The sequence below is a fragment of the Oscillatoria salina IIICB1 genome (genome assembly GCF_020144665.1).
GTDB lineage: Bacteria > Cyanobacteriota > Cyanobacteriia > Cyanobacteriales > SIO1D9 > IIICB1.
This window is the reverse complement of the sequence record NZ_JAAHBQ010000048.1, coordinates 1-46,380: the sequence shown is the minus strand read 5'-3', so window position 1 is coordinate 46,380 and position 46,380 is coordinate 1. Positions and strand designations below refer to the sequence as shown.

Genomic DNA, 46,380 nt, shown 5'->3' with positions numbered 1-46,380 from the left:
CCTTTAGGCAGGGGAGCGTCAACCAAGCCCAGTCCGATTACGATAGTCCTTGGAAAGAGGCAATCGATATCTATTTTGAGCCGTTTATGGCATTCTTTTTTCCCCAGGCTCATCAAGATATTGATTGGTTGAGAGGCTATGACTCCTTGGATACAGAATTGCAAGAAATTATTCGCGATTCTGAAACAGGAAGGCGTTTAGCAGATAAGCTGGTTAAACTATGGCTACTTGATGGTGAAGAAGCTGTAGTGTTGATTCACATTGAAGTTCAAAGTCAGTCACAATCTGATTTTGCCAAGTGGATGTATATCTACAATCACCGTTTGTTTGATAAATACGATCGCGAAGTCATTAGTTTGGCAATTTTAGCAGACGATCGCCTTTCTTGGCGACCAACAAGCTATAGTTATAGTCGTTGGGGATTCCAAACCACTCTCCAGTTTCCCACGGTGAAATTATTAGACTATCGACAGCAATGGCAAATTTTAGAGCAAAGTCGCAATCCCTTTGCTGTCATAGTTATGGCTCATTTGACAACCCTAGCCACCCGCGAGAATCTTCAGCAACGCTTGCAGTCAAAGTTAAGCTTAATCCGAGAACTCGGCGATTGGCGCGGTAGCGCCAGCGCCCTTCAGGGCGATCGCGGTTATAGTAGAAATGAGATTCTTCAACTCTTCCGGTTGATTGAATGGATGATGGTTTTACCAGAAGAATTAGAACGTAATTTTAGAACTGAACTCAAGCGTTATCGGGAGGAAAATCGAATGCCATATATTACCGGATTTGAGCGAGACGCAATAGCACAAAATACTCGCGAGTCAACAATCGAAGTTTTACAAATACGGTTTGAGACTGTACCAGAAAACATTAACCAAATTCTCGACACAATTGAAAATTTACCACAGTTGAAACAGTTACATAGACAAGCGGTTACTGTTGACTCTCTTCAAGAGTTTGAGCAAATTTTGGCACAAATTCAAACCGATTAAAGAGTTAAAATTTTTCTCGGTTGATTGAATGGATGATGGTTTTACCAGAAGAATTAGAACGTAATTTTAGAACTGAACTCAAGCGTTATCGGGAGGAAAATTGAATGCCATATATTACCGGATTTGAGCGAGATGGAATGGTACAAAATGCTCGCGAGTCAGTCATAGAAGTTTTACAAATACGGTTTGAGACTGTACCAGAAAACATTAACCAAATTCTCGACACAATTGAAAATTTACCACAGTTGAAACAATTACATAGACAAGCAGTTACTGTTGACTCTGTACAAAAGTTTGAGCAAATTTTGTCACAAATTCAAACCGATTAAAGAGTTAAAACTTTTTCCGATTGAATGGATGATGGTTTTACCAGAAGAATTAGAACGTAATTTTAGAACTGAACTCAAGCGTTACCGGGAGGAAAATCGAATGCCATATATTACCGGATTTGAGCGAGATGGAATGGTACAAAATGCTCGCGAGTCAGTCATAGAAGTTTTACAGATACGATTTGAGGTTGTACCAGAAAACGCGATCGCCATTCTCAACACAATTGAAAATTTACCACAGTTAAAACAGTTACATAGACAAGCGGTTACTGTTGAGTCTCTTCAAGAGTTTGAGCAAATTTTGGCACAAATTCAAGCCGATTAAAGAGTTAAAACTTTTTCCGATTGAATGGATGATGGTTATACCAGAAGAATTGGAACGTAATTTTATCCTTTTTTAAAGAACGGTTAAAATAGAGTTAAGAAATGAAAAAATAAATAAAAATTAACTACACAGACAAAAATTCTCTAAGATCCAGAAGTTAAAAATTAGAAATTAAACCCATAACAGGTATCCGAGAACTATTACTAATGAGATATTTGCCTCAATTGAAGAAAAATTAATAAAACATTGACATCGCTGCAAAAGTCATGTTCAATTTATTCTAAACTCGATCGAATCCTAAATTCCGATCGAGTTAGCGAGAGTATCGGGTAAGCACTTAAGAACGCAAGTTATCTATTAAGGTGACAGCACTTCTGAGAGTGTGCACAGTTGATAGTTACTTTCTTAACATATTTCATGGAGGCAAATTAGTCATTATGCTTACTGAACTTCAAACTAAGAAATGGACTCATTTGTTTAATATTTATGACACCAATAAAAATGGTGTTGTTAATAAAGAAGATTACGAACTCAAAGTCCAAGCAGTTGCCAAGCTACATAATCTTAGTCCAGGTTCAACGGGTTATGATGAGATGTACGCTCAAGTTATGGCCGACTGGAATAATCTACAACAAAATGTAGACAAGAATCAAGACGGTCAAATTACCTTAGATGAGTGGCTCGAACATGGTTATACTTGCATTAACAGCGAAAATATGTATGAGACTGTGAAAAAGGAAGCAGATGCTATTTTTGCTCTATTCGATCGAAATGGAGATGGTGTCATTAACAGCGAAGAGTATACTGGATTGATGAAAGCATGGGGAGTTAGTGATGAAGGATTAGAGATTGCCTGCTCTAAACTAAATCTTAAAGGGGATAACACCCTGTCTAAGGATGTATTTAAGCAATTGCTCGAACAATTTCACAAAAGTGATGACCCAGATTCTCCTGGAAATTATCTTTTTGGTTCTTTTTAAGCCGCCTAACTTTCAGAGCGCTTTAGATACCTAAAACAATACTCCGGATGGTAACATAGCTTAAAAGCTTACAGCATAAACCTTTGCTAGATCGAGCTGAGATTGTTAGCTTTGAGACGGACTAAGAAAAAAAGTGTTTCTCTCGACTGCAACTTTTGTCCGGCGATCGTTTTGGCGTCAAAAAACTGTCCGGAGTATTGCTAAAGGCTCCCTTAAATCCAAAGATTCATTGTGCAAAAATTGCCACGTTATTTATTTTTCACAATAAACTCGATCGCTATGGAGATATTTACATCAGAATATAGTCATAAATGGTACTCCAAGCGAGAGCTTTTAGCTCCATATTTGGATATAGAAAAGGATGGATACTGCTTGTATGTTATGCCCGTTAATGACGAAACAAAAAGCTGGACTGAAGAAGTTAGAGAGCTGCATAAAACTCATTTAAATAAGGCAGGATATGAGGGATTCAGCAACCAGATAGATGATGAGTATCATTTAGCAGGAACTTATTTTTTTGTTGTGAAAGACAAAGAAATCGTAATTACATCACGAATTAACGATAGAAACAAATCGAGCAGATTTCCTTTTGAAATGGGGCAAAGACAGAATGGAGAATCTTACACTTTTCAGGAGAATATTTCGGCAGTCGATATTAATACATATAGCCTCATTCTCCGACATTACAGACGAGCCATGCCATTATTATTAGTATCTCTTGGTAAGTATATTCACGACTTGGGCGCTAAGAAGGCTTTTTGTTTGGTCGAACGAAAAAATAAAGTTGTTCAGAGGATTTATCATGAGGCAAAATTCGTTTACTCAACTACATTTGCGGAGCTGATAGTATTCCCTTCTTTTCTCTATGCCTTAAACCATAAGCCTGTTGAATGGAAAATCATGGAGTGGCACGAACAAACGATTAATCACTATGCTAAACAATATCAAATGATAACTAGCAGTAGAAGATGAGATTATGACCAGTGTTTAAAAAATAAGAGTGAGTGAAAATATCAATGTTATTAATGTACGAACTCTCTACCAGTCTTGGGCTTGAGTCACTTTTTACCCCGTAATATCCAAGAGTTTGAGCAAATTTTGGCACAAATTCAAGCCGATTAAAGAGCTAGAAAAAATTACGCCTCTCGTCACTCAAGTTATATTAGACAAAATATTTTTTTGCCCTAATTTTTCTCTAGAGACGTAGCATTGCTACGCCTCTACATTTTTCAGAGTTGCGATGAGCTTTTTTAACTTTGATTGCGAGATAACTGTTGTTGGTAAGCGTTCAAAACATTTTGGACGTAAGTAGCAGTTGCACCACTGCTACAACCGTCAACAGTACCAGTCATCCACCAACAAGCGGTACGACGAACTGCGGCAGTATCATTATTACCTGTAGCTGCGAGATTTTTATTTAATTCTCTCTCCATGATACAGGAGACGGTGCGGCGGGCGGCTGCGGAATCAGCTTCAAATTGGGCAGCGCTCATTTGTTGTCCTACACATTGTTTTGTCCAACTAGGAATAATCCCTGGTAAGACTTGCCACTGGCTGTACATTCCGTCATTAGGGCGATTTGGAGGTGCAGATACCCGTAAAGCTTCGACGAAAGCATTAAGTTGGTTCGGGCTGGCGGTGGTTTGGGCTTTTCCTGGCGTATGCCAAAACCCTGCACTAATAACTATTCCAGTTAGTAGTAGATGTCCGGTTTTTTTAATTAAATTGCCACTCATGGTTACTAAAGATTGTTTTGGTAATTTGCTGATTGATTGGTTACTAAATTAGAGAATAAAGTTAATTTTGAGATTATTGCTTGCGACTTTAGTTAGATATTTGTTTAATTACAATCACAATCTGGACTCAGCAGTGGTAATTGATAACTAAAAATAATCAATATTTCGGGTTTGGCTGAAGAATTTTATTATTTAGTTTGATAGCAATTTCATATATTTTCTATTAGTTCATTTAAGAGAAAACTAAAGTGGGCTGTAGCCCACCCTAGCTAATAGGTTAAATTTGCAACAATCTTTGCAGGGGAATTTCTACCCAATCGGGACGATTGTTCAGTTCATAACCTAACTCATAAATCGCCTTTTCCATGAGATAGCAATTGAGTAGTGCTTGCAGTTCTTGTTCGCCTTGAGGTAAGAAATCTGCCTTACCTGCGGTGGTGACGTATGTATTGAAGAAAATGACGCTGACCCAACTAGCCCAATATTGCGCCCATTGCTCCATTTTGGGCAAATCTTCAGGGCGAATCATTCCACCTTCAACTTCATTACGCAATCCCTTGGCTGCGGCATATTGGAAAGATTGCAGCATTCCAGCAACATCGCGCAGAGGGCTTCGCTTCATGCGTCGTTCGCTGAGAGGACGGGCGGGTTCGCCTTCAAAGTCGATGATAATAAAGTCGCGACCCGTATAAAGTACCTGTCCTAGGTGGTAGTCTCCATGACAGCGAATCCGATTGGCAGTGATTTTCAGGTTTAAAATCGTGCCTAAGCGTCCCATTAGTCTGTCTTCTCGGTTGAGGACGGCTTGCGCTAGGGGTTGGGTATCTTCGGGTAGTTGTTTGATCCGCTTTTTCAAACTGAGTAAGACTTGACCTGCTAGGTTGCGCGTGTATTGATATACAGAACGCTGATAGAAAGAGGTGAAAGGTTCGGGAGCAAAATCAGGATTTTCTGGGTCTGAGGCTAAAGCTAGGTGCAATTCGGCGGTTCGCTGACCTAATAACTCGGCGGAGTTGACATAGGAACCAATCGTTAGGGCGGCAAAGTCGGGTATTGGTTCTTCAATCGATTGCACTACAGATATCGAAGGAAAAGTTACTTCGCTCAGTTCCTCTCGTCTGACCATAATTTGCTCGAAATAGGAGCGTAAGTTATCGAGAGTGTAAGCCCAAGCGTCTCTGGTATCGGGAATAAATTTGAGTAAAATCCCGGTAGTAATGGGAGCGGCATTTTTCGGGCGATATTCGAGAGAACCAGCAACGGGAGCGATGTTTTCCAGAACTTTTTTCTCCGTCAGGAAGCGCCCGATTTCCAAATCTGGGTTGATTCCTTCTTCGAGCTTGCGGAAAAATTTGAGGATTAAGCGATCGCCATAAACTAAGGAAGTGTTACTTTGTTCTGCTCCGAGTAAGTGAGGTTCGAGATGATCTGCTTCTTTGATCGAGTTTGGCAGAATCTCCGTTGGGGTGGCGAGTAGGGTGCCACTAGAACCTTTATAGCGTCGTTTGTGGGCGATCGCATCGAGTCCAAAATTCAAGAAGTCTTTGTCTTTGATTGCGTCGTAGATCAACCCGACTTCTTCTTTATCTTGGAACTGAAGATAAGCAATTACTTGGTCTGTGTGAATGCTATCTTTGTCACTGCCTAGTTCGTTAGTTTCACCATAAGCTAAAGGCAAAATGTAGGTTTGGGGAGATCCTTCGGTGTATTCCAAACGCAGCATAATTAACATTGTTTCCGATTCTTTGCTGGAAATGGGAATAACTTCGACGATACTTGACGATTGTACGATGCGCCCTTTCGCACCAAACCAACGACAGCTATAGAGATAATTGGACAGGGTAGATTCTAATGTGGTTTTCAGTTGAGGGACGGTAAAAACATTCTGCCATTTGCCACTGACAACCAAGGTTGGTTGTTCTTTGCGAGGTTTGGTGAATTCCACAAGACTGTGCTGCATTTGCAGCGTAAACCAATAAATCGCGTAGGGTGCGAGACTAATAAAGTAGGGAGATTCTTCAATTTCCGGGAATTGCGATCGCCCGAAAATTTCTACGGGTACCATCCCTTCAAACGCAGATAAATCTAACTCGACGGTTTGGACGAAGCGAGATAAATTGGCGACGACTAAAATATGTTCGCCTGCGTAAGTCCGAGTAAATGCCAAAACCTTACGATTTTCTGGGTGAAGGAGTTCAAAAGTTCCGCGTCCAAAAGCTTGAAAGCGCTGTCTGGTAGCAATCAAGCGTTTTGTCCACCACCAAAGCGAGTTAGTATTTGCTTGTTGAGTTTCGACATTGAGCGCTTCATAATGATGTTCGGGATCGACAATCACTGGTGCATAAAGTTTTTGCGGATTAGCGCGACTAAAACCAGCATTGCGATCGCCACTCCACTGCATCGGGGTACGCACGCCATTGCGATCGCCTAAATAAATATTATCTCCCATGCCAATTTCATCACCGTAGTACAACACTGGCGTACCTGGGAGAGACAATAATAAACTCGTCATCAATTCGATCTGACGGCGATCGTTACCTAACAATGTTGACAAACGCCGCCGAATACCCAAATTAATTCTTGCTTGAGGATCTTGGGCATAAACCCGATACATATAATCTCGGTCTTCGTCGCTAACCATTTCTAAAGTTAGCTCATCGTGGTTGCGCAAAAACAGCGCCCATTGACAATTATTTGGAATCGAGGGAGTTTGATTGAGGATATCAGCGATCGGAAAACTATCTTCCATTCGCAAAGACATAAATAAGCGCGGCATTAAGGGAAAATGAAAGTTCATGTGACACTCATCCCCAGCACCAAAATAAGCAGCCGCATCTTCGGGCCACTGATTTGCTTCGGCTAACAGCATTCGATTAGGATGTTTCTCATCCATGTGCTTGCGGAGCTTTTTCAAAAAAGCATGAGTTTCCGGCAAATTTTCGCAAATCGTGCCTTCGCGTTCGTATAAATAAGGAACAGCATCCAAACGCAGTCCGTCTACACCTTTACCCAACCAAAAATCAACGACATCAAAAACCGCCTGCTGCACCGCCGGATTATCATAATTTAAATCGGGTTGGTGAGAATAAAAGCGATGCCAATAATAAGCCTTAGCTACCGGGTCCCAAGTCCAGTTAGAAGTTTCAAAATCCTTGAAAATAATCCGTACTTCGGAATATTTATCCGGGCTATCACTCCAAACATAAAAATCCCGTTCTTTGCTACCTTTCGGCGCTCTCCGGGCGCGTTGAAACCAAGGATGTTGATCGGAAGTGTGATTAACAATTAACTCAATAATTACGCGAATACCGCGATCGTGGGCGGCATCTAATAACTCTTGAAAGTCTGACAAACTACCAAAAATTGGGTTAACACTTTTGTAATCAGCGATATCATAGCCGTCATCCCGCAAAGGTGAAGGGAAAAAAGGTAGCACCCAAACAGCCGTTACGCCTAATTCTTTTAAGTAATCGAGTTTTTCTGTTAACCCCCGAAAATCACCAATACCATCGCCATTACTATCATAAAAAGCACGAACTGGTGCTTCGTAGATAATGGCATCTTTAAACCATAAGGGATCGTCTTTCAAAAGTGGGTAAGAATTCGACATGATTTGTGGTTATTTTTCTTCTTTTCTACAAGTTTGAAAATTATGCTCGAAACTACCAAATAAACTTGCAGTTTTCGTTCGAGATTTTTGTTGCTTTCGATTTATTTCGACTGTAAATTATTAATTTTCCGATTAATAATTTACTCATTTCTCCAGGCTAAATCAAAGCAACAAATCCAGAAAAACTAAGAAATACTCAGCCATTTTTAGCTACATTAATTACTTTTTGCTTCGTTTTTAGATAACTATAACCAGCTAACTAAAACACAAAAATTTTGCCACTAATGCTAATCGAAAATCACTAAATCTTGATTTTCAACCAAAAACTTCCGCGAAAAGAATGTAGCTTTATTTTGGCTATTTCTGATAATTGTCGCTCCTTAGTTTTTCCTTTTTTCCTAACAAGCAAGAGCAAAATGCTCAAATTTGCTGTAATTTGTCGAGCAATCTATTTTCTATTTTCAAAGAATCAACTACTGCTGTTTAATCCAGAACAAATGGGCAGGAGCATCGTAGGGATTTAATTCTACATAATTGTGTCCGCCAGACCAAGTGTACTGAGCATCAGTAAACAAGTCATGCAGTTGATAAGGTCGATAGGGATCGATTCCCAATGTCTCTAAGGGTAAATCTAACCAACCTGATTGCGTCCAATGAGGGTCGAGGTTGACCACCATCAACATTACATCACTATTATCGGGAGTCTGCTTGGTGTAGCAGATCGTGCGATCGTTGTTGATGTAATGAAAGCGCAAACTATAGTCGCTTTGTAAAGCTGGATGTTCCCGACGGGCGCGATTTGCCCTTGTAATCCAATCTTGGATCGAATAAGGGCTATCCAAATCCCATTCGCGAAGTTGATATTTCTCTGAATCGAGGTATTCTTCGCTTCCGGGTCGTACCGCGCGATTTTCACAGACTTCAAAAGCTGGTCCATAGATTCCGTAATTAGCAGTTAGTGTTGCTGCTAATGCTAACCGAATCATAAAGGCGGGTCTTCCTCCGTGTTGGAGATATTCGTGGAGAATATCGGGTGTATTGGGCCAAAAGTTAGGATGGAAGAACTCTTTAACTTCACTGCGAGTCAATTCGGTCATGTATTCAGTTAAGTCCCACTTGTTATTGCGCCAAGTAAAGTAGGTGTAGGATTGGGTAAAGCCGAGTTTAGCAAGGCGATACATGACATTGGGACGAGTGAAAGATTCCGAAAGAAAAATAATATCGGGATAATCGTGTTTAATTGAAGCGATCGCCCATTCCCAAAAAGGAAACGCCTTTGTATGGGGATTATCGACGCGGAAAATATGCACTCCTTGCTCGATCCAGAATACCATCACGCTTTTGAGTTCTTGCCAGAGATTCTGCCAATCGGGGGTTTCAAAGTCGATGGGATAGATATCTTGGTACTTTTTTGGTGGGTTTTCGGCGTACTGAATTGTCCCGTCGGGTCGATGTTTAAACCATTGGGGATGGTCTTTGACGTAGGGATGATCGGGACTACACTGAAAAGCAATGTCTAAAGCTATTTCTAGGTTATGTTCTTTTGCTTTGGCAACAAATTCGCGGAAGTCTTCCAGGGTTCCTAGCAAGGGGTGAACGGATTTATGTCCGCCTTCGTGGGAACCAATACCCCAACAAACGCCTACGTCATCGGGTTCGGCGACAAGTTGATTATTTTTGCCTTTGCGAAACTGATGTCCAATTGGATGAATTGGTGGTAAATATAAGACATCAAAACCCATCCCGGCAATATAGGGGAGAAATTCCCACCCATCTTTAAACGTTCCGTGTTTGCGTAAGGGAGTACCGCAAGAACGAGGGAACATTTCGTACCAGGTACTAAAACGAGCTTTTTCGCGATCGACGATAATTTTCAACTCTTGTTCGTAAGTTGTCGCCAGGGAGCGATCGGGGTATTTACTAATTAGGAAAAACAATTCCTCAGAAAGTGCTTTTTCGACGAGAATTTTTTGGTCTTCGGAAGTTTCTTTCAATACAGCCGCCCAAGTGTGTAGCTTGTCGTGGTCTTCTCCTGAAGCACGATTAGCTCCTTTCTCGACCAATTCCGCACCGATGAGCAAGTCTACAGCCACATTTTGACCTGCTTCGACCCTTTTTTGCAGATCTCGACGCCAAGTTTTGAAATGGTCTACCCAAGCGCGAACCGAGTAATAGTAGTTACCAATATTCTCAACTGTAAATACACCTTGCCAGCGATCGTTAATTAAAGAATACATTGGCGCATGATGCCATTCGGTTTCGGATTCTCGGCGATAAACAATCTCGCTGGTAATTAGATCGTGACTGTCTGTAAAAACTGTAGCTTCTACTTGGACTTCTTCGCCAATGATGCGCTTAATTGGGAAACGTCCGCAGTCGATCGCTGGGTAAATTTTTTCAATTTGTACTCTTTGTCTTCCTTCTATTGGCAGCATTGGTAATATTTTCCTTTCTCTTTTGCAATAAGGGATTAGCGATCGCGGATTGGGGACTGGGAACTGGGGATTTCAGTTACCAGTTATCAGTGAACAGTAAACAGTAAACAGTAAACAGTTAGCAGTTTATCTTCCAAGTCCTCCCCCTCCTCCCACCTCACCACTCACCAGCAAACACCTCAAAAATCCCGAAAAATCAAATTCGGCGCAAAACCACGATCGCGCGTCCCATCACGGGTATGGGTTTGTCTTCTTTGTAACGTTTACCTACTTGAACAAAACGAGGTTTAGTCGTATCAATTACCACTGCCCATTCTCGATTTTGCAATCCTTCAGGGAGGATAAACTCAATTGTTTCATAGTGGGCATTGAACAACAGATAAAAACTATCATCCATTACCCGCTCTCCTCGCTCGCCAGGAGTAGCAATTTCTTCTCCATTTAAAAAGATCCCCACTGCTTTGGCAAATCCGTCTTGCCACTGTTCGCCAGTCATTTGACCGCCATCGGGGTTAAACCAACCGATATCATTAACGCCAGAACCGTGAATTGCTCGACCTTGGAACCATTTGCGCCGTCGGAAATTAGGATGTTGGCGGCGAAAATAAATTAACTGACGAGCAAAATCCAGCAAAGCAGCATTTTCGTCTTGTAAGTCCCAGTCCAACCAGGAAATTTCGTTATCTTGACAATAAGCATTATTATTGCCTTGTTGCGTCCGCCCAATTTCATCTCCCGAAAGCAACATTGGTACGCCTTGAGAAAGCATTAAACTGGTTAAGAAGTTGCGTCTTTGGCGGTTACGCAAGCGTAGCACTTTGGGCTCTTCTGTCGGTCCTTCGACACCACAATTCCAAGAACGGTTATGACTTTCGCCATCATTATTATCTTCTCCGTTCGCTTGATTGTGTTTTTCGTTGTAGCTGACTAAATCATTCAGCGTAAAGCCGTCGTGAGCGGTGATAAAGTTAATACTGGCATTGGGACTGCGACCGTTGGATTGATACAAATCTGAACTGCCTGTAAAACGATAAGCAAATTCAGCTAAAGTTCGGTCTTCACCACGCCAAAAGTCTCTGACTGTATCGCGATATTTACCGTTCCATTCTGACCAAAGCAAAGGAAAGTTACCGACTTGATAGCCACCTTCACCTACGTCCCAAGGTTCGGCGATTAGTTTCACGTCAGCAAGTACCGGATCTTGGTGAACGATATCAAAGAAAGCTGCCAGACTATCGACTTCGTATAATTCTCGTGCTAGTGCTGAGGCTAAGTCAAAGCGGAAGCCGTCAACGTGCATTTCTAGCACCCAATATCTGAGGCTATCCATGATTAACTTCAAGACTTGGGGGTGACGAACGTTGAGCGAGTTACCGCAACCCGTAAAATCCATGTAGTAGCGGGGATCGTCTTCTACTAAGCGGTAGTAGGCAGCGTTGTCAATACCTTTGAGAGAGAGGGTCGGACCGAGGTGATTGCCTTCTCCAGTATGGTTGTAAACTACATCTAAGATTACCTCAATCCCACCTGCGTGTAGGGCTTTCACCATTTTTTTAAATTCGGTTACTTGTTGCCCGAGGTTGCCTTTGGCACTATAACCTGAGTAAGGAGCCATATAGCAAATCGAGTCATAGCCCCAATAATTTCTCAGTCCTTTTTCGATTAAATGTCCCGGTTGGCTGAGAAAATGATGTACGGGCATCAATTCCACGGCGGTAATACCGAGAGATTGGAGATAGGCGATCGCGGCAGGATGTGCTAACCCGGCATAAGTCCCCCGCAATTTTTCGGGGATATCCGGATGCAGTTTGGTAAAGCCTTTGACGTGAGTTTCGTAAATAATCGATTCGTGGAAAGGAATTCTCAGTAACTTGTCTCCTTCCCAATCAAAAGACTCGTCTACAACTACTGATTTAGGGATCAGGTGAGCGTCGTCTAGCTCTGAAAAAGCTAAATCTTGCTCTTCGTCATCCCAAGCATAACCGAAAATTTCTTCGCCATAACCAATTTCACCCGCGATCGCCTTTGCATAAGGATCGATCAACAGTTTATTCGGATTGAAGCGATGACCTTGTAAGGGATCGTACGGTCCGTGAACCCGATATCCATATCGCTGACCCGGACCTATCCCTGGTAAATAACAATGCCAGACAAAATTACTGACTTCTGTTAGTTCGATCCTGGTTTCTCTTTTCTTTTGATCGAACAAACAAAGTTCTACACCTGTTGCATTTTCGCTGAATAAAGCGAAGTTTGTGCCTTGACCATCCCAACTTGCTCCTAGAGGATAGGCTTTTCCTGGCCAAACTGGTACATACATAAAATCTACTCCGATCGGTACTGATCTTAAGGAAGAACCTATTTTATCTTTGTCAATTGTCTTTTTTTCAGTTCAGGTTTCTCCTACATCGATTGTTCATTACATTAGAAGTTAACTTTCTTGAGATTGTATCTAACACCAGAGACTGTTTTCCCTTCACTTTAATCAGATCTTCACTTTTTCGACTATTGCTATCTGCGCTATTTCTGGAATTTACCAGTTATTTTACTATTCTCAAGCGAGCTTCGGTGACAGTTTTTTTTCTCCAAATTTGTCAAGAACTTTAAGAAAGATATTTTTCGGTTGTATAGTTAATCAAAATTTAACCGCTCTTGACAACTGACAAGCAAAAACCGACAACTGAGAGAAAAATCTCAGTTCGTATCTAGAGAAAGACAACTGATGTGACAAGATTAGGTAACATTAATCGAGAAAAGAATAAGTAAATAATCCTATGGCAGTAATCGCACCCGAACAAGTGGATCGTATTGTTAGCAATCGACACCATGACCCTTTTGAAATTTTAGGCTCTCATCCGATTGAGAGAGATGGTAAGAAATTTTGGGTAGTCCGGGCGTACCTCCCGAAAGCAAATGCGGCTTCGGTACTTCTTCCGGAAGAACGGAAAGAATATCCGATGGAACCCATCCACCACCCAAATTTTTTTGAATGCGAGATCGAAATTGAGGAACTAGCTAATTACCAATTTAAGGTCAAAGAGGGAGAACACGAACGAGTTATTTACGACCCCTACGCTTTTCGTTCCCCTCGCTTAACTGATTTTGACATTCACTTGTTTGCTGAAGGCAACCATCACCGCATTTACGAAAAATTAGGCGCTCATTTTACTGAAGTCAATAATGTTAAAGGAGTTCACTTTGCGGTTTGGGCGCCTAATGCGCGCAATGTCTCGGTTGTGGGTACTTTCAATAATTGGGATGGTAGAGAACACCAAATGCGTCTCATTGGTAACGGGATTTGGGAACTTTTTATTCCCGAACTTGGTGTTGGCGAACTATACAAATACGAAATTAAGAACCACGTCGGACATATTTTTCTCAAATCTGACCCCTACGGTTTTTACCAAGAGATCAGACCTGATACTGCTTCGATTGTCGTAGAATTAGACAAGTATACTTGGAACGATGAAGATTGGTTAGAACGCCGTCGTCATAGCGACCCTCACGAACAAGCGATCGCTGTTTACGAACTTCACCTCGGTTCTTGGCTGCATGAAAATGCCGATTATCCACCGCCAGAAAACGGACAAGTAGTGCGTGTTTCCGAAAAACCTTGGGCGCGTTTTCTCACCTATCGGGAACTAGCAGAAAAATTAATTCCCTATATCAAGGAACTCGGTTACACTCACATCGAACTGTTACCCATCGCCGAACATCCTTTTGATGGTTCTTGGGGATATCAAGTTGCGGGTTATTTTGCGCCAACTTCCCGTTATGGTACTCCAGAAGATTTGATGTATTTCATCGATAAGTGTCATCAAAATAATATTGGCGTAATTGTAGACTGGGTTCCCGGTCACTTTCCGAAAGATAGTCACGGGTTGGCTTTCTTTGATGGTACGCATCTTTACGAACACGCTGACCCTCGTAAAGGCGAACATAAGGAATGGGGGACGCTCGTTTTTAATTATGCTCGCAACGAAGTACGCAATTTCTTAGTCTCCAATGCTTTATTTTGGTTCGATAAGTATCACATCGACGGTATTCGCGTAGATGCAGTCGCCTCGATGCTTTACCTGGACTACAATCGTAAACCAGGAGAATGGGTTCCTAATCAATATGGGGGTCACGAAAATCTCGAAGCTGCTGATTTCCTCAGACAGTTAAATTACTTGATTTTTGGTTACTATCCAGGTATTCTCTCTATTGCTGAAGAGTCTACCGCTTGGCCGATGGTATCCCGTCCTACTTATTTGGGTGGTTTGGGCTTTAACCTGAAGTGGAATATGGGCTGGATGCACGATATGCTTCTTTACTTCGGTAAAGACCCTCTCTACCGTCGCTACCACCAAAATAATGTTACTTTTAGCATTATGTATGCTTTTAGCGAGAATTTTATGCTTGCTCTTTCTCATGATGAGGTGGTACACGGTAAGCGTAATTTACTAGAGAAAATGCCGGGCGATGATTGGCAAAAGTTTGCTAATCTCCGTTGTTTGTTTGGCTATATGTACGGACATCCTGGTAAGAAAACTTTATTTATGGGGATGGAGTTCGGACAGCGCAGCGAGTGGAATGTCTGGTCGGATTTAGAATGGGGTGTGTTGGAATATGAGCCGCATCAAAAGCTGAAGCGGTTTATGTCTGATTTGAATAAGGTTTATAGCTCTCAACCTGCTCTTTATACGGAAGATTTTTCTCATCAAGGCTTCCAATGGATTGAGTGTAACGATGCTGAACATAGTGTCGTCTCGTTTATTCGTACCTCGAAAGATTCGGGTGAGTTTATTGTCGTGGTTTGTAACTTCACTCCCCAACCTTTATATGATTACTGGGTTGGCGTACCGAAACCAGGTTTTTATGAGGAAATTTTGAATAGCGATGCAGGAATTTATGGTGGCAGTAATTTAGGTAATATGGGTGGTAAATGGGCTTTTGATTGGTCTCATCCTAATTGGCCCTACGCGATCGCTCTTACTTTACCTCCACTTGGTATACTTTTCCTTAAGTTAGATCCTCAAAAGAACGAGGATACTACTTTATCTCCAGAATAAATTTTCGGGTGGGCAATGCCCGCCTTAATTTAGATTATGCTGTTCCCTAGATGACTAATTAATCGGATTCGAGCTTACTTCCTCCAAATGGGTGAACCAAGGAGGTGATTTTTCTTCGCCCAAAAGGACGAACAATTTGTATGATGTGAGGGTATAGGGACACAGAATAACCTGGAAATATCTCGCTATCATCAGTTATTACCCTCTTGGTGGCGCTGTTCGTCAATAAGGAAGTAAGCTGTGAATTTATGGCTTTCGCTGATAATTTTTCTTCCTATTTTTTTCTTTGCCTATGTAATTACTGCACCTTTCCTCGGACAAAAGGTGATGGGTAAAGATGGGGGGGAGATGGTTCCTTTTTTTGCTGTGGGTTTTGTTTCTTCTTTGGCACTACATTATTTAATTATACACTATCTAGGATTATTTTTGTCTCTGCTTAAATATGGATTTGCCCTTTCTCTTTTGCCTTTATTCATATTTTTAGGTTATCTCGTTACTTGGCGTTGGCGAAAAAAGCAAGCAGGTTATTTATTATTAACTTTAGGAAGTTTGGGTAATCGCCAATTATTGTTACTTGCAAGTCTGGTTCAAGTAGCAATTGCAGCTTGTTTAACTTGGGAGATAATTGTGCGATCGATTGGCGAGGTTTCTTTCAACTATTATCAGTTAGTTTTTCATCTTTCGCCAGCAATATTTTTGGGCTTTTTAGCTATTTTTTGTTTCGCAGTCAGTCAGGCACGTTTAGAATTAAGAGAACGAGGTATTTGTCCGGGATTTTATACCATTAAATGGGAGCAAATTGCTGATTATCAATGGGAAGGTGAAAATGATTGTTTACTAAAAGTTTATTTCCAAGCTGGTTTTCCCTTGGTGAAGAATTGGAGTTGGCGAATTCGGGACAAGCATCGAGAAGCGGTAGAAATTATAATTTCTGAATTTACTTCCTTTTATAAGAGCGAAAAAACGAGTGAGATTTCAACTAAATCTTTAAGATCGAATTAAAGAGAAAATTTTCTACGCATCATCATTTTACCATCGTAATCTTATAAAGACTTTAGAAGTATCTTCTTTACATAACATCTGTAGCATTTTTTTGACCTTTCAGATTAATTGGCAAAATTACTAATTGAGTTATCGACTAACTCGTCTTCTTTTTTCTTTGTAACGTTGATAAACATAAATTCCTACAACGATAAATAATAAGCCAATAAATCCTAGTAGAAAAGAAATTATAACTACTAAAATACCCCCATAAAGTTTGGGTAAGCCAGCAGCAGCAATAAAAAAGGCTAATCCCGTACGCAGATAAGCAAGTAAAGTTCTCTGATTGGCTAAATCAGTACGAGCTTGAGCTAGTTTCACCCGATCGTCCATTTTATACCTATTCTCATATTTTTTTCCAGACTACTGCTTTCTATTTTGTCTAAACTAGATCTGATTAAAAAAAGCCACAAGCACTATAGCAGTGAACAGTAAATAACGATCGGATCTTATTCTAGCAAGGTTTTCCGAAAATTAAGATGTCTTAACTAACTCGTTCTCTGCGATAATATTTACTTCGCCCTTGTGACTACGAACTAATTATTACTGATATCCGGCTGCTTGTAAAGTAAATAATCTTGCATAGCGTCCATTAGCTGCTAATAATTCTTCATGGGTTCCTTGTTCAATAACTTTCCCTTGAGATAAGACGACTATTTTATCCGCCATGCGTACTGTTGAGAAACGGTGAGAAATCAGGATAACAATTTGATTTTTGGTTAGCTGGGAAAGCCGTTCAAAAATTTGTGCTTCTGCTTCTGCATCCATTGCTGAAGTGGGTTCGTCTAAGACTAAAATATCAGCTTGGCTGCGCATAAATGCCCGCGATAAAGCAATTTTTTGCCATTGTCCGCCGGAAAGTTCAACTCCGCTACGAAACCAGCGACCTAGTTGCGTAAAAAAGCCTTCTGGCAGAGAATCAATAAAGGGTTTTGCCATGCCTTTTTGGGCGGCTTGTTTCCAGCGATCGCTATTTTCTAAGTGACTGACATCACCAACGCCGACATTCTCACCAATGGTAAATTGATAGCGAACAAAATCTTGGAAAATTACGCTAATTCGTTGGTGTAAATGCTGAAGATCCCATGCTTGTAAATCTACACCATCAAGGAAAATTTTACCTGCTGTCGGCACGTATAATCTCGTTAAAAGTTTAATTAAAGTGGTTTTCCCTGATCCATTTTCGCCAACGAGGGCGAGTTTTTCTCCGGGTTGCAAATGCAGGGAAATATTTTCTAAAGCGGGTTCTTCTCTTCCAGGATAAGTAAAGGAAACGTTTTCAAAACGAACTCCATCGCCGGGAATTATTCCGGTGGTAGCATTACCTTGAGACTGAGACACTTTTTGTTCGAGAAATTCATATAAATTAGACAGATAAAGATTATCTTCGTACATTCCACCAATTGAAGTTAGTGCCGCCGAAAAGGTAGACTGTCCTTGACGAAAGATGACTAAATACATGGTCATATCGCCGATAGAGATCTGAGCGCTAATAGTTTCGAGTACAATCCAAGCATAGGCGAGGTAGAAGGTTGCGGTACTAAATAAACTCAGCAGATATGTCCAAAAACCTCGGCGTAAGGTAAGATTGCGGTCTTCGTGGTAAAGTCGTTGGAAGATGTTTCGGTAACGTTGGAGTAGGGTTTGTCCGAGTTGATAAAGTTTGACTTCCTTGGCAAAATCTTCTCTTGCTAGTAAAATTTCTAAGTAAGTTTGCTCTCTAGTTTCTGGCGATCGCCAACGAAATAAGCGAAAGGCTTCTCCGGCAAACCGAGTTTCGGCGATGAAGGAGGGTAAGGCGGCGATCGCTAAAATTATAACTGCCCAAACTGAAAATTGCAGCAGTAGCCCGCTATAAGTAATTAAGGCGATGCTATCTTCGACGAGGCTGAAAGTACGAGTCACCAGAGAAAGGGGACGTTGAGATGCTTCTCTTCTCGCCCTAGTCATTTTGTCATAAAATTCTGAATCTTCAAAGTGAACTAAGTCTAGTTGTAGGGCTTTTTCTAAGATTAAAACGTTGACTTTTTGCGCTAGTAAGACTCGCAATAAAGATTGACAAACTACTTTGCTTCGTTGAGTAAAAGCTAGGGAGATGACGAGTAATCCTTCTAGTGCTACATATTGTAAGGCAAGAATGCTAGATTGGCTGACTACTGCATCAACAATTAATTTTCCTACATAGGCGATTGCGGCTGGTAAAACACCTCCTGCTAACGTAAGTATGGCAAGTAAAATGGTTAGCAGAGGACTGGTTTGCCAAACTAATTTTACTGCTTTTTTGCTGTAGCGAAATACACTGAATGAGTCCCCAAATTTACGCCAAATTTGTTTAAAATTGTTTTTAGGTTTCTTTCTCCTCATTAATTCCTAAGTTATTGATTTCGATCTCACTATTCAATTTTAGCTCGCTCGGACGTTACCTAAATGAGGTTTTTTGCCGATATTTTTTAATCTTGCTGTTGGATTCAAGCTAAACTAATCTTGGCAATGTTTGCTTGGGTTAATATTGCTTTGCTATCCTCGTTCTGACTGTCGAAAATGAAAGTTGCAATTATTGGTTGTGGTTATGTAGGTACGGAAGTTGCGCGTTACTGGAGTCAAGAAAAAAATTTAGAAGTAACTGTGACGACAACGACTAACTCTCGCGTTGCTAGTTTGTCAAATTTTGCTAGTCAGGTGGTGGTTGTTTGCGGTAATGACCGAGAAGGGTTAAAATCTGTAGTTGCAGGACAAGATTTGGTTCTTTTATGCGTTGGGGCTAAGAATGCTGCTAGTTACGAAGAAACTTATCTCGGTACTGCGAAAACTCTTGTTTCTGTTTTGCCAGAAACTCCCACTGTGCGACAATTAATTTATACTAGTTCTTATTCGGTTTTTGGCGATCGCAATGGGGCTGTAGTTGATGAAAGTTCCCCTGTTAAACCTGCAAATGAAAATGGTCGAATTCTCGCTGAGACTGAACGAGTTTTACTTTCAGCAGCCACGGAGAAGTTGAAAGTTTGTCTTTTTCGTCTGGGAGGAATTTATGGACCTCAAAGAGAAGTGGTAAAAATTTTTAGTCGCGTTGCTGGTACTACTCGTCCTGGTTCAGGGGATGATGCAACTAATTGGATACATTTAGATGATATCGTCGCTGCAATTGAATTTGCGCGTCTCCATCAACTTGAAGGTATTTATCATCTTGTTGATGATGATAAATTAACTACAGGAGAACTAATTAACTCTGTTTTAGCCAAACATAATTTTCCCCCAGTCAACTGGGATGTAAACCAAAAAAGCCTTCGACCTTATAATGCGAGAGTGTCGAATCAAAAGTTGAAAGATGCTGGTTTTCAGTTAATCCATCCCCAAACTGAATTTTAGCTGGCTGTGGTGTCTAATTAAGTAATTGGGTGCGCGCTCTTAACGCACCCTAACACAAAATCTTATCTAAGTTTATGCAAGCGCGTACAGCAAAAAACTTCTGTCTTGATTGACGCTAATTTTTAGTAGCGAGAGGAACGAGAAAAGCTTTTGTTGCGACCACCAAAAGAACCAGAACCGCGATTTTCGCGAGGTCTTGCTTTATTAACTTTCATGTTGCGACCCATCCAAGATGCACCGTCTAAAGTCTCAATTGCTTTTTCTTCTTCATCGTCACTGGACATTTCCACAAAACCAAAACCACGCAGACGACCTGTCTCGCGGTCTGTAGGTAAATGTACTCGTTTTACTTCTCCATACTCTGCAAAAACTTGCATGAGGTCTTCTTGAGTAACCTCGTATGACAAATTTCCCACGTAAATCGACATTATTTCTCTCCTGTTTTATTTCCGTGAGGAGATAGAATCTTCGGAGAGAAGCCTGTACCCGCGAACCTCAAGGAAAACACCTTATCGATACCACAAACAAACACTGCAACCGAACCTATTCTCATCACACAACGCGATTATAGCAGATTTATTTTGATTGCCAGAGCTATTTGAGCTAAATTTATTATAAAAGTTTATAATCATTTAACATTAATCTAGATTAAGCGAGAATTCATCAATTTTAGTTAGTTTCACTGGAAGTCAAAGCTAAGTTCGCAAATCAGTAAAAATCTAGTCAGCTAAACAATTTCCCAAACTAGGTGATGACTTTTGCGAAAGTCATGAGTAAAATAATCGACTAGATTAGTATCGCTTAATTCTAAATTATAAAAATTTACAGTATCTTCATCGAAATAAGGACCCGCGTGCCAAGTTCCAGTTTCTAGTTTAATGAAGCAATTACCAGGAATCTGAAAAGCTGTAATTTTCTTGAATTCTGGTTCTTTTCCCAGAGTTGGTGGTGCCACGGCAATCAACCATTCTTTACCTTCTAAGGAACCCAAACATTGGCTACACTGACTATGGCGGGTGAGTTTACTAAATTGACGACCGCGATTTTTTAGTCGCATAATATAAAATCGCGGTATACCATTTTTTAAGTTTAGTTGCGCGTCAGTTTGGTCAAATTCTTTCCCATCTTCCGCCGGAGTAATTAACTGTCCGAAAGGTTGAAAGTTTTCAGAATTAATTGATTTTGCTGGCAATTTTTTTACGGTAAATTCTTGATTCATAATTCCTGATAAATAGTAGAGAAGTGGAGAGTCGGCGATAAGTCTCACTTAGTTCCATAAAGGCGATCGCCTGCATCTCCCAGTCCCGGTAAAATATAACCATGTTCGTCCAATTTATCGTCAATCGCCGCAGTATAAATTGGCACATCTGGATGATGTTCGTGAAAATGTGCAATTCCCTCTGGTGCAGCTAGCAAACAAAGAAATTTAATGTCTCGAGGGTTAAATTCCTTAATTCTATCCACTGCTGCAACTGCGGTGTTTCCCGTGGCTAACATGGGATCGACTAAGAGAATATCCCGATGTTCCACATCATGAGGAAGTTTAAAATAATACTCTACAGCTAAATGAGTTGTGGGTTCGCGGTATAAACCAATATGTCCCACTCGTGCCGAGGGAATCAATTCGAGGATACCATCTAAAAGCCCTTGACCTGCTCGCATAATCGACACGATCGCCATTTTCTTATCCGAGGCTAACATCGGTGCTTGCATAGTTGCTAGGGGTGTTTGAATTTCTGCGTATTTGAGCGGCAAATCCCGCGTTACCTCGTATGCTAGTAGCATCGAGACTTCCCGCAACAGTTGACGAAACTTAGCGGTACTGGTTTGAGTATGACGCATCAGAGACAGCTTATGCTGTACGAGAGGATGATCGATAACAGTGACTGGTGATGACATAGCGATCGCCGTTATTTTACGGGATATTAGCACAGACGCTCTCGATTTGGCGCTCAACCTCGAAACAAACCACGATCTTCCTTCGATAAAATGAGTTGAGAAGCGTTGAGTTGGAATTGAGCCAACAGCGATCGCTCTTATATTTTACAACCAAATTGCCAGATGACAGTCAGAGAACAGCTACTTAAAGAAATTGCCCAATCTTCCGATGCTTTCGTCGAAGAAGTTCTCAATTTCGTCTTATTTACTAAATCCAGACGCAGCGAAACATCTCCAGATTCCGAAGCAGATTCTCAACAGTTAGAAGATAAACTTACATTAGAAGAGTTGCAACAGCAAACTCAAGATGCTTTAAAAGAAGCTGGATATGATACCAGAGAAAAAATTGTTCATTTAGTCCAGGAAGTTAAGCGAGAAATGATAATTGAACGCCAAAATCACTCTAATTTAGTTGCCGACGAAACGAGCAAACAATTAACAGATTGACTAACGATGAAATCCTCTCTTGATTGTGTATTTTTGGACACCAATATTTATATTATTGGTGCAGCAAAACCGAACAGTTATGAACGTGAAATTCTTAATTGGCTTGGGTTTGAAGGTAAAGAGAAAAACTCAGTTAAAGTAGTTATTTCTGAAGAATTAATTGAGCAAATCTTGCGGGTAGCTAAACGTTTACAAAATAAAGATTGGGGTAGTAAATTAATCGGACTAATTTGGCAGAATCTTAACATTTGCTATGTTTTGCTAAATCCAGAAGAATTTGTTCGACTGGAAAAGTTGGGAAAGATTCCTCGTGAAGATATTGGTGTTTATTTAACTGCTAAAGAAGGAAAAGCCGAATGTTTTGTATCTGCTAACCATAAGTTAATTAGGGCTTTAGCTACTGAAACAGGAGACTTTGACTGCTTTACTCCAGAGGATTTTGTAGCTAAATATTTATAGTTAGTTAATACTAGGTCTGGTGTAGAGACTTTGTCGGCAATATCTCTACCAATTTTCCTCTTTAAAATACAGTACCGTCGCTTTTAATTTCTAGGGGAGAAATGCCATTTTCTCTTAATTGGTTAGCAATACGTCTTCCTGCACTCCACGTACCTCCTTGCAAGACTTTGACTAAAGGTAATTCTGCTGGACTCATAGCTAATTTTTCGCGCATTCTGGCAGCAATTTTATCGAGTAAAATTATTGTTAAAGCACGCCATTCAACTATTATATCTGAACTGGGTGGATGTGCTTTACTAAAAATACTCTCTTGTTTAGCTTCTACTAATCCTAAGTCGAGACATAAACCGCCGTTTCTATATTCGGCGAGTCCGGTTAATTTGTCTAAGTCGGTAATAATTAATCCTAACTCTTGTAAAGGTTCGAGGAGTGAGTAGGTTAACCATTGAGAAAGTTTATGAAAGGGAACGTAATTATTTCCTGTTAAGGCGGAATGTTGCCAAACGTCGCCTAATGTTACGCCCCCGATTGTAACTCTTCCTGTCCAAATCTCTCCTAGGCTTTCTAAGACGGTAGTTAAGACTTCAACTGCACTGATAGCTGAGTTATTTTCTTTCTTTTCTAAGAGGTAGTTAACTAAGTTTCCGGGACGAGGATTATCTTCGCCAAAATATTGCGGATTTTTGCTTAAAACTTCTCCTAAATGCTGGAGTAATTGCAGTCTTCCTTCTAAGCCAACTAGAGGATTTTTTTTGCTAATTTGTAATCCTTGAGTGAGGGTTTCTTTGCTTAATTCTTGTAAGCCTGTGGCGTTGGCGCGGCGATCGCGGCTACTGGAAAATAAGCCTTGACAAAACATCCAAAAGCTGCTTACTGCTAATCCTTCGGAACGACGAAAGGTTTTACCTGTTTCTGCTTCTTGGTAACTCCATCGGGAACCAGCCCCAGCGTCTAGTAAGACGCTGACGATCGCTAAGTCGAATTTTACCTTGGCTTTCTCTACTGGTGTCAACCTGGATAATTTTTTATTCAGTTCCTCTAAACGTCTGACTCCACCGACTTGAAAGTGTCGCCAACGACTGTGAAAAGGTATTTTTAGATCGGGGTAGTTTTCTTGGGTTACTTCGATAACGTAATCTACTACTTTGTCAAGTCGATCTAGTTGCACGCGAAAGTATTTCAGTCGATCTTCACAGGATAACTGAAACAGGCGATCGCATTGTTCTCGGATCGCTGCTGGGGTTCTTAAATAGGCAATTAGTTTCTCTTGGTTTTCGTTCAAGGCTTTTACGCGATTTTGCTAAAATGTAGCAAGTTATACTTTTTTTCTAAGGGTTGACATGATATTTTTTATAATGGGAATATGACTCGTTTTAAATAGATATCGCTATTTCCATTATAAAAAATTCTCATTTAAATTATAAACTAAGTCGATAATTAATTCAACCTATAAATAAAGAGCAAGTTTGGCAGTTAAAAATCATCGTTAAAATGCCTTCTAGTTGCTAATAATCAAGCAAATCTCGCCCATAAATTTGCGTCAGGGTAAATTCATCAGGAACCGTTTCCTCAGTGTAATATCCGGCGGCAGTTTTCGCAGCAATTTCTACTTGAGCATCTTCAGGAATATAATGGGGAGGAATTGGCACTCTTTGGCTAATTTCAATTCCCGATTGCACGATCGCCTGATACTTCATGTCACTCATGGAAACAAAGCGATCGATCTTGGTAATTCCCAACCAATGTAACACATCAGGCATCAATTCTTGAAAGCGCATATCTTGCACCCCAGCCACACATTCCGTGCGAGTAAAATAAGCATTCGCGCGATCGCCACCTGCTTGTCGCTTCCGAGCATTATAAACCAAAAACTTGGTTACTTCACCTAAAGCTCGTCCTTCTTTACGAGAATAAACAATTACCCCAGCCCCTCCCGCTTGTGCAGTTTCCGTACAAACTTCAATTCCGTGGATTAAATAAGGACGACAAGTGCAAATATCAGAACCAAAAACATCGGAACCATTACACTCATCATGTACTCTAACGGCTAAAGGTTTACTTCGATCGGTAATTGCCGCTACATCACCAATAATATAAACCGTAGTTCCGCCAATGGGAGGAAGAAAAACGTGCAAATCAGGACGAGTTACTAATTCGGGAAACATTCCCCCAGTTTGTTGAAAAAGATTCCGACGCAAAACACTTTCTTCTACTTGTAAACGCTGGGCAATTCCCGGTAAATACCACACCGGATCGATCGCCACTTTTGTCACCGCTAAACTACCACCTGCTTTCACAATTACGCCATCAATTTGAATATTTTTGTGGGCGACAGCATACTTAATTTCTGGTAAATTAATTTGGGCTTTAGTAACAGCAATTGTCGGGCGAATATCATAACCTTGAGCGTACAAGTCTTGATAAACTTCACCAACAACAGCACCAAAAGGATCGAGAGAAACAATTTTATCTGGATCTCCCCAACTAGGAAAAGGACCAATATGAACTATCGGCGAAGTATTAGTTAAATCCGCCCGATGATCGGGTTGCAATGCACCACTAGCAACTGCTAAAGCACGATATACTCCATAAGAACCAGAGTGAGTACCAATAACATTTCGATGTGCAGGATTGACTAAACTACCAATAATTGCACCTCGTTCAATCGGGTTTATTTTTCCCCAGTTAACTGCGGGAGATTTCGATCCAGTTTTACCTGGGTGAGAAGTTAAAACAATGTGTCGTGGTTGAGAAGGCTTGTTGTCATTTGTCATAGGTTGTTAATTATTCATTCAATAAAGTTTTGAGATAAACGCGATCGCAGCGCTTGGTTTCTACTCCGGTTGCTGGTTGATAACCGCTACTTTCGTATAACTTTACAGCTTCTTTTAGCACTGAAGCAGTTTCCAACCAAATTTCTTTGTAGCCACGAGTAGCGATCGCCGCTTCCAACTCTTGCAATAAATATCTACCCAGTCCTTTACCTCTAACTGTCGGTAGTAAATACATTTTACGAATTTCTACACCATTTTTGCCCCGATTCACCGGATAATATGCCCCAGTCCCGACAATTTTGCCATTTTGTTCGACTACCCAAAATTCACCATCACGCTGAAAATAACTTTCTTCTACTGCTAATACATCTCGATCTGCACCTAATGGTTCCCAACTTAAATTATATTCAGCTAATACCTCAGCGATAACTGCTGCGGCTGCATCGCGATCCCCTTTTTGCCAAGTTCTAATTAAAAAATCTTGATAATATTTATTCATTTTTAGCTTTCTCCAAAAAAGGCGATCGCGATTATCTCACCTCTTCTCCTAATTGAGATTCAGAAATTTTTTGTCTAAATTCCGCAACTTTGATTCCCTAACTTGCACAGTTTGTTATTTGTATTACAATTGTTATACAATAGATGGGAGTATATTTAGACTATGTCTAATAAGGTTTACTTTAAGAAATCTGCCCAACAAATTGCAAAGAGCGCTCGTTTGGAAGCCCGAATTACTCCAGAACAAAAAGAGCTTATTAATTTAAGCCGACGAGACCAAGAATTTTTTGCAGAAGCATTACTTAATCCACCAGTTCCTAGTGAAAAACTGCGTTCTTCTGCTCAACGCTATAAAAAGCGGATGGGTAGATAGCGATCTTAGTTGTTAAGTAATAAAAGCTTTGCGATCCTCTTCTTTGTACTTCAAATAACAAAAGCCAAAAAGATTAATGGCTTTCACAATCGATTTAGGGTATTACTATTAATAGATTAAAGTGCCGTCACCTGATTCAATTAATTATACTATAGAGCCGCTTAGTTCTCGACACAAAAGTCATAGAGCGGCTTTTTGTTGCGATGTCGAACCACTAGATCGCTATTTAAAAGAGCAAGCGTCACAAGATAAAAAAATGTTTGCTTAGATTAAGCTCTTCACAAAGCAACTTAAGGGCAAGCTAAAAAAACTAACTGTGAACTCTTGGTTCAGGATAAAGATTAACGAGGATTTCGCTTTCAACGATCGCTAATTCATCCAAACGTTTTTCGAGCACATCGCGGTCAAAATAACTATCCGCCAGTAACCAATAAACGCCATAATGACGAGCCTCTGATGCCATTAAACCATGATAAAATTTAGCCAACTCTGGATCGGGACAATGAGCAGCAAGTAAACCGAGACGTTCGTGAGAGCGAGCTTCAATTAAACTAGCAATCAAAAGCGAATCAAGCAAACGATCTGGTTCTTGGCGACGCATTTGGGCTTTAAGAGTAGCACCATAAGGAGGAGCATTCAAAGGAGCTAAAGGAATACCCCGACGTTCGAGCCATTGATTAACCAATTCGTAATGTTCCAGTTCTTCCTGCGCCAAACGAGTCAATTCTCGCACCAAACGAGTATGAGCAGGATAGCGAAACATAAAATTGAGTGCCGTCGAAGCTGCTTTTAACTCGCAGTGCGAGTGATCTAGTAAAATCAGATCGAGATTAGCGATCGCCTGCTCCACCCAAGCAATACCGGTAAACTTTTTGAGAACATTAATCTTAGTTACTTGTTTCATAAATGTTTTTAGCCAGAAAATATCGATCCAGACAACTCGAAGATTTTACCTAGCTTGCCACCTGAATTCCCCACAAACCGGAATTGAGTCAACTGAACTTGTTTCTAAGCAATAAAGCCACTCAAATGAACATTATAAAGTGTTTCTAGCTAGAAAATACCGATCCAGCCAACTCAAAAATTTTACCTAGCTCGCCACCTGAATTCCGAGAAATGAATTCCGAGAAAACCGAAATTGAGTCAACCGAGCTTGTTTACAATCAATAAATCTATCAAATGAACATTGGAATGGAAAAATATTCGGTAATACTGGGAATAAGATCGGCTTTTTCCGCAGTAAAGGCTTTTTAGCAACCCTAAAGCTGAAACAAGCCAGTTTTTGGTGCAACCAAGTGTGAGTAAAGAAACAATGACCGACCGCAAAATTTTTATTGGAGACGTACATGGTCACTATGATGCTCTGATGAGCTTACTGGAAGCGATCGCTCCCGGTAAAAACGATCGAGTATATTTTTTAGGAGACTTAATCGATCGTGGTCCGAAAAGCGCTCAAGTCGTCTCCTTTGTCATTGAGAATAAATACCAATGTCTTTTGGGAAACCACGAAGAAATGTTACTCCTAGCTAAAGAAGACCCTAGTAATGCGACGCTGCAAGCATGGCTTTATAGCGGTGGTAACAGTACGATGAAAAGTTATGGTCAAAGAGGCATTCCTGAAGAACATATCGAGTGGATGAAAAACCTACCAATCTATCTCGATTTAGGAGATGTCTGGTTAGTTCATGCGGGTGTAAACCCCAATTTACCTCTGGAAAAACAAACCTCCGACCAATTTTGTTGGATTAGAGATGAATTTCACAGTAGTAAAAAACCTTATTTTCCGGACAAACTGATTATTACCGGACATACAATTACCTTTACCTTACCAGGTGTAATCCCAGGAAAACTCGCCCAAGGCGAAGGCTGGCTTGACATTGATACAGGAGCCTATCATCAAACTAGCGGTTGGTTAACGGGTTTAGATTACACTAACGGCGTAGTTTATCAAATCAATGTCAAGCAGTTGCGATCGCGGAAAATGCCTCTCTCAGAAGCAATAACTAAAGTCAAGCCCCAGAAAATTTTGCCTCGACGTTTACTTCTAGGATTATAAAAGCGAACGGATTTTAGCTTGATAAGCTTGATTATTTAAACCTTCACCTTGGTTAGCCATAGCGGGGTCAATTTCTCTTTCTAAAGCTCGAATGCGATCGGATGTAGCTGGGTGGGTACTCAAAAAAGCTGGTGGAGAACCACCTTGTCTTTGGAGTTTTTCCAGAAAGGCGATCGTAGCTGAAGGCGCATAACCCGCTTGCCGCAACATTTCTAGTCCGCTTTGGTCAGCTTCTAGCTCATCTTGACGACTGTTAGGACGACTATAAGCCAGTTCAACCCCAATTTGTACCGCCCGACTTTGTTCGAGTCCCGCCGCCGAAAGTACGCCTTCAGCCAACGCCCGTTGACGCAGTTGTTCTACTGAATGCCGTCTGGAGATATGAGCAATTTCGTGAGCAACTACACTGGCTAATTCGGCTTCGTTATCTGCGGCTTTAATTAAACCAGTATGGATGTAAACAAAGCCACCCATTGTTGCAAAAGCATTAATACTGTCATCTTTAACCACTTGAAAAGTGTAAGGAAGTTCCGGGCGATCGCTATATTGGGCGAGTCGTTGACCGATTTGGTTAATATATTCGTTAATTTGGCGATCGCTTACCAGTTCTACTCTACCGCTTTCAATCAGTTGCTGATTGATTTGCTTCCCTAGCTGAACTTCTTGACGGGGAGAAAGATTAGAAATTTGATATATTTGCACTCCCCGTAAAAGTAATTCAATCCACGAGATTGCTTGAGAAGGCTGAGGAGTTCCCAGCCACAAGCTTAAGGCTGTTACCACTGACAGGAGTCCGTAAAGCCAGCGTCGTTGTTGTCTTCGCCACACAAAAGCAGAAAATTGTTTTAACATAGATTTTTTAAGTAAAAAACTTTTGTCGTTGATTAATCTCAGAACCACAGACGCAATTTTTAAGTTGGATGTTGCCATGCCAACTGAATCTAGATCTATTTTGCGCGATCGCTTATTACCTCCCCCAAAAATTTTGCCGATCCAGAGTAAAAGTTGTGGTAACTTAACAAAGTTGATACGCGATCGCGATCGATAAATTACTTTTCTTGCTCAACAACTCAACCCAAAATCAGGAACAATGAAGCTTTTAGATTCTCAAGGACGGCTATTCGGCAAAGTAAGTCTTCTCGATCTTGGTGCTGCTGCCGTAATCTTTTTAGTCATCATCGGGATTTTTGTCTTTCCGGGTACTCCTGTCACTTCGGTAGCTCAAGTTACCAGTACCAAACCTATTGAAGTAGATGTGATTGTTCGAGGTTTAAGTGTTCGCAACCCAAAACAGTTAATCAGTCAGTTTCAAGAAGAAAAAAAGACTAAAATTATCATCCGCAATCAACGTTATGGGGAAGTTGATGTTCTTGCGGTTCAACCACTACAAAAACAAGTTATTGTGCCTCAACCGGATGGTTCTGTCAAAGCTTTACCTGACCCTCGAACCTCGGAAGATTCCTATAGCACCAATATGCTTATGACTCTCGGCGGTCAAGCTCAAATCACTCCCGATGGGGCAGTTTTGGGCAATAATAAAGTTAAAATTGGCACGACGATTGAGTTAGAAGGTTCGACTTACAATTTCAACTCTAGTGTTATTGACGTGCGCTATTAAAAACGTTGGTAAAATAGATGCGATCGCTTGGGGATTGAAGATTATCGTAAAAATCATTGTAAAAATTTACGAAAGTAAGTTCAAATAACGACGAATTAAACCAATCGTCACCGCAGGTGACTCAAGTTGAGGAGTCAAACCTACATCATCAAGCTGTTGGAAAATCTTAATCGCTTCGGGATTAAGCGCTGCCAACCGCTTCCCAATTTCTGGTCCGGTAAACTGGGATTTTTGCCCCCAAATAATCGCTGTCGGAGTAGTTAACTGAGTAACATAATTTGCCAAATCGAAACACAAATCGCCCCGCACGAAAGAAAGAGCCGCATACTGAGCATTAGGTTGGGTTGCCGACTCCAAATAAGCCTCAACAATTTCAGGATAAACTCTTTCCGGGCGAGCAAACTGACGATTTTCCAAAAAAGAGCGAATTCCACCAGCCGTAGCTACCCCAGTATAGTAAAGAACCTGGTCGAGAAAAGGCGTACTTACTAATTGAGCAAAAAAGCTGCGGGTGTAATCTTCCCCGAAATCAGACAAACCTGCGGGTGTAGTCAAAATCAAACACTTGAATAAATCGGGACGTGAAATAGCTACCCTAATCGCAAAAGCTGCCGTTAGCGAAGATGCTACTACAGGCAGAGGAGTACGACAAGTTTGTTCCATAAACTCCGAAATAGTCGTAAGATAATCATCAATTTGGTAATTGCGCTCCGGATGCGCCGATCGCCCCCAACCAATCAAATCGGGTGCTAAAACGCGATACTCACTCGCAAAAGCTGGATAAACCTTTGACCATTCATAAGCCGAAGAACCGCCACCAAAACCGTGCAGGAACAATAAATCTGGGTATGCTTCACTCTCAACATTCGCACTATCTCGCCAAGGCATTTTAGTTGGCGTGTAATACACCATCGTTCCCAAAGAAGTCATTACAGAGTGGCTTTCTACACCAAGTGGTAATTTCATAGTTCTTAATTTTTCCTTTGTTGAAAAAAAATAAACCGACGAACTTTTCATCAGCGATCGCCTCAGCTATCATCTCTAGAAAGCGGGAAAAAAACTTCTCACTAGAGATTGATTTTTAATACCGCAGCTTAATGACTTTGAATAAAAAGATTTGATAAATAAATTTTCCCTTGATTTAAAGGTTTGATGAATTTTTGCCTCGACTCAAATAGCGACAAAAGCTACAAAAGACCAGCTAGAAGATGATTAAGCTTCAACCTACCAATTTTAACCTCAGAGTAATCCCCTAGTAGTCAACTGTGAAATTAGCGATAATTACACTGAACGCGGTTAAAGTTAAGCTGAAGTTATGTAAAAAATAAAAACGATCGCAATCAGGGCAGATAATTTATCAGCAACAACTGTAATGACTAATCTTAAAATAATCACAGCTTAACCTTAATCAGCAGAGACTATTATAATTAACAAGAGTTGCACGATCGTGAAAAAGTATGTCAAAAAAATCGGGTAAGAGGAACTGTTAATCTGAAGAAGATTGACAGCATCCACACTAAAGAGTAATGCCAGGGCAAAGTTATGGTAACTAGAAGTAGTTTTTCAGCCAGTGAATCCTCATCCGAGCGAGCGAGTTGGGATGAAGAAAAAGCAGTATTGGTCAACCCTTGGCGAGACACAACTGAAAACGAAGCCAGTCTACCAACGATCAAACCCAGTCAGCTCAAGTTGAATTTGGAAGACTTGAGATGCTTTGAAGCGATCGACAATCAGTTTAGACCTTGGGGAATCAGTTTCAGTAACGCGATCGCCCTTCAACCTTCCAACCAAGCTTATCCTCCCCATACTGGAACGATAGTTTTAATGGGCGCTCCAAAAAGCGGTTGGATTGAAGCAAGTTTTTCAACGCCAATTCGTTATTTCAAGTGTTATGTCACTTGTTCCCAGCGTACCGTTCTCTCAGCTTACGATCGCGAAGATCGAGTTGTCGCCCGGGCAGAAATCCCCGGACAAAATTTAGCAGGCTCCGATTCTCAAATCGCTCCTAACGCTCCACTAGAGGTAACTGCAAATAAAATCACTCGCGTCACGATCTACGCCTTTGACGGTCAACTTACTATTGATGACCTCAGCTTTGCTTTTTAACAGTTATGATTTTGTGACACCAAGCCTGTATCCTAGTAGCAGACCATTACTGACTGGGAAAATAATCAGATCGCGATCGAGCAAGGAAATCCCCGTGGCACAGGCGTTATTTTGGTGGAAGCAAATTCTCAACCTCAGTTATAGCTCTTCCCCACAGTTAAAATTCAAAAGTAGAGCATTGAAAACTTTTTCTCGGCTTTGTTCCCCGAAATACGGGCGTAAAGGACGAGCATCTAAATCTGTTCGTCGGCGAAGAGTAAATCTAACCAAGCCCTGGAAACGAAACTCTTTAAATCAACTTCGTAGTTTGACTATTTGGCTAATTTGTCCGCTCGCCTTTGTTGCGATGCTAGTTTGTAACTGGAAATTAGCGATCGCGACTGTGGTGGGGATCGCAATCATGTTACTGGTTTACTCACTGCAAAATTCAAACTGGCGCATTTCTTGGTCAGATTTACAGCAATTTTTGCGTAGTTCCCACGGAAAACTAACCCTAGCCGTCGGAAGTGGTGGATTAGCAACAATAACTACTTACACCGCGACTTGTCTGTGGATACAAATAGAAAACCGTTGGTTAGCTACAGGCGCAATTTTGCAAGGTTTTGGCACTTTAATTACCCTAGCCCTACTTATTTGGCAAATTATCGCTCGTCAAATTTATCGAACTGAAAGAAACTTCGAGCAACTACTACAAAACTTAACCCAACCCGATCCCCTCAAACGCCTGATTGCCGTACGTCAGCTAACTCATTTCGTTACCAATATCAAAACTAGCGATCGCGATCGCACTTCTGTCGCTGAATATTTTCGCCTGATGCTCTCCCAAGAGCAAGAAATTTTCATTCAAGATGCAATTTTAGAAGGACTTCAAGCGTTAAACAAAACTGGTTCGATCCCCAAAGATTCTCAACCACTTCAGATTCCAGTTAATCTCAAGCATCGTTTCCACCATCAGGAGTTGGAGATTGTTGATTAGGGATTGGTGATTGGAAACTGAATTTCCGGATGAGTAGCCAATTCGCGAGCAACCGCAATTGCTCCGTAGCGATTGAGATGACTAGGATCTTGAAAATAGCTGTTTTCGTCACCCCACTTGCTCAGCAAATCGATAAAAGTAAAGCCTTGGGTATCAGCTTGTTGCTGCATCCACTGGCTAAATTCTTCTTCGTAAGCTAAACGTATTTCGTCGAGATATTCGTTAGATAAAGGAATATTGACGAAAACTAAAGGAATGTTGTGCTTTTTGCTATGAGCGACGATTCGGTTAAGAGCCGCAGTTTGTTCGCCATTTAAATTGAAATTGAGATAATCTGCGTCATAATTACCAGGTACGCGAGAATTCTCTTGGTAGTAAGTGGCAGGATCGAAACGAGTCTCGATCGGTAAAAATCCATTGGCATTAGTGCCGATTATTTCCGCAGCCAAGGCGATCTTGCTAGGTTTAGGTAAAAAAGTTGCTGAAAGGATAGTTTCGCGCAAAGAAGGGCTAAAAATAAGCTGCTGAGAGGACTTTTGGCGAGAATAGGAGCGATTGGGCGATGATCGCGAAATTGAGTTGAAGGGAATTAAGTCACACTCAGGGTTAGTTAAATCTGGTTCAATTGCTAGTTGAGGACGAATTCCGGCGCTTAAAGCTTGATAGCCTCTAGAAGCAACAAGTCCCTGATAAGTTAGGTCTTTTCGTCCACTGTTAAACGAACGCAAGCCATCCGCCCAAATAATTAACTTGGGCTGCCGATCTTCGGGAACTATTTGCCGCAAGATCGCGTCCACCACTTGAGTAGTCGCACCATTGATCCCAAAATTAAAGATTTTTAAACCTTCCCTTCCCTGAGTAGCTAAGTCGTACTCCAGTTGATGAGGATCTACCCCTTGTACAGCGCGAGAACTACCAACAATTAAAATATCTGGCGCTCCCATCGCGGCGGTGTACGACAAATACAATAACAGTTGTTCGTCGAAAAATTGACTGTTAAAACTCTCAAAAGGCAGTTGCTGACGCACTCGTGCAGCTTTGAGTTGAGCGATCGCTAAATTATGTTGATATTCGCTGACTTTTTGCTCGGCAAAAGCTCGTTTGGGACTAGATAAAGAAACAGCCTGCATTCCTTCAATTGCTTGAATCCAGCGCAAAATAACTAAATTCCAATCTTGAGCAGTTTGTGCCGATCGCGCTAAATTTTCAGCAAGGAAAGCTTTTTGTCTGGCTTGCTCGAAATTATCTCCGAAAGAGCATGGGGCGATTGATTCGGAAGCGTCTGCGGTTGGGGAAGATGAGCGTTTCGCTTCTGGTTTTTGAGCGATCGCTAAAATCTGAGTCAAACCAGCAGTAACAGCTAAAATAATTGTCGCGATCGCTGCGCCGATTTTCAGGGAAGCAGTTTGGCGGAAAAGGCGGTATTGTGGCATAGTGCTTATTTGGCGTTACCAATTACAGCAGAGACAGTAATCAGTGAATGACTTTTCTGGGAAAAAAGACTAAAGAGTAGGAACTAATAACTAAAAATGGCTCAGGAGAAGGTAAAATTCGTCAGCAAGATTGTCATTTATCGCTAGCATCAGCATTGGCGTCCGAGATTAATCTTCAATTCCGCAATGAATAAATCAAAAATCCAGTTTGCGAACCTTTATCCTCTGTTGTATCGCATTCTCAAACCGACTTTCCCTAATTGTCTGTGGAGGGGTTCTCCTGATGTCCCAGAAATCGCTCTTACCTTTGACGACGGACCTCATCCGGAGTATACACCTCAGCTTTTGCAGGTACTGGATAAATACCAAATCAAAGCCAGTTTTTTCTGGTTAGGAATTTGTGTCGAGAGGTATCCGGCGATCGCCAATCAAGTTTACGATCTCGGTCATTGGATCGGACTCCACGGCTATCACCATCGCTCATTTCCCTTACTCAGTGCTGAAGAATTAAAGCAAAGTCTCCGCCAAACTCAAAACGCGATCGCCAAAGCTACTCCTCTCGATCCTAACCAAATTCGCCATGTCCGACCTCCTAACGGTTTTTTTACTCCTCAAACCTTGAAATTACTACATTCCTGGAACTATCGTCCGGTGATGTGGAGTGTAGTTCCCGAAGATTGGGTATCTCCTGGAATACCTCTAGTTGTCAAACGAGTAATGCGACAAGTACATTCTGGAGCGCTCATTGTTCTCCATGATGGTTATTATGGAGGACAAGATGTTGCTGCTACTACTGCTGAGTTGATTCCACAACTATTGCAAGAAGGCTATCGCTTTGTTACTCTCCAAAAGTTCTGTCACCAGCATTAATCCTTGGTTTTGAGAGTAAGGAGTTTTTTTTCTACCCAAGGACTGAAGCTTTTTTAACTTATTCTCTCAAAAATCAACCCGCAACCAAAATATTTTGCTAACGTAGTGGTCGGGTAGAGAAATCACAATCGTACAAATGTTCTCTTACCTGAGTTAAACAACTAAGTTTAACAAAAAAATTGTTACTGGAGGCTGTCGTTTGTGGTGAAATTAATTAAAATGGCTGAAGCTATCAAAACTAATTATCTGACGATGATTAGTTTTTAAGACTATAGTGGAAGCGGTTAATGAGAGAATGGCAACAAACTTACCTAGTAATTATTGGCGCGAACCAAAGAGCTAGAAGAGTAATTTAGCTCCTCAAGCTCTAATCGAGCGGTCAATCGAAACTATAAACGGCAAGGCAAAAAACACATTAACCAAAATCCAAGTAACAACGACATTGTAGTTGGGTCTAGCTATAACCTATTTTGAGGAGAGCGATCGCTATGGGTGTGTCAACTCAATCAATCATGCAGATGCCCTTGAATTTGGCTCCTACATAAAAAATTAAACTAAGAGCCTCACCCCAATTTTTGTAAGAAAGGCTACAATCGGAAAAGTCTTCTAAAAATTTTCTGGCACCTTAACACGCATATGGCTAGCATCTTATTCATACTCACAGCTAGGCAAAAAAATAAATCAATCTAGTCAGTATTTGCTAGTAATGTCTGGTGTTAAATGGTTAGTAAACAAAGACAAAAAAAACAACTGCTCGTAGAGGTGCATCGAGCGACACAATCTTCTGGTATTGAACTGAAGGAGCAAGAGGAAAAAGGCATGACGCAAGCCAACAACGTACTCGCAACTATTACAGATACTCAGAACGAGTTAGAAATTTTAATTGACGATGATACAGATGGACTGGATCGAGAGGAATTACTCGAAGCCTCAGTAGCCGCAGAGGTAGCATCGACGAATCGAAAACGGAAACTTGCTAATAATCGTCGTCGAGAGCAAAATAAAAAGAAACCTTATACTGAAGACTCAATTCGCGTTTATCTGCAAGAAATAGGTCGCATTCGACTTCTCCGTGCAGATGAAGAAATTGAACTCGCTCGTAAAATAGCCGATTTACTGGAATTAGAGCGCATTCGTGAAAGACTTTTCGATCGCTTAGATCGCGAACCAAGCGATCGCGAATGGGCTTCAGAAGTAGAAATGGACTTAAATCAGTTTCGCCGTCGTCTTCACATCGGCAGACGGGCTAAAGATAAAATGGTTCAGTCCAACCTCCGTTTGGTGGTTTCCATTGCTAAAAAGTACATGAATCGCGGTTTATCTTTTCAGGATTTGATTCAAGAGGGTTCCCTAGGTTTAATCCGCGCTGCTGAAAAGTTCGATCACGAAAAGGGATATAAGTTCTCTACCTACGCTACTTGGTGGATTCGTCAAGCAATAACTCGCGCGATCGCCGATCAGTCTCGCACTATTCGTCTTCCAGTTCATCTGTACGAAACTATTTCCCGAATTAAGAAAACTACGAAAATTCTCTCTCAAGAAATGGGGCGTAAACCCACAGAGGAAGAAATCGCTACTCGTATGGAAATGACCATCGAAAAACTGCGATTTATCGCTAAATCGGCTCAACTTCCTATTTCTCTGGAAACCCCCATCGGGAAAGAAGAAGATTCTCGACTCGGAGACTTTATCGAAGCTGATGGCGAAACCCCAGAAGACCAAGTTTCCAAAAATCTTCTTCGCGAAGACCTCGAAAATGTCCTCGATACTCTTAGCCCCCGCGAACGAGATGTTTTGCGCTTGCGTTATGGCTTAGATGACGGACGGATGAAAACTTTGGAAGAAATCGGTCAAATTTTTAATGTCACTCGCGAACGCATCCGCCAAATTGAAGCTAAAGCTTTACGCAAACTTCGCCACCCAAATCGTAATAGCATCCTCAAAGAGTACATTCGTTAGCAGAAATCCTGAGTAAGAATGTTAGTAAATAGTAGGTATTTTTTTCTCCCTACTATTTACTATTTTATTTCCAAAAAAAAGCTGGCTTTCTTTAACGAAATCCAGCTTAAAAATGCGAGATTGACAAGATCTAGAAACGAGAGAGATTGTTAAATAAATTACATCAAACCCCAAAAATGGAGTACGCCTTGACCAGAGATTAACTCGACGATCAATGCAGCCGCAAAGCCAATCATTGCTAAACGACCATTCCAATTTTCGGCTTGAGGGGTGAAGCCAAATTTAACATCGTTGCGGTTATCTTCCATCGTTTGCTCTCCAGTTAATTAAGTTTTGTAAAGTTGCTCTGTAAATAAATGTAACTAAAATTTGCGAAAATGGCAACTATCTGGTCACAAAATTTTCACTGAGCATAATTTGTTCAGGAAGGAGCTACCAAAAACCACCTAAAACCGCCAAAAACTAAGGTACAACCATGGAAATTGCCCCTTAGCTTCTATTTTTTCAAAAATTGGACTATTAGCAGCCCAAAGCTTTTTCTGGTGGAGGAGATAACATTTCTCTAGTAGCAGTTTCTTGAGAAAAATTATCAACTTGTTCGAGTTGAGCTAATAAAGTTTGCGCTTCAAGATCGCCTCGATCGGCTTGTTTATGAAGATAAGCTTTAATTTCTGCGACTATAGTATCGGGAATATTCATATTTCAGTTATCAGTGAGCAGGTACCCGCATCTACAAATTACCAGTTAACAGTGAGCACGTACCAGTTTATCTCCTAGTTCCCCCAAGTCCTCTAAATCCCCCTCTTCCCTATTCATAACTCATAACTAGTCACTGATAACTGATTACTGTTCGCTGAAAACCCCAGCCCCCAATCATAGCCGCGACTGACAAACCCATTTCCACAAAGGATGAGTTGGACCTTTAGCTTGAATTTGCCTGACTTTTTTTTCTAATTGTCGTCTTTCTTGAGGAGGAAGTCCAAAAAGAATGTTACGACTTTGCCAAACCAAGACAGCAGTAGTGATCCCGAAACAAAAAGCAAGAGAAACCGCCGCAAGTCGATTGTAAGCCAAACCATAACGCACGGCTGCCCAAGTAAAATGTTCCAGCCACAGGGAAATTTCTTCCCGCAGTCCCCAAATACCCAAAGGAGCAAAAATCAACCAGGATAAACCAACCACTAACCACCTACCATAAACTGTCAGTCGATGTAATCTTTCGACTTTTCTATTCAAGTCAGGATCTATATTTTGAGGTTGGTGTTGAAGGTTTGTCATCGGTAGTCCAGAGGTAAGAGATAATTAGTAATAGCTAAGAGGTAGAATTATAAGTTACTATGAGGATGAATTTACCTACTATTGTAATAGTCTTTGTTTAGACTTACGTTCTACCTCTATACTGCGATTACTAAGCAATAAAATTTTTCAATGCCGATCGCAACTAAGTTTCCTCATGAGGTTGACTATCAGCAAAAGCTACTCTTTCTTTACCCTGACGTACTCTCCACCAAGCCAACAAAGTGCTACCAACAAAGATACTGGAATAAGCACCGAGAATAAAGCCGATAATTAAGGTTAAAGCAAAGAATTTCAAAGTTTCGCCGCCAAATAAAGCAATAGCTATCAATGGTAATAAAGTTGTCAGAGTAGTATTAATTGAGCGGCTTAAGGTTTGATTGACAGCGTTATCGACAATATCAGTAATAGAATCTTTGGGGTTTTCAGCAATTGTTTCGCGAATGCGATCGTAAATTATCACAGTATCGTTAACAGAAAAACCGATAATTGTCAAGATAGCAACTAAGAACAAACTATCAACTTCGACCCCAAAAACCAAACCAAAAATAGAGAAGATCCCCGCAGTAATAAAAGCGTCGTGAAATAAAGCAATAATTGCAAACAGAGCGTAGTCAAACTGAAAGCGGAAGCTGAGGTATACAATAATACCGAAAAACGAAACAATCAAAGCTAGAATACCAGCAGTAAAAAGTTCTTGACCGATCGTGGGACCGACTGTTTCGATCTGAGTTGTTTCGGGGTCAAATGTGCCGATTTCTTCGCTTAAAGCTGCTCTTAACTGAGTGCGTTCGTCAACATTTAAAGTTTTCGTACGAATTGAAAGAGTTTGCTTATCTTCACCAATAACTTGAATGCTGCTATTTGCCAAATCTTGTGCGGCTAAAATATCGCGAACTTGTCCAGAATTAATCGGTTCATCGCAGTTACCAGCAACCGAACAATCTCGTTCTAACTGTAACCGAGTTCCGCCAACAAAATCCAGCCCAGGACGTAAAGGTGCATTAAAAGTGAACCAAGAAATCGTCATTGCGATCGCGCTAATTAAAACAGCGATCGCCGAAACTGTCCACCACAGTCGTTGCTGCTTAATAATATTTAACTTCATAATTTCCCTCTGACTATGATTTTGCACTCCGATCGAGATTAGGACAGAAAAGTTCTGGTTTTTGGCGCACTCCAGGTAAAGTTAAAACAGTCAAGAGTAGCAAAGTACGACTGCAAGTGAGAGCAGTAAACATACTTACTATGACACCAATTGCCAAAGTCAAAGCAAAACCCTTAACCAAACCCGATCCCAACCAAAACAAAGCAGCACAAGCAATCAACGTCGTCACGTTACTGTCTAAGATACTCGAAAAAGCTCGATAAAAACCCGACTCAACCGAGCGATATAAAGTCTTACCCGAACGTAATTCTTCACGAGTACGCTCAAAAATCAGCACATTTGCATCAACTGCCATACCAATACTGAGGATAAACCCGGCAATTCCTGGTAACGTCAAAGTTACGCCAATCAAAGCAAAACAAGCTAATGTTAGCAAAGTATAGATCGCCAAAGACACATCAGCAATCAACCCAGGCAGTCGATAATAAACCCCCATAAAAATTAAGACTAACACCAAACCAGCCACAGCAGCATAGATACTGCGCCGCACGCTATCTCGTCCGAGAGTAGCACCGACAGTGCGGTTTTCCACTACTTCCACCGGGAAAGGTAACGCACCACCACGCAACTGCACAGCCAGATCGTTAGCAGTTTCGAGAGTAAAATTACCAGTAATTACTGCCGCACCACCAGTAATTCCCGTTTCCGCAAATTCGGGACCCACATTCGGAGCGCTAATCAAATCATTATCGAGAAAAATACCCAAACGGCGACCAGTACCAGCGACATTTTTCGTTAATTCAGCAAACTTATCTCCACCTTCAGCATCGAAACGGAGAGCAACTTCCCAACTATTACCACTTTGAGTTGGTTCAGCGCGAGCATTTTCCAGATTTTGACCAGTCAAACCCACAGGTTGAAAAAGTTCAGCCAACTGCTGATTGATTGTATCCAGAGATGCGGTAGTTTCTTCAATTTCCTCTAAATTGTCTTCTTCACCCGATCGCAATTGAGCCAGTTGAGCTTGTAATTGCTGTTGAATAGTAAATAAAGCTTGAAAATCCCCTTCCGTATTAGGTATTTGTTGGCGAAACTCAAGCTGCGCTGTTCCCCCAAGGACTCTTTCTGCCTGTTCCGGGTTACTTACTCCTGGTAATTGTACCAAGATTTTATCTTCACCTGCGGTTTGAATCAGTGGTTCCGATACGCCTAAACCGTTAACCCGATTTTCCAAGACTCGTTTAACAGCAACCAGATTTTCCTGATTAATTTCCTTACCTTCAACAGGCTTCACCTGAATTGTAAGCTGTGACCCTCCCCGTAAATCCAGCCCTTGGGGAATTGGTAGCTGAGTTAAGAGCGCGATCGCCCCTACCACCAAGACTATAATTAGGGCAATTAAAGAACGCTGTTTTTCCATTATTTGCTATTTTTACTTTGTTATTCGTCGTCATGGGACTGGGGAGGAGGGGACTGGGTTCAGTTATCAGTGAACAGTTATCAGTTTATCCTCCTTGTCTCCCTCATCTTCCCCCTCTCCCTTGTCCCCCTTGTCCCCCTTGTCCCCCTTGTCCCCCTTGTCTCCCTTGTCTCCCTCCCCCAAATCTCCCAATCCCCAATCCTCTAAACTCGTAACTGCATCATTTTCTGGACAGCTTCGACAATTTGCTGCGGTTGCACAATTGTCAAGTTTTCCAGAGTACCGTTGTATGGTGTGGGAATATCTTGAGAAGATAAGCGCAAGGGTGGCGCATCTAACTCATCAAAAAGTTGTTCATTGATTAGCGAAATCAGTTCCGCAGCAATTCCGCCAGTTTTCATGCACTCCTCGACAATAATAACTCGATGAGTTTTGCGAATCGACTCACCAATAACATTCATGTCAAAAGGTTTCAGCGAGATTAAATCGATAATTTCTGGATCGTAGCCTTCCTTTTCCAATTGCTTCAGCGCTTGGAGGACATGATGGCGCATTCTAGAGTAAGTCAGAATTGTCACATCTTTACCAGAACGGACAACTTCTGCTCGATCTAGAGGTAACAAATATTCCTCTTCAGGTAAATCTTCCTTGAGGTTATAAAGCAAAACGTGTTCAAAAAACAGTACCGGGTTATCGTCACGAATTGCCGCTTTCAATAAGCCCTTGGCATTATAAACAGTCGAACAAGCAACGATTTTTAGCCCAGGAACCGCATGAAAATAAGCTTCGAGTCTTTGGGAGTGTTCCGCCCCCAATTGACGACCTACGCCTCCAGGACCGCGAATCACCATCGGGATCTTAAAATTACCACCAGAGGTATAACGCAGCATTCCAGCATTATTAGAAATTTGGTTAAAAGCTAGCAGCAAAAAGCCCATATTCATGCCTTCGACAATCGGACGCAAACCAGTCATTGCCGCACCGACAGCCAAACCCATAAAACTATTTTCCGCGATCGGGGTATCCAAAAGTCGCAATTCGCCATATTTTTTGTACAGGTCTTTGGTTACTTTATAAGAGCCACCATAATGACCAACATCCTCACCGAGAACGAAAACAGTGTCGTCGCGCGCCATTTCTTCGTCAGTAGCTTCACGCAGAGCGTTGAAGAAAAGAGTTTCTGCCATCCTTTGCTCACCAGTTACAGCAAATTTTTATCGTATCACTAGCAGCAGCAGTGAGTTGTCTCAACACGATAAGATATAGCTAGAAAAGGAGTTAGAAGCTTTCTCTCTCAACCGAGATCGAGTTTCACTCTAAAAATTGGCAGATAGAGTTTCCCCTACTTCGGGGCTGAGGCTAACTAAGCAAAAGATATACTGTAAAGCTACAAGCAGATGAGTAGGTAAGTGAGCGATCGATTTCTCTATCGGTAGCTGCTAATTTAAATCCTGACTCGAATTATTATTTTGAAGTAAGCGGGGCAAGTTGCGGAGAAAGCAAACGCATGGGCAAAGTAGTCGGCATTGACTTAGGGACAACCAATTCAGTAGTAGCTGTCATGGAAGGCGGCAAACCAGTGGTAATCGCTAACTCGGAAGGGATGCGGACCACGCCTTCGGTAGTGGGCTTTAATAAGGATGGAGAACTGGTAGTTGGGCAAATGGCACGACGACAGGCGGTTCTCAATCCTCAGAATACTTTTTATGCGGTGAAGCGCTTTATTGGTCGTAAATATGCTGAACTTAGCCCGGAATCAAAGCGCGTTCCTTATACGATTCGGCGTGATGAGGTGGGCAATATTAAAGTTAGATGCCCTCGCTTGCGTAAGGAATTTGCGCCGGAAGAGATTTCGGCGCTGGTGTTGCGGAAGTTGGCTGAGGAAGCGGAGCGTTATTTGGGGGAACCTGTAACGGGGGCAGTAATTACCGTACCTGCTTATTTTAATGATTCTCAACGACAGGCGACGAGGGATGCGGGACGAATTGCTGGTTTGGAGGTGATGCGGATTATCAATGAGCCGACAGCAGCGTCTTTGGCTTATGGGTTAGATCGTTATGATTCGCAAACGATTTTGGTGTTTGATTTGGGTGGCGGAACGTTTGATGTTTCGATTTTGGATGTAGGGGATAGTGTTTTTGAGGTTAAGGCGACTAGCGGCGATACGCAGTTGGGTGGGAATGATTTCGATAAGAAAATTGTCGATTGGTTAGCGGAGCAGTTTCTGGAAACTGAGAAAGTAGATTTACGACGCGATCGCCAAGCTCTCCAACGTCTGATGGAGGCGGCGGAAAAGGCGAAAATTGAGTTGTCGGGTGTGAGTGTTACGGAAATTAATCTGCCTTTTATTACTGCTACGGAAGAGGGTCCGAAACACATTGAAACGAAGCTAACTCGCCCTCAATTTGAAAGTTTGTGTGGAGATTTGGTTAGTCGTTTGCGTCGTCCGATTAAACGGGCGCTTTCGGATGCGGGGATTTCTCCGGTACAAATTGATGAGGTGGTTTTGGTGGGCGGTTCGACTCGTATCCCGATGGTACAAGAACTCGTTCGCAGTTTTATCGATAAAGAACCGAATCAAAATGTGAATCCTGATGAGGTGGTTGCTGTGGGTGCAGCAATTCAAGCGGGAATTATTGGTGGTGAGGTTAAAGATATTCTCTTGCTTGATGTTACGCCTTTGTCTCTAGGTTTGGAGACGATTGGTGGGGTAACGAAAAAGTTGATTCCGCGCAATACGACGATTCCTGTGCGACGTTCGGATGTCTTTTCGACGGCGGAAAATAATCAAACCTTGGTAGAGGTTCACGTGCTGCAAGGGGAACGGGAAATGGCGGCGGATAATAAGTCTCTGGGTAAGTTTAAGCTTACGGGAATTCCGCCAGCACCGAGGGGACTTCCTCAAATTCAGGTGGCTTTTGATATCGATGCTAATGGGATTTTGCAAGTTACGGCTCAGGATAAGACTACTGGGCGCGAACAAAGTATTATCGTTCAAGGTGCTTCGACTTTGAGCCAGGGTGAAGTTGAGCAAATGATTCGCGAAGCGGCACAATTTAGTCGTGCTGATAAGGAACGCCGCGAACGAGTGGAAAAACGCAATCGGGCTGGGGCTTTGGCAGATCAGGCTCTCCGGCGGTTGAAAGAGGTAAGTCTTGATTTTGGGACTCAGTTTGCTAGCTATTATCGCCGTCGGATTGAGGCTTTGGTTGAGGAGTTACGCAGTAGTCTGGAATTAGATGACGAACGCCGCATCGATCGCGCGCAATCGGATCTTGAAGATGCTCTTTATGAGTTAAATCGAGAGGTTCGGTTGCAGTATCAAGAAGAAGAAGACGATGACTTTTTTGGTTCGATTCGTCGTACCTTTACGGGTGAAAGAGAACCAGAACCTCCTTATCCCTCCAGAGGCGGTTACGATCGCCCAGGCGATCGCCGCTATTCGGGATATGATGACTACTATGGTGAGAGAGAAAGTCCTCGGTATAACAATAATTCCCGTCGCTCTCCGGCAGATTATCCCCCTCGCTCGGATTATCCACCTCGCTCGGATTATCCACCTCGCTCAGATTATCCCACGCGCTCGGATTATCCACCTCGTTCGGATTATCCCACGCGCTCGGACTCTCCGCCGCGTTCCGATCGCCGTCGTCGTTCGGATATCCCTTATCAAAATGATTGGGATGAAGAAGATGATGATTGGTTCTAAAAATACACCAATAAATTTTTCGACGGTTTATCCTAGCCTTCGACAAGCCGCCAGTTATTTGCTTGGTAGTTGGGAAATAAGGGCAAATTCTGACTTCTAGCCAAAACTGTCAATGCGGATACTGATAAGATCGCACCTCTTGTTATGCAAAACTTTCGGAACTACTACGAAATTTTAGGCGTTTCCCCAGAAGCAAACGTTCAGGAAATCAAAAAGGCGTATCGGAAATTGGCGTTGCGCTATCATCCCGATCGCAATTTGGGTGATAAAGCTGCCGAGGAAAAGTTTAAGGCGATCGGTGAAGCTTATGAAGTGCTTTCCGATGAAAGTAAGCGATCGCTCTACGATCGCGCTAGTAGCTATTGGCAGCAGGGCGCTGGTAAGCGTAAAGTTGGTAAGGGCTTTAGTTTCAATCGAAATGGCAAAACCACTAGCCAAGGCGATTTTAGTCAGTATGGCGGGGATTTTAACCGCTTTGTCGAAGACCTCCTGAGTCGCCGCGCAGAGGGCGGTGGAGCCACGACAACCGTCGAACGACCCCGGACTCGTCCGACGAATTGGGAGAGCTATCGTCCGGGAAAAATCAAGGTTGAGAAGGCGATTAATCCTCGCCCTGCCCGGAAAGATGTGGAAGCGAGATTAACTTTACCTTTAGAGAAAGCTTACCAAGGAGGGAGAGAAAGAATCCGTCTCGAAGATGGGCGATCGCTGGAAGTGGATATGCCTCCTGGCATGGTCAACGGGCAACAAGTTAGACTAAAAGGTCAAGGTATGGCTGGTGGCGACTTGTACCTGAAAATTACCGTTGAACCCCATCCGATCTTTGAATTACAAGGAGCCGACGTATATTGTCAAGTGCCGCTCACACCTAGCGAAGCTGTTTTAGGGGGAGCAATTGAAGTCCCAACCCTCGATGGTTTAGTGAAAATGAAACTGCCCCCAGGTGTAAAATCAGGTCAGAGATTGCGCCTAGCGAATAAAGGTTATCCTCGCGGTGGTAGTCGCGGCGATCAATTAGTAGAAATTCAACTTGCTATTCCTGAAGAAATTACCCCCGAAGAAAAGGAACTTTACGAGAAAATTCGTACTATTGAAAAGTTTAATCCCCGTCAAGATTGGTTGCCATAAATTAGCTTCAAATTTTGGCAAAATTTTCTAGTTAATCTCGCTAGAAAATCAGGATCGCTAGCAAATATCAAGGTATAAAAAATTATATTACTGCTTCAAATTATTATCACCTCTCCCCCAACCCATCTCCTACCAAGAGAGGGAAGAATTTAGTTAATTAGTAAGATATTAAAGCTACTAATTACTCCCCCTTCCCTCGGAGGGAAGGGTGCTGGGGGGTTAGGTTAGACAACGTTACTGCTTCAAATTATTATCACCTCTCCCCCAACCCATCTCCTACCAAGAGAGGGAAGAATTTAGTTAATTAGTAAGATATTAAAGCTACTAATTACTCCCCCTTCCCTCGG

41 protein-coding genes are annotated in these 46,380 nt (G+C 41.7%); 19 read left to right on the top strand and 22 right to left on the bottom strand.

Annotated elements, in window-relative coordinates; translation table 11 throughout:
* From G3T18_RS15380 to G3T18_RS15360, 5 genes are all read left to right on the top strand, one after another.
* A partial coding sequence (locus G3T18_RS15380; RefSeq protein ID WP_224411450.1) for an RpnC/YadD family protein occupies nt 1-989 on the top strand: 989 nt, incomplete at its 5' end.
* A 104-nt stretch (nt 990-1,093) separates the two neighbouring features.
* Nucleotides 1,094-1,318 carry a hypothetical protein gene (locus G3T18_RS15375; RefSeq protein ID WP_224411449.1) on the top strand — a complete coding sequence of 75 codons (225 nt, stop codon included), beginning with the start codon at nt 1,094-1,096 and terminating at the stop codon, nt 1,316-1,318.
* Between the two features lie 28 nt (nt 1,319-1,346).
* Complete coding sequence (locus G3T18_RS15370; RefSeq protein WP_224411448.1) at nt 1,347-1,643, top strand: hypothetical protein; 297 nt, start codon at nt 1,347-1,349, stop codon at nt 1,641-1,643.
* A 437-nt stretch (nt 1,644-2,080) separates the two neighbouring features.
* Nucleotides 2,081-2,623, top strand: a complete 543-nt coding sequence (locus G3T18_RS15365) for an EF-hand domain-containing protein (RefSeq protein WP_224411447.1) — start codon at nt 2,081-2,083, stop codon at nt 2,621-2,623.
* A gap of 279 nt (nt 2,624-2,902) precedes the next feature.
* The gene (locus tag G3T18_RS15360) at nt 2,903-3,595 is read left to right on the top strand and encodes a hypothetical protein (protein WP_224411446.1); all 693 of its coding nucleotides are present in this window, start codon (nt 2,903-2,905) and stop codon (nt 3,593-3,595) included.
* A 278-nt stretch (nt 3,596-3,873) separates the two neighbouring features.
* Here G3T18_RS15360 and G3T18_RS15355 read toward each other — a convergent pair whose 3' ends face one another.
* The 4 genes from G3T18_RS15355 to glgX form a co-directional block, all read right to left on the bottom strand.
* Nucleotides 3,874-4,359, bottom strand: coding sequence for a hypothetical protein (locus G3T18_RS15355; protein ID WP_224411445.1), 486 nt, complete (start codon nt 4,357-4,359; stop codon nt 3,874-3,876).
* Nucleotides 4,360-4,636: 277 nt separating this feature from the next.
* Nucleotides 4,637-7,969: a maltose alpha-D-glucosyltransferase gene (gene treS / locus G3T18_RS15350; RefSeq protein ID WP_224411444.1), complete on the bottom strand. Its 3,333-nt coding sequence runs from the start codon at nt 7,967-7,969 to the stop codon at nt 4,637-4,639.
* Nucleotides 7,970-8,442: 473 nt separating this feature from the next.
* Nucleotides 8,443-10,404 (bottom strand): alpha-1,4-glucan--maltose-1-phosphate maltosyltransferase, encoded by a 1,962-nt coding sequence (locus G3T18_RS15345; protein WP_224411443.1) that lies wholly within the window; start codon nt 10,402-10,404, stop codon nt 8,443-8,445.
* Between the two features lie 196 nt (nt 10,405-10,600).
* Complete coding sequence (gene glgX, locus G3T18_RS15340) at nt 10,601-12,724, bottom strand: glycogen debranching protein GlgX (protein ID WP_224411442.1); 2,124 nt, start codon at nt 12,722-12,724, stop codon at nt 10,601-10,603.
* Between the two features lie 454 nt (nt 12,725-13,178).
* On the opposite strand from glgX, the gene glgB reads away from it, so the two are divergent.
* Nucleotides 13,179-15,458, top strand: a complete 2,280-nt coding sequence (glgB, locus tag G3T18_RS15335; RefSeq protein ID WP_224411441.1) for a 1,4-alpha-glucan branching protein GlgB — start codon at nt 13,179-13,181, stop codon at nt 15,456-15,458.
* Nucleotides 15,459-15,698: 240 nt separating this feature from the next.
* Nucleotides 15,699-16,460: a hypothetical protein gene (locus tag G3T18_RS15330; protein WP_224411440.1), complete on the top strand. Its 762-nt coding sequence runs from the start codon at nt 15,699-15,701 to the stop codon at nt 16,458-16,460.
* Between the two features lie 129 nt (nt 16,461-16,589).
* On the opposite strand, the gene G3T18_RS15325 is transcribed toward G3T18_RS15330, so the two are convergent.
* Together G3T18_RS15325 and G3T18_RS15320 are read right to left on the bottom strand one after the other, a co-directional pair.
* On the bottom strand, nt 16,590-16,832 hold the full coding sequence (locus G3T18_RS15325; RefSeq protein WP_224411439.1) for a DUF202 domain-containing protein: 243 nt from the start codon (nt 16,830-16,832) through the stop codon (nt 16,590-16,592).
* A 210-nt stretch (nt 16,833-17,042) separates the two neighbouring features.
* Nucleotides 17,043-18,863 carry an ABC transporter ATP-binding protein gene (locus G3T18_RS15320; protein WP_224411438.1) on the bottom strand — a complete coding sequence of 607 codons (1,821 nt, stop codon included), beginning with the start codon at nt 18,861-18,863 and terminating at the stop codon, nt 17,043-17,045.
* Nucleotides 18,864-19,040: 177 nt separating this feature from the next.
* On the opposite strand from G3T18_RS15320, the gene G3T18_RS15315 reads away from it, so the two are divergent.
* Complete coding sequence (locus tag G3T18_RS15315) at nt 19,041-19,865, top strand: SDR family oxidoreductase (RefSeq protein ID WP_224411437.1); 825 nt, start codon at nt 19,041-19,043, stop codon at nt 19,863-19,865.
* A 122-nt stretch (nt 19,866-19,987) separates the two neighbouring features.
* On the opposite strand, the gene G3T18_RS15310 is transcribed toward G3T18_RS15315, so the two are convergent.
* The 3 genes from G3T18_RS15310 to upp form a co-directional block, all read right to left on the bottom strand.
* Nucleotides 19,988-20,293: an RNA recognition motif domain-containing protein gene (locus tag G3T18_RS15310; protein WP_224411436.1), complete on the bottom strand. Its 306-nt coding sequence runs from the start codon at nt 20,291-20,293 to the stop codon at nt 19,988-19,990.
* A gap of 299 nt (nt 20,294-20,592) precedes the next feature.
* Nucleotides 20,593-21,084, bottom strand: coding sequence for an ureidoglycolate lyase (locus tag G3T18_RS15305; RefSeq protein WP_224411435.1), 492 nt, complete (start codon nt 21,082-21,084; stop codon nt 20,593-20,595).
* Between the two features lie 44 nt (nt 21,085-21,128).
* Nucleotides 21,129-21,764 (bottom strand): uracil phosphoribosyltransferase, encoded by a 636-nt coding sequence (gene upp / locus G3T18_RS15300; protein WP_224411434.1) that lies wholly within the window; start codon nt 21,762-21,764, stop codon nt 21,129-21,131.
* Between the two features lie 162 nt (nt 21,765-21,926).
* Here upp and G3T18_RS15295 point away from each other — a divergent pair, with 162 nt between their 5' ends.
* Nucleotides 21,927-22,250, top strand: a complete 324-nt coding sequence (locus tag G3T18_RS15295) for a hypothetical protein (protein ID WP_224411433.1) — start codon at nt 21,927-21,929, stop codon at nt 22,248-22,250.
* A 6-nt stretch (nt 22,251-22,256) separates the two neighbouring features.
* Nucleotides 22,257-22,709: a PIN domain-containing protein gene (locus G3T18_RS15290; RefSeq protein WP_224411432.1), complete on the top strand. Its 453-nt coding sequence runs from the start codon at nt 22,257-22,259 to the stop codon at nt 22,707-22,709.
* Between the two features lie 61 nt (nt 22,710-22,770).
* Here the strand turns inward: G3T18_RS15290 and G3T18_RS15285 are convergent, their stop codons facing one another.
* The 3 genes from G3T18_RS15285 to G3T18_RS15275 all read right to left on the bottom strand — a co-directional run bounded on the left by G3T18_RS15285 (nt 22,771) and on the right by G3T18_RS15275 (nt 25,982).
* Nucleotides 22,771-23,991, bottom strand: a complete 1,221-nt coding sequence (locus G3T18_RS15285; protein WP_224411431.1) for a URC4/urg3 family protein — start codon at nt 23,989-23,991, stop codon at nt 22,771-22,773.
* 223 nt (nt 23,992-24,214) lie between these two features.
* The gene (locus tag G3T18_RS15280; protein WP_224411430.1) at nt 24,215-25,483 is read right to left on the bottom strand and encodes a GTP cyclohydrolase II; all 1,269 of its coding nucleotides are present in this window, start codon (nt 25,481-25,483) and stop codon (nt 24,215-24,217) included.
* Between the two features lie 10 nt (nt 25,484-25,493).
* Complete coding sequence (locus tag G3T18_RS15275) at nt 25,494-25,982, bottom strand: GNAT family N-acetyltransferase (protein ID WP_224411429.1); 489 nt, start codon at nt 25,980-25,982, stop codon at nt 25,494-25,496.
* A gap of 162 nt (nt 25,983-26,144) precedes the next feature.
* On the opposite strand from G3T18_RS15275, the gene G3T18_RS15270 reads away from it, so the two are divergent.
* Nucleotides 26,145-26,354, top strand: coding sequence for a type II toxin-antitoxin system TacA family antitoxin (locus tag G3T18_RS15270; RefSeq protein ID WP_224411428.1), 210 nt, complete (start codon nt 26,145-26,147; stop codon nt 26,352-26,354).
* A 310-nt stretch (nt 26,355-26,664) separates the two neighbouring features.
* Here the strand turns inward: G3T18_RS15270 and miaE are convergent, their stop codons facing one another.
* Entirely contained in the window at nt 26,665-27,258 is a 594-nt protein-coding gene (gene miaE, locus G3T18_RS15265; RefSeq protein WP_224411427.1) for a tRNA-(ms[2]io[6]A)-hydroxylase, read from the bottom strand.
* A gap of 408 nt (nt 27,259-27,666) precedes the next feature.
* Here miaE and G3T18_RS15260 point away from each other — a divergent pair, with 408 nt between their 5' ends.
* Complete coding sequence (locus tag G3T18_RS15260; protein WP_224411426.1) at nt 27,667-28,410, top strand: metallophosphoesterase family protein; 744 nt, start codon at nt 27,667-27,669, stop codon at nt 28,408-28,410.
* On the opposite strand, the gene G3T18_RS15255 is transcribed toward G3T18_RS15260, so the two are convergent.
* Entirely contained in the window at nt 28,405-29,262 is an 858-nt protein-coding gene (locus G3T18_RS15255; RefSeq protein WP_224411425.1) for a M48 family metallopeptidase, read from the bottom strand. The two genes, G3T18_RS15260 and G3T18_RS15255, sit on opposite strands and share 6 nt — an antisense overlap.
* Before the next feature lie 238 nt (nt 29,263-29,500).
* Between G3T18_RS15255 and G3T18_RS15250 the strand changes: the two genes are divergently transcribed.
* A complete protein-coding gene (locus G3T18_RS15250; protein ID WP_224411424.1) occupies nt 29,501-30,028 on the top strand; it encodes a DUF4330 domain-containing protein in 528 nt (175 codons plus the stop codon).
* A 66-nt stretch (nt 30,029-30,094) separates the two neighbouring features.
* On the opposite strand, the gene G3T18_RS15245 is transcribed toward G3T18_RS15250, so the two are convergent.
* The gene (locus G3T18_RS15245; RefSeq protein WP_224411423.1) at nt 30,095-30,994 is read right to left on the bottom strand and encodes an alpha/beta fold hydrolase; all 900 of its coding nucleotides are present in this window, start codon (nt 30,992-30,994) and stop codon (nt 30,095-30,097) included.
* 576 nt (nt 30,995-31,570) lie between these two features.
* Between G3T18_RS15245 and G3T18_RS15240 the strand changes: the two genes are divergently transcribed.
* Together G3T18_RS15240 and G3T18_RS15235 are read left to right on the top strand one after the other, a co-directional pair.
* Entirely contained in the window at nt 31,571-32,134 is a 564-nt protein-coding gene (locus G3T18_RS15240; RefSeq protein WP_224411422.1) for a hypothetical protein, read from the top strand.
* A gap of 13 nt (nt 32,135-32,147) precedes the next feature.
* Nucleotides 32,148-33,110, top strand: a complete 963-nt coding sequence (locus G3T18_RS15235) for a hypothetical protein (RefSeq protein WP_224411421.1) — start codon at nt 32,148-32,150, stop codon at nt 33,108-33,110.
* Here G3T18_RS15235 and G3T18_RS15230 read toward each other — a convergent pair.
* Nucleotides 33,107-34,543 (bottom strand): D-alanyl-lipoteichoic acid biosynthesis protein DltD, encoded by a 1,437-nt coding sequence (locus tag G3T18_RS15230; protein WP_224411420.1) that lies wholly within the window; start codon nt 34,541-34,543, stop codon nt 33,107-33,109. The two genes, G3T18_RS15235 and G3T18_RS15230, sit on opposite strands and share 4 nt — an antisense overlap.
* A gap of 186 nt (nt 34,544-34,729) precedes the next feature.
* On the opposite strand from G3T18_RS15230, the gene G3T18_RS15225 reads away from it, so the two are divergent.
* Both G3T18_RS15225 and rpoD read left to right on the top strand, forming a co-directional pair.
* The gene (locus tag G3T18_RS15225) at nt 34,730-35,413 is read left to right on the top strand and encodes a polysaccharide deacetylase family protein (protein WP_263480433.1); all 684 of its coding nucleotides are present in this window, start codon (nt 34,730-34,732) and stop codon (nt 35,411-35,413) included.
* A gap of 819 nt (nt 35,414-36,232) precedes the next feature.
* Nucleotides 36,233-37,372, top strand: a complete 1,140-nt coding sequence (gene rpoD, locus G3T18_RS15220) for an RNA polymerase sigma factor RpoD (protein ID WP_224411451.1) — start codon at nt 36,233-36,235, stop codon at nt 37,370-37,372.
* 158 nt (nt 37,373-37,530) lie between these two features.
* Here rpoD and G3T18_RS15215 read toward each other — a convergent pair whose 3' ends face one another.
* From G3T18_RS15215 to G3T18_RS15190, 6 genes are all read right to left on the bottom strand, one after another.
* Nucleotides 37,531-37,680 carry a chlorophyll a/b-binding protein gene (locus G3T18_RS15215; RefSeq protein ID WP_224411419.1) on the bottom strand — a complete coding sequence of 50 codons (150 nt, stop codon included), beginning with the start codon at nt 37,678-37,680 and terminating at the stop codon, nt 37,531-37,533.
* Nucleotides 37,681-37,891: 211 nt separating this feature from the next.
* Nucleotides 37,892-38,071: a hypothetical protein gene (locus G3T18_RS15210; protein WP_224411418.1), complete on the bottom strand. Its 180-nt coding sequence runs from the start codon at nt 38,069-38,071 to the stop codon at nt 37,892-37,894.
* 174 nt (nt 38,072-38,245) lie between these two features.
* Nucleotides 38,246-38,650, bottom strand: a complete 405-nt coding sequence (locus tag G3T18_RS15205; RefSeq protein WP_224411417.1) for a hypothetical protein — start codon at nt 38,648-38,650, stop codon at nt 38,246-38,248.
* A gap of 163 nt (nt 38,651-38,813) precedes the next feature.
* On the bottom strand, nt 38,814-39,776 hold the full coding sequence (secF, locus tag G3T18_RS15200) for a protein translocase subunit SecF (protein WP_224411416.1): 963 nt from the start codon (nt 39,774-39,776) through the stop codon (nt 38,814-38,816).
* Nucleotides 39,777-39,789: 13 nt separating this feature from the next.
* On the bottom strand, nt 39,790-41,196 hold the full coding sequence (gene secD, locus G3T18_RS15195) for a protein translocase subunit SecD (protein ID WP_224411415.1): 1,407 nt from the start codon (nt 41,194-41,196) through the stop codon (nt 39,790-39,792).
* Between the two features lie 203 nt (nt 41,197-41,399).
* Nucleotides 41,400-42,383, bottom strand: coding sequence for an alpha-ketoacid dehydrogenase subunit beta (locus G3T18_RS15190; RefSeq protein WP_224411414.1), 984 nt, complete (start codon nt 42,381-42,383; stop codon nt 41,400-41,402).
* Between the two features lie 320 nt (nt 42,384-42,703).
* On the opposite strand from G3T18_RS15190, the gene dnaK reads away from it, so the two are divergent.
* Both dnaK and G3T18_RS15180 read left to right on the top strand, forming a co-directional pair.
* Complete coding sequence (dnaK, locus tag G3T18_RS15185) at nt 42,704-44,905, top strand: molecular chaperone DnaK (protein WP_224411413.1); 2,202 nt, start codon at nt 42,704-42,706, stop codon at nt 44,903-44,905.
* A gap of 144 nt (nt 44,906-45,049) precedes the next feature.
* Nucleotides 45,050-46,033, top strand: coding sequence for a DnaJ C-terminal domain-containing protein (locus G3T18_RS15180; RefSeq protein WP_224411412.1), 984 nt, complete (start codon nt 45,050-45,052; stop codon nt 46,031-46,033).
* Nucleotides 46,034-46,380: the final 347 nt, after the last annotated feature.

Excerpts from the sequence above, each read along its gene's own strand:
- G3T18_RS15375 (WP_224411449.1), top strand. The coding sequence starts at position 1,094 with ATGCCATATATTACCGGATTTGAGCGAGATGGAATGGTACAAAATGCT.
- G3T18_RS15370 (WP_224411448.1), top strand. The coding sequence starts at position 1,347 with ATGATGGTTTTACCAGAAGAATTAGAACGTAATTTTAGAACTGAACTC.
- G3T18_RS15365 (WP_224411447.1), top strand. The coding sequence starts at position 2,081 with ATGCTTACTGAACTTCAAACTAAGAAATGGACTCATTTGTTTAATATT.
- G3T18_RS15360 (WP_224411446.1), top strand. The coding sequence starts at position 2,903 with ATGGAGATATTTACATCAGAATATAGTCATAAATGGTACTCCAAGCGA.
- G3T18_RS15355 (WP_224411445.1), bottom strand. The coding sequence starts at position 4,359 with ATGAGTGGCAATTTAATTAAAAAAACCGGACATCTACTACTAACTGGA.
- treS (WP_224411444.1), bottom strand. The coding sequence starts at position 7,969 with ATGTCGAATTCTTACCCACTTTTGAAAGACGATCCCTTATGGTTTAAA.
- G3T18_RS15345 (WP_224411443.1), bottom strand. The coding sequence starts at position 10,404 with ATGCTGCCAATAGAAGGAAGACAAAGAGTACAAATTGAAAAAATTTAC.
- glgX (WP_224411442.1), bottom strand. The coding sequence starts at position 12,724 with ATGTATGTACCAGTTTGGCCAGGAAAAGCCTATCCTCTAGGAGCAAGT.
- glgB (WP_224411441.1), top strand. The coding sequence starts at position 13,179 with ATGGCAGTAATCGCACCCGAACAAGTGGATCGTATTGTTAGCAATCGA.
- G3T18_RS15325 (WP_224411439.1), bottom strand. The coding sequence starts at position 16,832 with ATGGACGATCGGGTGAAACTAGCTCAAGCTCGTACTGATTTAGCCAAT.
- G3T18_RS15320 (WP_224411438.1), bottom strand. The coding sequence starts at position 18,863 with ATGAGGAGAAAGAAACCTAAAAACAATTTTAAACAAATTTGGCGTAAA.
- G3T18_RS15315 (WP_224411437.1), top strand. The coding sequence starts at position 19,041 with ATGAAAGTTGCAATTATTGGTTGTGGTTATGTAGGTACGGAAGTTGCG.
- G3T18_RS15310 (WP_224411436.1), bottom strand. The coding sequence starts at position 20,293 with ATGTCGATTTACGTGGGAAATTTGTCATACGAGGTTACTCAAGAAGAC.
- G3T18_RS15305 (WP_224411435.1), bottom strand. The coding sequence starts at position 21,084 with ATGAATCAAGAATTTACCGTAAAAAAATTGCCAGCAAAATCAATTAAT.
- upp (WP_224411434.1), bottom strand. The coding sequence starts at position 21,764 with ATGTCATCACCAGTCACTGTTATCGATCATCCTCTCGTACAGCATAAG.
- G3T18_RS15295 (WP_224411433.1), top strand. The coding sequence starts at position 21,927 with ATGACAGTCAGAGAACAGCTACTTAAAGAAATTGCCCAATCTTCCGAT.
- G3T18_RS15290 (WP_224411432.1), top strand. The coding sequence starts at position 22,257 with ATGAAATCCTCTCTTGATTGTGTATTTTTGGACACCAATATTTATATT.
- G3T18_RS15280 (WP_224411430.1), bottom strand. The coding sequence starts at position 25,483 with ATGACAAATGACAACAAGCCTTCTCAACCACGACACATTGTTTTAACT.
- G3T18_RS15275 (WP_224411429.1), bottom strand. The coding sequence starts at position 25,982 with ATGAATAAATATTATCAAGATTTTTTAATTAGAACTTGGCAAAAAGGG.
- G3T18_RS15270 (WP_224411428.1), top strand. The coding sequence starts at position 26,145 with ATGTCTAATAAGGTTTACTTTAAGAAATCTGCCCAACAAATTGCAAAG.
- miaE (WP_224411427.1), bottom strand. The coding sequence starts at position 27,258 with ATGAAACAAGTAACTAAGATTAATGTTCTCAAAAAGTTTACCGGTATT.
- G3T18_RS15260 (WP_224411426.1), top strand. The coding sequence starts at position 27,667 with ATGACCGACCGCAAAATTTTTATTGGAGACGTACATGGTCACTATGAT.
- G3T18_RS15255 (WP_224411425.1), bottom strand. The coding sequence starts at position 29,262 with ATGTTAAAACAATTTTCTGCTTTTGTGTGGCGAAGACAACAACGACGC.
- G3T18_RS15250 (WP_224411424.1), top strand. The coding sequence starts at position 29,501 with ATGAAGCTTTTAGATTCTCAAGGACGGCTATTCGGCAAAGTAAGTCTT.
- G3T18_RS15245 (WP_224411423.1), bottom strand. The coding sequence starts at position 30,994 with ATGAAATTACCACTTGGTGTAGAAAGCCACTCTGTAATGACTTCTTTG.
- G3T18_RS15240 (WP_224411422.1), top strand. The coding sequence starts at position 31,571 with ATGGTAACTAGAAGTAGTTTTTCAGCCAGTGAATCCTCATCCGAGCGA.
- G3T18_RS15230 (WP_224411420.1), bottom strand. The coding sequence starts at position 34,543 with ATGCCACAATACCGCCTTTTCCGCCAAACTGCTTCCCTGAAAATCGGC.
- G3T18_RS15225 (WP_263480433.1), top strand. The coding sequence starts at position 34,730 with ATGAATAAATCAAAAATCCAGTTTGCGAACCTTTATCCTCTGTTGTAT.
- rpoD (WP_224411451.1), top strand. The coding sequence starts at position 36,233 with ATGACGCAAGCCAACAACGTACTCGCAACTATTACAGATACTCAGAAC.
- G3T18_RS15215 (WP_224411419.1), bottom strand. The coding sequence starts at position 37,680 with ATGGAAGATAACCGCAACGATGTTAAATTTGGCTTCACCCCTCAAGCC.
- G3T18_RS15210 (WP_224411418.1), bottom strand. The coding sequence starts at position 38,071 with ATGAATATTCCCGATACTATAGTCGCAGAAATTAAAGCTTATCTTCAT.
- G3T18_RS15205 (WP_224411417.1), bottom strand. The coding sequence starts at position 38,650 with ATGACAAACCTTCAACACCAACCTCAAAATATAGATCCTGACTTGAAT.
- secF (WP_224411416.1), bottom strand. The coding sequence starts at position 39,776 with ATGAAGTTAAATATTATTAAGCAGCAACGACTGTGGTGGACAGTTTCG.
- secD (WP_224411415.1), bottom strand. The coding sequence starts at position 41,196 with ATGGAAAAACAGCGTTCTTTAATTGCCCTAATTATAGTCTTGGTGGTA.
- G3T18_RS15190 (WP_224411414.1), bottom strand. The coding sequence starts at position 42,383 with ATGGCAGAAACTCTTTTCTTCAACGCTCTGCGTGAAGCTACTGACGAA.
- dnaK (WP_224411413.1), top strand. The coding sequence starts at position 42,704 with ATGGGCAAAGTAGTCGGCATTGACTTAGGGACAACCAATTCAGTAGTA.
- G3T18_RS15180 (WP_224411412.1), top strand. The coding sequence starts at position 45,050 with ATGCAAAACTTTCGGAACTACTACGAAATTTTAGGCGTTTCCCCAGAA.